Annotated in this window: 59 protein-coding genes (1 of these 59 running past the window's edge); 27 read left to right on the top strand and 32 right to left on the bottom strand. The window is 64.5% G+C overall.

The annotated features are described in order from the left end of the window. The first annotated feature begins 36 nt into the window (after positions 1-36). Entirely contained in the window at positions 37-1,047 is a 1,011-nt protein-coding gene (locus tag ACVWZA_RS12695; RefSeq protein WP_457311590.1) for an adenosine kinase, read from the top strand. A gap of 73 nt (positions 1,048-1,120) precedes the next feature. Here ACVWZA_RS12695 and ACVWZA_RS12700 read toward each other — a convergent pair whose 3' ends face one another. The 9 genes from ACVWZA_RS12700 to hisB all read right to left on the bottom strand — a co-directional run bounded on the left by ACVWZA_RS12700 (position 1,121) and on the right by hisB (position 7,236). Further along, positions 1,121-2,716, bottom strand: coding sequence for an amino acid permease (locus ACVWZA_RS12700; RefSeq protein ID WP_457311591.1), 1,596 nt, complete (start codon positions 2,714-2,716; stop codon positions 1,121-1,123). A 111-nt stretch (positions 2,717-2,827) separates the two neighbouring features. Further along, entirely contained in the window at positions 2,828-3,205 is a 378-nt protein-coding gene (locus ACVWZA_RS12705) for a histidine triad nucleotide-binding protein (protein ID WP_457311592.1), read from the bottom strand. Between the two features lie 74 nt (positions 3,206-3,279). Beyond that, positions 3,280-3,600 carry a phosphoribosyl-ATP diphosphatase gene (locus ACVWZA_RS12710; RefSeq protein WP_457311593.1) on the bottom strand — a complete coding sequence of 107 codons (321 nt, stop codon included), beginning with the start codon at positions 3,598-3,600 and terminating at the stop codon, positions 3,280-3,282. Positions 3,601-3,631: 31 nt separating this feature from the next. Continuing rightward, entirely contained in the window at positions 3,632-3,811 is a 180-nt protein-coding gene (locus tag ACVWZA_RS12715) for a hypothetical protein (protein ID WP_457311594.1), read from the bottom strand. Between the two features lie 135 nt (positions 3,812-3,946). Continuing rightward, positions 3,947-4,717, bottom strand: coding sequence for an imidazole glycerol phosphate synthase subunit HisF (gene hisF / locus ACVWZA_RS12720; RefSeq protein ID WP_457311595.1), 771 nt, complete (start codon positions 4,715-4,717; stop codon positions 3,947-3,949). A 139-nt stretch (positions 4,718-4,856) separates the two neighbouring features. Then, a complete protein-coding gene (gene hisA / locus ACVWZA_RS12725) occupies positions 4,857-5,591 on the bottom strand; it encodes a 1-(5-phosphoribosyl)-5-[(5-phosphoribosylamino)methylideneamino]imidazole-4-carboxamide isomerase (RefSeq protein WP_457311596.1) in 735 nt (244 codons plus the stop codon). Positions 5,592-5,736: 145 nt separating this feature from the next. Next, positions 5,737-6,342, bottom strand: a complete 606-nt coding sequence (gene hisH / locus ACVWZA_RS12730; RefSeq protein ID WP_457311597.1) for an imidazole glycerol phosphate synthase subunit HisH — start codon at positions 6,340-6,342, stop codon at positions 5,737-5,739. Beyond that, positions 6,339-6,644, bottom strand: a complete 306-nt coding sequence (locus ACVWZA_RS12735) for a YciI family protein (protein WP_457311598.1) — start codon at positions 6,642-6,644, stop codon at positions 6,339-6,341. Before ACVWZA_RS12735 ends, hisH begins: the two co-directional genes overlap by 4 nt. 4 nt (positions 6,645-6,648) lie before the next feature. Further along, the gene (hisB, locus tag ACVWZA_RS12740) at positions 6,649-7,236 is read right to left on the bottom strand and encodes an imidazoleglycerol-phosphate dehydratase HisB (RefSeq protein WP_457311659.1); all 588 of its coding nucleotides are present in this window, start codon (positions 7,234-7,236) and stop codon (positions 6,649-6,651) included. A 123-nt stretch (positions 7,237-7,359) separates the two neighbouring features. On the opposite strand from hisB, the gene ACVWZA_RS12745 reads away from it, so the two are divergent. From ACVWZA_RS12745 to ACVWZA_RS12760, 4 genes are all read left to right on the top strand, one after another. Further along, entirely contained in the window at positions 7,360-7,842 is a 483-nt protein-coding gene (locus ACVWZA_RS12745) for an SspB family protein (protein WP_457311599.1), read from the top strand. Positions 7,843-7,936: 94 nt separating this feature from the next. Continuing rightward, entirely contained in the window at positions 7,937-9,325 is a 1,389-nt protein-coding gene (gene fumC / locus ACVWZA_RS12750; protein WP_457311600.1) for a class II fumarate hydratase, read from the top strand. Between the two features lie 85 nt (positions 9,326-9,410). Further along, on the top strand, positions 9,411-9,629 hold the full coding sequence (locus tag ACVWZA_RS12755) for a hypothetical protein (RefSeq protein ID WP_457311601.1): 219 nt from the start codon (positions 9,411-9,413) through the stop codon (positions 9,627-9,629). Next, the gene (locus ACVWZA_RS12760) at positions 9,626-9,823 is read left to right on the top strand and encodes a hypothetical protein (RefSeq protein WP_457311602.1); all 198 of its coding nucleotides are present in this window, start codon (positions 9,626-9,628) and stop codon (positions 9,821-9,823) included. The genes ACVWZA_RS12755 and ACVWZA_RS12760 overlap by 4 nt, the downstream gene beginning before the upstream one ends. A 2-nt stretch (positions 9,824-9,825) precedes the next feature. Here ACVWZA_RS12760 and ACVWZA_RS12765 read toward each other — a convergent pair whose 3' ends face one another. Then, positions 9,826-10,413 (bottom strand): DUF2585 domain-containing protein, encoded by a 588-nt coding sequence (locus tag ACVWZA_RS12765; protein ID WP_457311603.1) that lies wholly within the window; start codon positions 10,411-10,413, stop codon positions 9,826-9,828. A gap of 19 nt (positions 10,414-10,432) precedes the next feature. On the opposite strand from ACVWZA_RS12765, the gene gmk reads away from it, so the two are divergent. Together gmk and ACVWZA_RS12775 are read left to right on the top strand one after the other, a co-directional pair. After that, complete coding sequence (gene gmk, locus ACVWZA_RS12770; RefSeq protein WP_457311604.1) at positions 10,433-11,098, top strand: guanylate kinase; 666 nt, start codon at positions 10,433-10,435, stop codon at positions 11,096-11,098. A 129-nt stretch (positions 11,099-11,227) separates the two neighbouring features. After that, on the top strand, positions 11,228-11,671 hold the full coding sequence (locus ACVWZA_RS12775) for a hypothetical protein (protein ID WP_457311605.1): 444 nt from the start codon (positions 11,228-11,230) through the stop codon (positions 11,669-11,671). Positions 11,672-11,767: 96 nt separating this feature from the next. Here the strand turns inward: ACVWZA_RS12775 and ACVWZA_RS12780 are convergent, their stop codons facing one another. The 7 genes from ACVWZA_RS12780 to ACVWZA_RS12810 form a co-directional block, all read right to left on the bottom strand. Then, positions 11,768-12,451, bottom strand: coding sequence for an ATP12 family chaperone protein (locus tag ACVWZA_RS12780; RefSeq protein WP_457311606.1), 684 nt, complete (start codon positions 12,449-12,451; stop codon positions 11,768-11,770). 7 nt (positions 12,452-12,458) lie between these two features. Next, entirely contained in the window at positions 12,459-12,680 is a 222-nt protein-coding gene (locus tag ACVWZA_RS12785; protein ID WP_183109324.1) for a hypothetical protein, read from the bottom strand. A 37-nt stretch (positions 12,681-12,717) separates the two neighbouring features. Further along, the gene (locus ACVWZA_RS12790) at positions 12,718-13,383 is read right to left on the bottom strand and encodes an HAD-IA family hydrolase (protein ID WP_457311607.1); all 666 of its coding nucleotides are present in this window, start codon (positions 13,381-13,383) and stop codon (positions 12,718-12,720) included. Next, positions 13,380-13,976 (bottom strand): FMN-binding negative transcriptional regulator, encoded by a 597-nt coding sequence (locus ACVWZA_RS12795; RefSeq protein WP_457311608.1) that lies wholly within the window; start codon positions 13,974-13,976, stop codon positions 13,380-13,382. Before ACVWZA_RS12795 ends, ACVWZA_RS12790 begins: the two co-directional genes overlap by 4 nt. A 13-nt stretch (positions 13,977-13,989) precedes the next feature. Continuing rightward, positions 13,990-15,201 (bottom strand): RluA family pseudouridine synthase, encoded by a 1,212-nt coding sequence (locus ACVWZA_RS12800; RefSeq protein WP_457311610.1) that lies wholly within the window; start codon positions 15,199-15,201, stop codon positions 13,990-13,992. Continuing rightward, positions 15,198-15,575, bottom strand: a complete 378-nt coding sequence (gene crcB, locus ACVWZA_RS12805; protein WP_457311611.1) for a fluoride efflux transporter CrcB — start codon at positions 15,573-15,575, stop codon at positions 15,198-15,200. Before crcB ends, ACVWZA_RS12800 begins: the two co-directional genes overlap by 4 nt. A gap of 180 nt (positions 15,576-15,755) precedes the next feature. Continuing rightward, positions 15,756-16,523, bottom strand: a complete 768-nt coding sequence (locus ACVWZA_RS12810; RefSeq protein WP_457311612.1) for a hypothetical protein — start codon at positions 16,521-16,523, stop codon at positions 15,756-15,758. 122 nt (positions 16,524-16,645) lie between these two features. Here ACVWZA_RS12810 and ACVWZA_RS12815 point away from each other — a divergent pair, with 122 nt between their 5' ends. Then, positions 16,646-16,867 carry a hypothetical protein gene (locus ACVWZA_RS12815; RefSeq protein WP_457311613.1) on the top strand — a complete coding sequence of 74 codons (222 nt, stop codon included), beginning with the start codon at positions 16,646-16,648 and terminating at the stop codon, positions 16,865-16,867. A gap of 74 nt (positions 16,868-16,941) precedes the next feature. Here ACVWZA_RS12815 and ACVWZA_RS12820 read toward each other — a convergent pair whose 3' ends face one another. The 3 genes from ACVWZA_RS12820 to ACVWZA_RS12830 form a co-directional block, all read right to left on the bottom strand. Further along, entirely contained in the window at positions 16,942-17,505 is a 564-nt protein-coding gene (locus ACVWZA_RS12820) for a glycine zipper 2TM domain-containing protein (protein ID WP_457311614.1), read from the bottom strand. 264 nt (positions 17,506-17,769) lie between these two features. After that, the gene (locus ACVWZA_RS12825) at positions 17,770-18,198 is read right to left on the bottom strand and encodes an OsmC family protein (RefSeq protein ID WP_457311615.1); all 429 of its coding nucleotides are present in this window, start codon (positions 18,196-18,198) and stop codon (positions 17,770-17,772) included. Positions 18,199-18,270: 72 nt separating this feature from the next. Beyond that, positions 18,271-18,585 carry a glycine zipper 2TM domain-containing protein gene (locus ACVWZA_RS12830; RefSeq protein ID WP_457311616.1) on the bottom strand — a complete coding sequence of 105 codons (315 nt, stop codon included), beginning with the start codon at positions 18,583-18,585 and terminating at the stop codon, positions 18,271-18,273. 934 nt (positions 18,586-19,519) lie between these two features. Between ACVWZA_RS12830 and ACVWZA_RS12835 the strand changes: the two genes are divergently transcribed. Next, positions 19,520-20,152: a trimeric intracellular cation channel family protein gene (locus tag ACVWZA_RS12835; protein WP_457311617.1), complete on the top strand. Its 633-nt coding sequence runs from the start codon at positions 19,520-19,522 to the stop codon at positions 20,150-20,152. 223 nt (positions 20,153-20,375) lie between these two features. Here the strand turns inward: ACVWZA_RS12835 and gcvA are convergent, their stop codons facing one another. Further along, positions 20,376-21,275, bottom strand: coding sequence for a transcriptional regulator GcvA (gene gcvA / locus ACVWZA_RS12840; protein WP_457311618.1), 900 nt, complete (start codon positions 21,273-21,275; stop codon positions 20,376-20,378). A gap of 136 nt (positions 21,276-21,411) precedes the next feature. Between gcvA and ACVWZA_RS12845 the strand changes: the two genes are divergently transcribed. The 3 genes from ACVWZA_RS12845 (at position 21,412) to ACVWZA_RS12855 (ending at position 24,418) form a co-directional block, all read left to right on the top strand. Beyond that, entirely contained in the window at positions 21,412-21,804 is a 393-nt protein-coding gene (locus ACVWZA_RS12845) for a RidA family protein (RefSeq protein WP_457311619.1), read from the top strand. A 1-nt stretch (position 21,805) separates the two neighbouring features. Further along, entirely contained in the window at positions 21,806-22,933 is a 1,128-nt protein-coding gene (locus tag ACVWZA_RS12850; RefSeq protein WP_457311620.1) for an oxidoreductase, read from the top strand. 996 nt (positions 22,934-23,929) lie between these two features. After that, positions 23,930-24,418: a YegJ family protein gene (locus tag ACVWZA_RS12855; protein WP_457311621.1), complete on the top strand. Its 489-nt coding sequence runs from the start codon at positions 23,930-23,932 to the stop codon at positions 24,416-24,418. A 16-nt stretch (positions 24,419-24,434) separates the two neighbouring features. Here ACVWZA_RS12855 and ACVWZA_RS12860 read toward each other — a convergent pair whose 3' ends face one another. Next, positions 24,435-24,995 carry an N-acetyltransferase family protein gene (locus ACVWZA_RS12860; protein ID WP_457311623.1) on the bottom strand — a complete coding sequence of 187 codons (561 nt, stop codon included), beginning with the start codon at positions 24,993-24,995 and terminating at the stop codon, positions 24,435-24,437. Continuing rightward, positions 24,992-26,869, bottom strand: coding sequence for a signal peptide peptidase SppA (sppA, locus tag ACVWZA_RS12865; protein ID WP_457311624.1), 1,878 nt, complete (start codon positions 26,867-26,869; stop codon positions 24,992-24,994). The genes ACVWZA_RS12860 and sppA overlap by 4 nt, the downstream gene beginning before the upstream one ends. 187 nt (positions 26,870-27,056) lie before the next feature. Here sppA and ACVWZA_RS12870 point away from each other — a divergent pair, with 187 nt between their 5' ends. The 6 genes from ACVWZA_RS12870 to ACVWZA_RS12895 all read left to right on the top strand — a co-directional run bounded on the left by ACVWZA_RS12870 (position 27,057) and on the right by ACVWZA_RS12895 (position 35,030). Beyond that, entirely contained in the window at positions 27,057-28,457 is a 1,401-nt protein-coding gene (locus ACVWZA_RS12870) for an MATE family efflux transporter (protein ID WP_457311661.1), read from the top strand. Positions 28,458-28,632: 175 nt separating this feature from the next. Beyond that, positions 28,633-28,920, top strand: coding sequence for a co-chaperone GroES (gene groES, locus ACVWZA_RS12875; RefSeq protein WP_183109307.1), 288 nt, complete (start codon positions 28,633-28,635; stop codon positions 28,918-28,920). A 52-nt stretch (positions 28,921-28,972) separates the two neighbouring features. Continuing rightward, positions 28,973-30,619, top strand: a complete 1,647-nt coding sequence (gene groL / locus ACVWZA_RS12880; protein ID WP_457311625.1) for a chaperonin GroEL — start codon at positions 28,973-28,975, stop codon at positions 30,617-30,619. A gap of 163 nt (positions 30,620-30,782) precedes the next feature. After that, complete coding sequence (locus ACVWZA_RS12885) at positions 30,783-32,294, top strand: hypothetical protein (protein ID WP_457311626.1); 1,512 nt, start codon at positions 30,783-30,785, stop codon at positions 32,292-32,294. Between the two features lie 535 nt (positions 32,295-32,829). Further along, positions 32,830-33,423, top strand: coding sequence for a DUF3667 domain-containing protein (locus ACVWZA_RS12890; protein WP_457311662.1), 594 nt, complete (start codon positions 32,830-32,832; stop codon positions 33,421-33,423). 14 nt (positions 33,424-33,437) lie between these two features. Continuing rightward, positions 33,438-35,030 carry a TPM domain-containing protein gene (locus tag ACVWZA_RS12895; RefSeq protein WP_457311627.1) on the top strand — a complete coding sequence of 531 codons (1,593 nt, stop codon included), beginning with the start codon at positions 33,438-33,440 and terminating at the stop codon, positions 35,028-35,030. 177 nt (positions 35,031-35,207) lie between these two features. Here ACVWZA_RS12895 and ACVWZA_RS12900 read toward each other — a convergent pair whose 3' ends face one another. The 5 genes from ACVWZA_RS12900 to ACVWZA_RS12920 all read right to left on the bottom strand — a co-directional run bounded on the left by ACVWZA_RS12900 (position 35,208) and on the right by ACVWZA_RS12920 (position 40,831). Continuing rightward, complete coding sequence (locus ACVWZA_RS12900) at positions 35,208-36,251, bottom strand: phosphotriesterase family protein (RefSeq protein WP_457311628.1); 1,044 nt, start codon at positions 36,249-36,251, stop codon at positions 35,208-35,210. Then, positions 36,238-36,426, bottom strand: a complete 189-nt coding sequence (locus ACVWZA_RS12905; RefSeq protein ID WP_457311629.1) for a hypothetical protein — start codon at positions 36,424-36,426, stop codon at positions 36,238-36,240. The genes ACVWZA_RS12900 and ACVWZA_RS12905 overlap by 14 nt, the downstream gene beginning before the upstream one ends. Positions 36,427-36,887: 461 nt before the next feature. Further along, complete coding sequence (locus ACVWZA_RS12910) at positions 36,888-37,541, bottom strand: hypothetical protein (RefSeq protein ID WP_457311630.1); 654 nt, start codon at positions 37,539-37,541, stop codon at positions 36,888-36,890. Positions 37,542-37,746: 205 nt separating this feature from the next. After that, a complete protein-coding gene (locus ACVWZA_RS12915) occupies positions 37,747-38,376 on the bottom strand; it encodes a hypothetical protein (RefSeq protein WP_457311631.1) in 630 nt (209 codons plus the stop codon). A gap of 10 nt (positions 38,377-38,386) precedes the next feature. Then, complete coding sequence (locus tag ACVWZA_RS12920) at positions 38,387-40,831, bottom strand: hypothetical protein (protein WP_457311632.1); 2,445 nt, start codon at positions 40,829-40,831, stop codon at positions 38,387-38,389. Positions 40,832-41,014: 183 nt separating this feature from the next. Here ACVWZA_RS12920 and ACVWZA_RS12925 point away from each other — a divergent pair, with 183 nt between their 5' ends. The 3 genes from ACVWZA_RS12925 (at position 41,015) to ACVWZA_RS12935 (ending at position 43,614) form a co-directional block, all read left to right on the top strand. Beyond that, positions 41,015-41,560 carry a response regulator gene (locus tag ACVWZA_RS12925; protein ID WP_457311633.1) on the top strand — a complete coding sequence of 182 codons (546 nt, stop codon included), beginning with the start codon at positions 41,015-41,017 and terminating at the stop codon, positions 41,558-41,560. A gap of 14 nt (positions 41,561-41,574) precedes the next feature. Then, on the top strand, positions 41,575-41,682 hold the full coding sequence (locus ACVWZA_RS12930) for a helix-turn-helix transcriptional regulator (RefSeq protein ID WP_457311634.1): 108 nt from the start codon (positions 41,575-41,577) through the stop codon (positions 41,680-41,682). 174 nt (positions 41,683-41,856) lie between these two features. Continuing rightward, on the top strand, positions 41,857-43,614 hold the full coding sequence (locus ACVWZA_RS12935; protein WP_457311635.1) for a sensor histidine kinase: 1,758 nt from the start codon (positions 41,857-41,859) through the stop codon (positions 43,612-43,614). 405 nt (positions 43,615-44,019) lie between these two features. Here ACVWZA_RS12935 and ACVWZA_RS12940 read toward each other — a convergent pair whose 3' ends face one another. Next, complete coding sequence (locus ACVWZA_RS12940; protein ID WP_457311636.1) at positions 44,020-45,408, bottom strand: DUF5681 domain-containing protein; 1,389 nt, start codon at positions 45,406-45,408, stop codon at positions 44,020-44,022. Between the two features lie 368 nt (positions 45,409-45,776). Between ACVWZA_RS12940 and pepF the strand changes: the two genes are divergently transcribed. From pepF to ACVWZA_RS12955, 3 genes are all read left to right on the top strand, one after another. Further along, complete coding sequence (gene pepF / locus ACVWZA_RS12945) at positions 45,777-47,678, top strand: oligoendopeptidase F (RefSeq protein ID WP_457311637.1); 1,902 nt, start codon at positions 45,777-45,779, stop codon at positions 47,676-47,678. A 14-nt stretch (positions 47,679-47,692) separates the two neighbouring features. After that, entirely contained in the window at positions 47,693-48,226 is a 534-nt protein-coding gene (locus ACVWZA_RS12950) for a hypothetical protein (RefSeq protein ID WP_457311638.1), read from the top strand. Positions 48,227-48,402: 176 nt separating this feature from the next. Beyond that, positions 48,403-50,121, top strand: coding sequence for a DUF6311 domain-containing protein (locus ACVWZA_RS12955; protein WP_457311639.1), 1,719 nt, complete (start codon positions 48,403-48,405; stop codon positions 50,119-50,121). Positions 50,122-50,170: 49 nt separating this feature from the next. Here ACVWZA_RS12955 and ACVWZA_RS12960 read toward each other — a convergent pair whose 3' ends face one another. Further along, positions 50,171-50,536 carry a cupin domain-containing protein gene (locus ACVWZA_RS12960; RefSeq protein ID WP_457311640.1) on the bottom strand — a complete coding sequence of 122 codons (366 nt, stop codon included), beginning with the start codon at positions 50,534-50,536 and terminating at the stop codon, positions 50,171-50,173. A 167-nt stretch (positions 50,537-50,703) separates the two neighbouring features. Here ACVWZA_RS12960 and ACVWZA_RS12965 point away from each other — a divergent pair, with 167 nt between their 5' ends. Beyond that, positions 50,704-50,835, top strand: a complete 132-nt coding sequence (locus ACVWZA_RS12965; RefSeq protein ID WP_457311641.1) for a hypothetical protein — start codon at positions 50,704-50,706, stop codon at positions 50,833-50,835. 8 nt (positions 50,836-50,843) lie between these two features. Here the strand turns inward: ACVWZA_RS12965 and ACVWZA_RS12970 are convergent, their stop codons facing one another. Then, a complete protein-coding gene (locus ACVWZA_RS12970) occupies positions 50,844-51,815 on the bottom strand; it encodes a bifunctional helix-turn-helix transcriptional regulator/GNAT family N-acetyltransferase (protein WP_457311642.1) in 972 nt (323 codons plus the stop codon). Between the two features lie 234 nt (positions 51,816-52,049). Next, positions 52,050-53,048 (bottom strand): mannose-1-phosphate guanylyltransferase, encoded by a 999-nt coding sequence (locus ACVWZA_RS12975; protein ID WP_457311663.1) that lies wholly within the window; start codon positions 53,046-53,048, stop codon positions 52,050-52,052. Between the two features lie 228 nt (positions 53,049-53,276). On the opposite strand from ACVWZA_RS12975, the gene ACVWZA_RS12980 reads away from it, so the two are divergent. Further along, a complete protein-coding gene (locus tag ACVWZA_RS12980) occupies positions 53,277-54,665 on the top strand; it encodes a TIGR03013 family XrtA/PEP-CTERM system glycosyltransferase (protein ID WP_457311643.1) in 1,389 nt (462 codons plus the stop codon). 12 nt (positions 54,666-54,677) lie between these two features. Continuing rightward, on the top strand, positions 54,678-55,641 hold the start of the coding sequence (prsK, locus tag ACVWZA_RS12985; RefSeq protein ID WP_457311664.1) for an XrtA/PEP-CTERM system histidine kinase PrsK. The gene runs 1,094 nt beyond the window's last position; only the first 964 of its 2,058 coding nucleotides appear in the window; its start codon is at positions 54,678-54,680; the stop codon falls past the right edge of the window.

Raw genomic sequence — 55,641 nt, forward strand, 5'->3', positions numbered from 1 at the left:
CCCGTGTGCGAACCGCTTTTTTTCCGGAGACCTTATTTGACCAGCCCAGCCTATGACCCAATTTTTGATGTGGTCGCGATCGGCAACGCGATCGTCGATGTCCTTTCGCAGACCGACGACGCCTTCATCACGGCGGAGGGCATGGCCAAGGGGTCGATGCAATTGATGTTCTCGCCCGAGGATGCCGATGCGCTCTATGCCAAGATGGGCCCGGGGATCGAGGCGAGCGGCGGCTCGGCGGCGAACACCGTGGCCGGCATGGCGGCGCTCGGCGCGCGTTGCGGTTTCATCGGCCAGGTCGCCAATGATCAGCTCGGCGAGGTGTTCGCGCATGACATCCGCGCCACTGGCGTGACCTTCGGCACCATCGCGCGCGATGGCGCGCCGACCACCGCGCGCTGCCTGATCTTCGTCACGCCCGATGGACAGCGCACGATGAACACGTTCCTTGGCGCGTCGCAGTTCCTGCCGGCGAGCGCGCTCGACCGCGACCTGATCGCGAGCGGCGCGATCCTCTATCTCGAAGGGTATCTGTGGGATCCGGAAGAACCGCGCCAGGCGATGCGCGCCGCGATCGACGTCGCGCGCAAGGCGGGGCGCAAGGTCGCCTTCACCTTGTCCGACATATTCTGCATCTCGCGCCATGGCGGCGATTTCCGCAAGTTGATGGCCGACGGGCTGATCGACATCATGTTCGCCAATGAGGCCGAGATCCTCGCGCTGATGGAGGTCGAGGATTTCGACGCGGCGGTCGCGGCGGCAGCGGCGCAGGTGCCGATGCTGGTGGTGACGCGCAGCGAACGCGGCGCGATCGCGGTATCGGGCGGCACGACCGTGTCGGTCGCCGCCGAGCCGATCGCCAAGGTGGTCGACACGACCGGCGCGGGCGATTTGTTCGCGGCCGGTTTCCTGACCGGCCAGGCACAGGGCAAGTCGGTCGAGCAGTCGCTCCGTCTCGGCGCGATCTGCGCGGCCGAGATCATCTCGCATATCGGCGCGCGGCCGATGGTGGATTTGAAGGCGCTGGCGGCGAGCAAGCTCGGCTGACCAGTCATCCGATTAACAAAAAGGGGCGCTGTCCGGCTTGGACAGCGCCCCTTTTTGTTGAGATACAGGCCGATCAGGTGCCGGGAACGCCCGGCTCGAGGTCGCTGATCAGTCCCTCGTTCACCTCGTCCAGGCCGCGCCCGACATGGCTGCGCGAGCGGCTGTAGAGGAAATAGACGAGCAGGCCGATGCCACCCCAGATCGGCAGGACCAAGATCGCAAGCCACGGCAGCGATACGTAAAGCCCGATACAGCCGATGATCGCGAGCGGCGCGATGACCCAGATCGCCGGCGTGCGGAACGGCCGCTTGCGCGACGGATCCTTGACCCGCAGCACCATCACCGAAATCGCCACCATCATGAAGGCGAACAGCGTGCCCGAGTTGGAATAGTCGGCGAGCTTGCCGACCGGCAGGACCGCCGCCGCGATGGTGACGACGATGCCGGTGACTGCGGTCACGACATGCGGTGTCTTGAAGCGCGGATGGACGCTGGCGAGCTTCGCCGGCAACAGGCCGTCACGCGCCATCACGAAGAAGACGCGGGTCTGGCCGAACATCATCATCAGCACGACCGACGGCAGCGCGAGCACCGCGGCAAGCCCGACCAGCCTCCCGATCGAATGCCAGCCGATCGTATCGAGCACATGAACCAGCGCTTCCTTTGAGCAGACCAGCGGTTCGACCGCACCGCCGCCGACGATCGATGCGCAACGTCCGGCCATTTCGGCCGATCCCGGCGCCAGCACAACGCCGGCCAGCGACGTAACCGGCTGCGCGCCGATCGCGCCGATCGCGCCGCTCGCGACCAGCAGATAGAAAAGGGTGCAGATACCAAGGCTGGCGATCAGGCCGATCGGCACGTTACGTTGCGGGTTCTTGGTTTCCTCGGCGGCGGTCGAGACCGCGTCGAAGCCGACATAAGCGAAAAAGATCGAGGCTGCGGCGCCGAGCACGCCGGTGGCGCCGGTCGGCGCGAAGGGGGTGAAGTTCTCCGCCTTGAGGACCGGGATGGTCAGGAAGATGAAGGCGGTCAGGGCGACGATCTTGATTGCGACGAGCACCGCGTTGACGCGTGCGCTCTCGGTCGTGCCGAGGATCAGCAGGCCGGTGACCAGCACCGCGATGATCACCGCGGGCAAGTTGAAATATCCGCCGACCTGGGTCGCGGTAATCAGATCGGGCGTTGCCGCCGCGCCAAAGGCGATCTGCACCTTGGCGATCAGTGCGTCGCCGTTACTGATGAAGGCGGGCACGTGGAACCCTAATCCATTGAGCAACCCGACCGCGTGATTGGACCAGCCGACCGCCACCGCGCTGGCGCCAACCGCATATTCGAGGATCAACGCCCAGCCGACCATCCAGGCGAGGATTTCGCCGGTGACGGCATAGGTATAGGTGTAAGCGGAGCCGGACACCGGTACCATCGAGGCCAGTTCCGAATAACACAGCGCGGCGACCGCGCAGACGAAGCCGGCGATCATGAAACTGATCAGCATGCCCGGGCCGGCTTTTTGCGCCGCCTCCGATGTCAACACGAAGATACCGGTGCCGATGACGGCGCCGACGCCCAGCATGGTCAGCTGAAACGCACCGAGCGACCGGTGCAAGCCTTTCTTCTCGGCCGTAGCGAGAATGGCGTCGAGTGATTTTACCCGCCCGAATATCATCAACAAATCCCCTGAAAATCATAATGCCGGCGTTGGCCGCCGTGCGAAGCGCCGGAGCCTAGTGGCAAAACCGCCTCGTGCAATCCCCTATCGCGCGAGGATCGGCGCCACCTATCGGACGAGCATTGGGCCAAGTGGTTTGCCAGCAAAGACATGAACATGCAGGTGCGGCACCTCCTGACCCGATTCGCCCCCGGTATTGGCGAGCAGCCGGTATCCCGGTGCGACCAGCCCGGCGCTGCGCGCCACTTCGCCCACTGCACGCACGAAGCCGGCGATCTCGCTGTCCGATCCGCGCGCGCTGAAATCGTCCCACGAGACATAAGCGCCGCGCGGAATCACCAGAATGTGCGTCGGCGCCTGCGGGTTGATGTCGAGAAAGGCGATCGCATGCTCGTCCTCATAGACGCGCTTCGACGGGATTTCGCCGCGCAGGATCTTCGCGAAGATATTCTGGTCGTCATAGGGTTTGGTGGCATCGATCGGCATATCTGTCCTTTCGGTCCGCATATGGTTGTTATCCGAAAAACCGTTCGTTCTCAGGCCCTGTTGGGCACAATAGGTTATTTCGGCCGCGCCGCTTTCTCATCGATGCCGGACACACCCTCGCGCCGGATCATCTCGGCACGGATGTCGTCAAGGCCGAGGCCGGCATCGGCGAGCAGCACGAGCAAATGGAACATCAGGTCGGTCGCCTCGCCGATCAGCTCGGCACGGTCGTCGCGCATTGCCGCGATGACGGTCTCGACCGCTTCCTCGCCGAGTTTCTGCGCGATCTTCGCACGCCCCCTGGCGAACAGGCTGGCGGTATAGGAGGTCGCCGGGTCGGCGCCGCGCCGGTTGCGGATCACGGTTTCGAGTGTGGTCAGGAAATCTTCGGCCATGCGGGCTGGCTGGCGCAGCCCGGCCTTCAGGTCAATCCTTTGGGCGCCTGGCGAAACGCGCGCGCATCGCGCGGCGCACGAAATAGACGCCGATCGCCGCCATCACGAACAAGGCGATGTCGGACAGTTCCGGCCCGGTGCGGATCTTCGGCACGCCGGTATGGGCGGCGAAGGCTGGCGTGGCGATAAGGGCGAGGATCAGGAAGCGCATGCCGGGAGGTGTAGGAGCGAGCGGTTAAATTACTCGTACCTCTCTCCGTTCGTTTCGAGCGAAGTCGAGAAACCTTGCGCAGCGCTTTGGGCCTGTTCTCGACTTCGCTCGAAACGAACGGTCGGGCAAGCGCTGCTACGCGGTCACCGGCCGCCGCACCGGCACGCCCGCCGCCGCCAGCGCGGCATGGGCGTCGGCGATGCTCGCTTCGCCGAAATGGAAGATCGAGGCGGCCAGCACCGCGCTGGCATGACCCTCGCACACCCCGGCGACCAGATCGGCAAGCGACCCGACCCCGCCCGAGGCGACGACCGGCACCGCGACCTGGTCGGCGATGGTGCGGATCAGGTCGAGGTCGTAACCGTCGCGCGTGCCGTCGCGGTCCATCGATGTGACCAGCAACTCACCCGCGCCGAGCCGCACCAGGTTGAGCGCATGGGCGACCGCGTTGATGCCGGTCGCGCGCCTGCCGCCATGAGTGAAGACTTCCCATCCATCCGCGACGCGGCGCGCATCGACCGAGGCGACGACGCATTGGCTGCCGAAGCGGTCGGCCATGTCGGCGACCAGTTCGGGCCGCGCGACGGCGGCGGAATTAACCGCGACCTTGTCTGCGCCGGCGAGCAGCAGCGCGCGCGCATCGTCCGGAGTGCGCACACCGCCGCCGACGGTCAGCGGCATGAAACACACCTCGGCGGTGCGCCGCACCACGTCGAGGATCGTGCCCCGCGCTTCATGCGTCGCGGTGATGTCGAGGAAGCAAAGCTCGTCGGCACCCGCCGCGTCATAAGCGCGCGCCTGTTCGACCGGATCGCCGGCATCGCGCAAGTCGACGAAATTGACGCCCTTCACGACTCGGCCGTTGGCGACGTCGAGGCAGGGAATCACGCGTGCGCGAAGGGTCATGGCAGCGGGATCCCACAACATCCGTTCGTTTCGAGCGAAGTCGAGAAACAAGCCATAAGCGCTGTGCAAGGTTTCTCGACTTCGCTCGAAACGAACGGAGGGCTGAAGTGCGAATTGGATATCGTCACGGACAGAACCCTCAAGCCGCCGCCGCCACGCTCAGTGCCGCCGCCAGGTCGAGCCGCCCATCGTACAGCGCCCGTCCGGTGATCACGCCCTCGATCCCGTCGCGCGCATGCAATGCGAGCACATGGATCTCTGCGATGCCCTTCACGCCGCCGCTGGCGATCACCGGGATACGCACCGCGCGCGCCAGATCGACCGTCGCCTGCACGTTGCACCCCTTCAGCATCCCGTCGCGCCCGACATCGGTGAACAACAAGGCGGCGACACCGGCGTCCTCGAATCGGCGCGCCATATCGACCACTTCGACGGTCGAGACATCGGCCCAGCCGCGCGTCGCGACCATGCCGTCCTTGGCGTCGACCGCGACGACGATCCCGCCGGGAAAATCCTTCGCCGCCTCGCGCACCAGCTCCGGGTTCTCCAGCGCGGCGGTGCCGATCACGACGCGCGACACGCCAAGGTCGAACCATTTCTCGATCGCCGCGCGGTCGCGGATGCCGCCGCCAAGCTGCACATGGCCGGGGAACTGGCTGACGATCGCCGCGACCGCGTCGCCATTGACCGAGGCACCGGCGAATGCGCCGTCGAGATCGACGACATGGAGATAGTCCGCGCCTTGTCCCGCGAAGATCATCGCCTGTGCGGCGGGATCGTCGCCATAGATTGTCGCGCGGTCCATATCGCCCTCGGCAAGGCGGACGACCTGCCCGGCCTTGAGGTCGATGGCCGGGAAGACGATGAGAGTCATCAAATCCTCCCCGGCACGGGGAGGGGGACCAGCGAAGCTGGTGGAGGGGGTGGGCCGGCAACGTTACGCTTGGGGAGAGCCCCCTCCACCGCGCGCTGAAGAAGCGCGCGGTCCCCCTCCCCGTGCCGGGGAGGAGCGGAAATGCTCATGGCCGCCATGATAAAAACCTCGCTAGGAATGCCAGTCCATAAGCCTGGCTCTTTTCGGGGTGGAACTGCACGCCGATCATATTGTCGCGGCCGATCGCGGCGGTGACCGGGCCGCCATGGTTGGTCGTCGCCAGCACATCGGCGCCGGCGAACGCATAGCTGTGCAGGAAATAGGCTTCGCCCGGTTCGATCAGCGCGTGGGGGCGGGTCGGCACGACATCGTTCCAGCCCATATGCGGAACCTTGGCAGCCGGGTCGGCAGGGGTGAGGTGGCCGACGCTGCCGTCGATCCAGCCAAGCCCCCGGTGCGTGCCGCGTTCTTCGCCGGTTGCGGCCATCAATTGCATGCCGACGCAAATGCCGAGGAACGGTACGCCGTCACCACGCACGCGCGCCTCGATCGCATCGACCATGCCGGGCACCGCGCGTAGCGCAGCCGCACAGGCGCCGAACGCGCCCACACCGGGCAGGACGATACGGTCGGCCTTTGCCACAAGGTCCGCATCGCTGGTGATGGCGATGCCGGTCGCACCGGCGGCCTTCAGCGCGTTGGCGACGGAATGGAGGTTGCCCGCGCCATAGTCGATCAGCGCGATGTTCATATCAGCAGGGCGGCAAATCGATCCGCTGCCATGCTCGCGCCGAACTCGATCACTTCGGCTTCGGCCACGCCCGACATGACGAAGGGGTCGGTCGCGACGATCGCCTCGACGTCGTGCTGATGCCCGCGCGACAGGATCACGCCACCGGTGCGCGGCGCGCGGCGTCCCGAAACGATAAAGATACCCTCGGCATAGCCTTTCTCGAGCCATGCCACATGCGCCTTCATCTGCGCATCGACCTGATCGAGCGGCGCCAGATAGCGCAGCAGGATCATGCACAAGGGCGCGTCGGGCCGTGCCACCACCTTACAACATCCCCTTGGTGCTGGGGATCGCATCGGCTTTGCGCGTGTCGATCTCGACCGCGGTACGCAGCGCGCGGGCCAGGCCCTTGAACGCGGCCTCGGCGATGTGATGGTTGTTCTGCCCGTACAGCGTCTCGACATGCAGCGTGATGCCGGCCGCCTGCGAAAAGCTGTGGAACCAGTGTTCGAACATCTCGGTGTCCATCTCGCCGAGCTTTTTCTGGCTGAATTCGGTCTTCCACACCAGAAACGGCCGGCCCGATATGTCGAGCGCGACGCGGGTCAGCGTCTCGTCCATCGGCGACAGCGCGTCGCCGTAACGGCGGATGCCACGCTTGTCGCCAAGCGCCTTGGCCACCGCTTCGCCGATCGCGATGCCGGTATCCTCGACCGTGTGATGCTGGTCGATGTGCAGGTCGCCGATGGTCTTCACATCGAGGTCGATCAGCGAATGGCGCGACAGCTGTTCGAGCATGTGATCGAAAAAGCCGATCCCGGTCGATATGGTGTAGACGCCGGTACCATCGAGATTGACGGTAACGTCGATACTGGTCTCGCTGGTCGAGCGGCTGATCGTGGCGGTGCGCATCATGGCGTTCCCCATAACGCGACGCGCCACGCATGCAATCTTGGCGCATCCTTGAATCCAATTTGATTTGCGCAATCTTTCCATGAATCTTGACGAGTGCCCAAAGCCCGCTACCCAAGGCGCATGAGTGATGGATTGCCCGACAGCCTGATTCCTTATGACGAAATCGTCCAGGAGGCGTTGCGTGCCGTGGTCGGGCGCGTGCTCGGTTCGGTCGCGGCCAATGGCGGCCTGCCCGGCGAGCATCATTTCTATATCACCTTCAAGACCCAGGCCGCCGGCGTCGATATTCCGCAGCGGCTGATCGAGCGTTTTCCCGACGAGATGACGATCGTGATGCAGAATCGCTATTGGGACCTGATCGTCGATGACGAGCGCTTCTCGGTCGGGCTGAGCTTTAACCAGGTGCCGTCGAAACTGGTCATCCCCTATGCCGCGGTGACGGGCTTCCACGACCCCTCGGTCAATTTCGAACTGCGCTTCCAGGCGCAGGATGGCCCCGACGGCCCCGATCCGCATGAAGAGGCAGAGAATGACGGCCCGACCGTCATGCCGGTCGAGGACGGATCGAACGTCGTCGCGGTGGATTTCAAGCGCAAGAAATAGCTGCCGTCATCCCGGCGAAGGCTGGGATCTCGTGCCGCAAGGTCGCGCTCGCGGCCTGATATCCCGGCCTTCGCCGGGATGACGGAGAAGAGCGATGACTGAGCAAACACGCACCGAGACCGACTCGCTCGGCCCCGTACAGGTTCCCGCCAACGCATATTGGGGCGCACAGACGCAGCGTTCGATCGCGAATTTCCCGTTCGGCGCGCAGGAACGCATGCCGATCGGCATCATCCACGCGCTGGCGCTGGTCAAACAGGCGGCGGCGCGGGTCAATCGCGCGCACGGCCTGGATGCGAAGATCGCCGACGCGATCGAGGCTGCCGCCGCCGAAATCGTCAGCGGCGAGTTCGACGATCAGTTCCCACTGGTCATCTGGCAGACCGGCTCGGGCACGCAAAGCAACATGAACGTCAACGAAGTGATCGCCGGACGCGCAAATGAAGTGATGACCGGCACGCGCGGCGGCAAGGCACCGGTCCACCCGAACGATCACGTCAATATGAGCCAGTCGTCCAATGACAGTTTCCCGACCGCGCTGCACATCGCGGCGGCGATGGCGGTGCGCGACCGGCTGTTCCCCGCGCTGGAGCGGTTGCAGGCGTCGCTGCAAGCCAAGGCGGATGCCTGGGCCGATATCGTCAAGATCGGGCGCACTCATTTGCAGGATGCGACACCGCTGACGCTGGGTCAGGAATTTTCCGGCTATGCCAACCAGGTCTATCGCTGCGGCAAACGCATCGACGGCGGGCTGATGAACGGCGTCGGCCGGCTTGCGCAGGGCGGTACGGCGGTCGGCACCGGCCTGAACGCGCCGGAGAATTTCGCCGGCGAATTCTGCGCGGCGCTGGTCGGCATCACCGGCCAGCCTTTCGTGCCGGCGGAGAACGCGTTCGAGGCGCTCGCGTCGAACGATCCGCTGGTGCATCTTTCGGGCACGTTCAACACGCTGGCGGTCGCGCTGACCAAGATCGCCAACGATATCCGGCTGCTTGGCTCGGGGCCGCGCTCGGGGCTGGGCGAACTCGACCTGCCGGCGAACGAGCCGGGTAGCTCGATCATGCCCGGCAAGGTCAACCCGACCCAGTGCGAGATGTTGACGATGGTCGCGGGTCAGGTGATCGGCAATCATGTCGCGATCACCATCGGCGGCTTGCAGGGGCATCTCGAACTCAACGTGTTCAAGCCGCTGATCGGCGCCAATGTGCTGCGCTCGATCGCACTGCTCAGCATCGGCATGGAGAGTTTCGCCGAACGCTGCGTCGACGGACTCGAGCCCAATCGCGGGCGGATCGCCGAACTGGTCGACCGCTCGCTGATGCTGGTCACCGCGCTCGCGCCGGAGATCGGTTATGACAATGCGGCGAAGATCGCCAAGCACGCGCATGCGGAGGGGCTGACGCTGAAGCAGGCCGGCCTGGCGCTTGGGCTGGTCGATGCGGCGACCTTCGACCGCCTGGTACGGCCAGAAAAAATGGTGTGACCCAATCCTCCCCGGAACGGGGAGGGGCAGATGGAACTCCACGGTCCGCCAAACGCTTAGCGGACGAACCACGGAGATTTCAGGCATGGGTGCTACGACCATTGGCGCGCTGATAGGCGGCGCGATCGATTCGATGAGCGGCGATGACGGCGCGGCGGACGGCGCGATCTACGGCGCGATCACCGCGAACGTGTTGAAGGTCGTGGTGCCGCTCGCGGTGACCTATGCGGTCGGCTGGGCAGTGCTGCGCGGTGCGGCCGAGTTGAAGGAAAAGGCGTTCGGCGCACCGGAGAAAGCGGCATGATTCGCGGTCTCATCGGTGCGCTGCTCGGCGCGGAAATCGATCGTCGCGACGGCCAGGGCGGGTTGAAAGGTGCGGCGATCGGCCTGATCGCGAGCCGCGTGATCACCCGGCTCGGGCCGATCGGGCTGGCGCTGGGCGGCGCCTATGTCGCGAAAAAGGCCTATGACCGGCGCAAGGCCAGCAAAGCCGGCTGACCTCAGCCTGCCGATTGCCAGGCGCGCACCGCATCGTTCGGCGCGACCAGCATCCATATATTGAGCGTCAGATTGTCGCGAATCACCCACAGCGCGAGCAGTTCGAGCGCAATCGCCAGCGCGACGCTCACCCACCAGGGCAGCTTTCGCGCGACCAGGAATCCGAACGCCATGAAAGCGATGTCGGATGCCGAATTGAGCACGCTGTCGCCGGTATAACCGATCGCGATCGTCGCCGCGCGGTAACGGTCGATGATGATCGGTGAGTTTTCAAGGATTTCCCAGCCGGATTCGATCAGCACCGCCAGCGCCAGCCGCAGGCCGACCGGCCGGCTGCGCAAGGCCAGCCAGGTCAGACCATAGAAGATCAGCCCGTGGATGAAATGGCTGAGCGAATACCAGTCGCTCAATTGCTGGCTGTTCTCGGGCGAATTGACCTCGCCATGCCACAGCCTGATCGTGCCGCAGGTGCAGACCGGCGTGCGCCCCATCGCGAGCAGGATCAGAACCGCGATAAGTGCGATCAGCCCCGCCGCGACGAACCAGCTTTTGTCGCGATCCCATCGCCCGTGACTTGACGCCTTCCCCATTGCGCCGCCATTAGCGCCCATGCCGTCCTCCGCAAAGCCATTCGAGTCCGCCGACGACCCGCACGGGTTCAAGCGTCGCGGCGTGCTGTTCGTCCTGTCCTCGCCATCGGGCGCGGGCAAATCGACCATCGCGCGTAAGCTGCTCGCCGCCGAGCCGGAACTGAGCATGTCGGTGTCCTACACCACGCGCCCGCCGCGCCCCGGAGAGGTCGATGGCGTGGACTATCACTTCGTCGATCTCGAAACCTTTCGCGAGATGGCGGCGAACCATGAATTCCTCGAATGGGCGCATGTCTTCGACCATCGCTACGGCACGCCCAAGGCGCAGGTCTGGCACGTGCTCGAGGAAGGGCGCGACATATTGTTCGATATCGACTGGCAGGGCGCGCAGCAGCTCCACCAGTTGGCCGGCGGCGACGTGGTTCGCGTCTTCATCCTGCCGCCATCGATGCCGATCCTGCGTGACCGGCTGGAAAAGCGCGCGACCGATTCGGTCGACGTGATCAACGCCCGCATGGCGCGCGCCGCCAATGAGGTAAGCCATTGGGACGGTTACGACTATGTCCTGGTCAATGACGATGTCGAACAATGCTTCGAATGCGTGAAGACCATCCTCGCGGCCGAGAAGCTCAAACGTTCGCGCCAGACCGGGATCATCGGGTTCATCCGCAAACTGCTGCGCTGATCGGATGAACCGCGGCTGCAAGGCGCATTCGGCATCGGTTCACGACGACTCGTGCAGATACGTCGGCAAGCTGCACGAACCGACGCTCCGACCGGAGGTCATCGAGGCTGCTCTTAAGGAGTAGAAGCAATGACGACCATGTTCACCAAAGCAACGCTCGCCCTCGCGCTCGGCGCAACGGCCCTGACCGCCGCCGCACCTGCAGAGGCGCAGCGTTACGGCGGACGTCACCGCGGCAATGACAATGGCGGCATCGCGATCATCGCCGGGATCGCCGGTCTGGCGATCGGCGCCGCGATCGCATCGAGCGGCAATGATCGCCGCCGCGGCTATGATCGCGGTTACCGCGAGGACAGCTATCAGCAGGGCTATGTCGACGATGGCTATAACTATAACGATTATCGTCGCAACGACCGCCGCTATGACGATCGTCGCGCTTATGACCGCAACAATGGTTATAACGGCTATGACCGCCAGGATGGTTACGGCCAGCGCGGTTATGGACGCTGCCATGTCGAAACGCGGTGGGACAATTATTCCGGACAGCGCACGGCGGTCCGCGTCTGCAACTGACCGGTTCGAAACGGCGCGAAGCAACAGCCTCGCGCCGTTTTGCTGTCCGGAACCCAGGGGGCGAACGGGGGGTGGATCGACCCCGACTGAAACCGCTTAAGCGATCAACTCCAGGAACCGCACACCAGCATAGAAGTCCCGCCGCCGCGATTCGAGCGCGGCGAGGGAGAGGTCGTCGCGGCCCCATTGTTCGGCCTGCCAATCCTCGTCGAGTTCGATCGCGCGCCATACGCTCCCGGCGGTCGCGGCATCCTCAATCAGCGCCAGGCCGGCGATCAGCGAGCCGCCGATCGTCACGATCGGTGCCAGCCCGGCCAGTTCCCAGTGCGTTCGCGCCGTGATCGCGTCGGTCAGGCGGGCGATCGTCAGCGCCGGTTGCGCGCGGTGCATGATCCCCGCGACCACCTCGAAATGCACATCGTAGCGGGTGCGCGCCCATTCGAGCAGCGGATCCCATAGCAGCGCCTGGCGCTCGACCAGCGCCGGCGGGTCTTCCGCGCGGTAACAGAGCAGGTCGCTTTCGGCGAACACAGCGAGGCCGGTCGCGAAGATCGCCGGGTCGGCGCCGATGCGTTCTATCGCTGCGTTGGCCAGGCCGGTCAGCGGCATCGCGCGCGGGTCGATCTCGCCGGTCACCGCGCGCCATTCATCGGCCACCGCTTCGGCGAGCGGCGCGAAGGGAATGGCGAGCGGCGCGCGGCCGGGCGTCCGCACCGGCTTTCCGTCGAGCGTGACGACGCCCCCGGCGTCGATCGCCACATCGGTCCAGAATCGCTTCACGTCCGGCTCAATCCTGGGGCGGGCTGCGCCAGCGCCGGGCGAGCGCGCGCGGCACGATCGCGACCATCAGCAGCGCCGACAGCACGATCGCGGTACCGAGAATTTTCTGTTCGAGGATCTGCGCACGGCCGATCAGCACCAGGCCGAGCAGCGCGCCGGCGACCCCGGCGATGCGCGACCCGGCGATCAGGAAATAACGGTTGCGGGCGGTGGTTTCCGGATCGGTCATTGCGGTGCCTTGGACGGGTGGGATATCACGGGGAAGGTCAGGCTTTTATCGTTTCCATATGCCCAGGCAAATCCGCGACCGCCTCGGCGATCGCATGCGCCCCGGCCGCAATCAGTTCGTCAGTGGGATGATAGCCCCATGCAACGCCCAGTGCACGGACATTGCCGGCCCGCGCCATCAGCATGTCATAGCTTGTATCGCCGATCATCACCGTCGTTTCGGGGGAGGCGCCCGCTTCGCGGATCGCAGTCTCGATCATCGACGGATGCGGTTTGGACGGGTGGCGGTCGGCGGTCTGGAGGGTGACGAAACGTGGCCGGATACCATGTTCGTCGAGCACGCGGATCAGGCCGCGATCGGACTTGCCGGTCGCCACGCCGAACACCCAGCCCGACTCTGTCAACATGTCGAGCGCCTCGATCATGCCATCGAACAGCGGCTCGTCGGTCAGCGCCCCCGCAGTGCGCAAGCGCAGGAATACATGCCTGTAATCCTCCGCCAGCGCGCGGTGCTGCGCATCCTCGGCATGGGGCAGGAGGCTGCGCATCACTTCGACCAGGCTCAGCCCGACGACGCGGCGGATGTCGTCCCGGCCGGGTGGATCGAGCCGGTGAAGCATAAATGCCTCCTCCATCGCCTGGCAGATATTGGCCTGGCTATCGACCAGCGTGCCATCGCAATCGAACAAGGCGAGGCGGTTCATTGTGGAATCTCGCGCGCAAGATCGGCATGGCCGCTGCGCTGTAAACCAGCGGCAACGCCGGCGCGGTCCGCAGCGGACTTGTTCTGGCTCAGCTTGCGCGTGCCGCGTACGGCGTCGATCTCGACATCGAACGCGGTGATCGCGCGCAGCATCGCGCGAAAGCGATCCTCGTCCATCTTCGCGCGCGTCCAGGGATTTTCCGGAATCACGCGCGGTTCGTGGATCGCGGCAAGCCGGTCGAGCTGTTCGATCAGCGCGTCATCGTCGCACACCCGCGCCACGCCATCGATCTCGACCGTGGTATAGTCCCAGGTCGGCACTTGCTGCGACGGCGCGACGTACCAGTTCGGCGTGATGTATCCCTGCGCACCCGCGACGCTGAGCAGCACCCGCGCGCCATCGAGGTGCGGCGCCGCACGGTTGGCGCGCGCGATATGAAAGCGCAGCCGCCGCTCACCGATCGCGACGATCGGCGCATGAACGACCATCGGCAAATCCGGCGTGGTCACGAAGATATGCGCGAAGCCGATCCCGACCACCCAGTCGAGCATCCCGGCCTCATCGCCGGGGCGGAATGTGGGATTGGGATGCATCGGCCTCGCGTGCCTAGCGCGAGGGGCGGGGCGCGCGGGCGGGGGCCTCGGTGCGCTCGCCGCGCCGTCGCCGCTCGCCCTTGCGGTCCTTGCGCATGTTCTTGGCGTGCTGTTTCGCTTGCTGCTTCTTCACCGCCTTGCTTGGCGGGGGCGGCGTATCGAGCGGCATCATGTTGCCGAGCATCTCGTCGAACCCGAGATGCTTCAGGCTCTCGGCGAAATGCGTCGGCAGCTCGGCCTGGATTTCGATCTCGCCGCCATCGGGATGGTCGATCTTGATGCGCCGCGAATGGAGATGCATCTTGCGCGAAATGGCGCCGGTCAGGAACGCGGCCTGTCCGCCATATTTCCCGTCGCCGACGATCGGATGGCCGATCGCCGAAAGATGCACACGAAGCTGATGTGTGCGCCCGGTATAAGGGATCAGCTCGAGCCAGGCGGTATTGTTTCCGGCATGCTCGATCACCCGGTACCGGGTGCGCGCCGGGCTGCCCTCGGCTTCGTCGACATGCATCTTCTCGCCGCCGCTGCCCGGTTGTTTGGCGATCGGCAGTTCGATCATCCCGTCGTCGATCGCCGGCACGCCGACGACCAGCGCCCAATAGACCTTCTTTGCGCTGCGCGAGGAAAAGGATTTGGCGAAGAACGCCGCCGCGCGCGTGGTGCGCGCGATCAGCAACGCGCCGGATGTGTCCTTGTCGAGCCGGTGGACCAGCTTGGGCCGGCTCTCGCCGTCAAACTGCAGCCCGTCGAGCAGGCCATCGACATGCTCATGCGTCTTGGTCCCGCCCTGCGTGGCGAGGCCCGCCGGCTTGTTGAGCACGATCGCCTGCTTGTCGCGGTGGATCACCATCTCGCGGATATAATCGGTCTGTTCGTCGCTCAGCGGCGGACGTTCGCGTTTCTTGGGCGCGTCCTCGCGAACCGGCTCGGCCGGCGGTACGCGGATCGTCTGGCCGGTGGCAATGCGATCGCCCGGTGTCGCGCGCGCGCCATCGATGCGCAACTGCCCGGTGCGCGCCCATTTCGCGACGGTGGTGAAGCTGGTGTCGGGCAAATGCCGCTTGAACCAGCGATCCAACCGGATGCCGTCATCGTCGAGGCCGACATTGAACTGGCGGACATTGTCCCCATCCGATTTGGCGCGGTCCGACTTGGCGCGCTCCGATTTGGCGCCGTCCTTGGCGGTTTTCGGGGCTTTGGGGGCTTTCGGGGAATCGGTCATGCTACAACTCTTGTCAGTGCGAGGCCGGCGAACAGTGCGGCGACTGATCCGATCACCGACGCCAGCACATAGATTGCGGCCATCGACAGGTCTCCGCGCTGGAGCATCAGCACCGTGTCGAGGGAAAAGGCCGAGAAAGTGGTGAATCCGCCGAGTACGCCGACCGCAAGCAGCAGACGCCAATTCTCCCCCGGTACTGAAAGCCGCGCAAGTGTGCCGACCAGCGCGCCCATCAGGAAACCGCCGATCAAATTCACCGCGAGCGTGCCCCACGGATAGGAGGGGCCGAACCAGGCGAGCGTCGTTCGCCCGGTCAGGAAACGCGCGCCCGAACCGATCGCGCCGCCGGCCATCACGAGAAGAAGGGAATTCATGGCGCCCGCGTTAGCGCGGATGGCGCGGAAAGAGAACCATTGTGGCGGGTGGCGTCTGTCGGACGGTGATCGACCACCTCCCCTCCGTTCGGGCTGAGCGTGTCGAAGCCCAGCTATCCGCAAGTGCATACGGTGGTTTGAGACTTGCCCTTCGACAAGCTCAGGGCGAACGGAGGGAAGTCAGCGGCCGTTATTCGCCACGATATCCACGTCGGTACCGCCATCGCCACGCTTGGTCAGGAACAGGGCGAACGCGCCTTCGTCGCGGGCGCGTGTCCCGCCCAGGACATGTTCGGCGCCATCCGCCTCATGCTCGGCCGAATAGCCGGCATTGGTGGTGCGCGTATAATACCAGTCGAGCACTCTCTGCAGCGACGCCGATGTGGCGAAGCTGACCGCGCGCAACGCACAGCCCTCGCCATCGGCGCCGGCCGCTTCGCTGACCCGCGCATCTGGATAAAGCGGCAGGTCGGCGGGCATGCGCTGCACCCAGCGCGTCGAATAGCGCATCTTGCTGGCACAGCTTGCGCTGCGCGGATCCTTCTGTCGCGCGGCGAGTGCGCCGAGCGTCAGCGATTCGCGCGCGGCGTCGCACTGTGCGCAGCCGCCGGCCTTTGGCGCGGGGGTGGACTTCACCGCTTCGCTAGTCCCGGTGCCGGTCGTCCGGGCGCCGGCGGCGATGCCGTCGGCGGGGACCGCGCCCGAATAAGGCTGGGCAGGGGGGCGGACGGCGTCGTTATTGGCCTGCGATGCGAGCGTCGGATCGACCATGATCTGGTCCTGCAGCGCGCTCATCAGGGCCGGGTCGCGCGTGTTTCCCGCCGAATTGCCGTCGATCAGCTCCTGGTCGAGCGAATCGAGATTGCGCTCGCTCTCGCGCGGCCCGCACGCGGCAAGCGCCACGGGCAGGACCAGAGCCATTGCCAAGAGATACCGACTGCGAACCATAAAACGCTCCCGCACAGGCTTAAGGCATTACGCGGAAGTGGGTTAAGATAGCGTTGGCGATAAGCTTGCCCGTCGCAAGATCACCTCTTGCGCAGGCCGCGCGCGGTCGTCATGTTCGCCCCATGCTCAATATCTTCTCGATCCTCATCGGCTTCGTCGTTCTGATCCTTACGCTGGTCGGTTTCATCCCGCTGCTCGGCTGGCTCAACTGGCTGACCATCCCGATCGGCATCGTCGGCATCGCGCTTGGCGCATTGTCGTCGAGCAATATGGGGCGCAACCTCAACATCATATTGGTGATCATCTGCGCGATCCGCCTGTTCATCGGCGGCGGCCTGCTCTGATCCCTTGCTGATTGGGTACGAAAAAGGCCCGGTGATCGCTCACCGGGCCCTTCGTTATTTCAGCGATCCCGCGTTTAGCGGCAGCTGACCTGACCGCGATCGATCGACCGGCCGAGCAAGGCGCCCGCGCCACCGCCGAGCAACGTGCCCAGCGTCTTCGACCCGCCACTCGCAATCGAGTTGCCGAGCACGCCACCGGCGATGCCGCCGATGATCAGGCCGGTCGTGCCGTCGTTGCGGCGGCAATAATAACGCCCGTTGCTGCCGCGATAAACACGATCGTTGCGGCTCAGCCGGCGCGTCTGATAATAACTGCCGTCGCGATAATATTGGTCGGCATAATAAGTGCGCTGACCGCGCTCATAGCGGTTATAGTCATAGTTGCGATACTGGCGCCAATCGCGCCTCGCGTGGCGGCGATCCTGACGAGCATCGCGCACGTCGTCGCGATATTCGCGACGCGCGTCGCGCACGTCCCTGCGTGAATCCGCATCGCGCACATCTTTGCGATAATCGCGCTGCGCATCGCGCACATCCTCGCGATATTCGCGATTGGCCTCGCGTGGGTTGGATTGCGCCAGCGCCGGGACGGCGGGCAGGGCGATTGCCGCGATGGCGGCGAAAATAGCGATACGCATGATGCGTTCCTTGGTCGTGAACATTGTGGTTAGAACGCGCACCTTGCAGTCGGGGTTGCGTGAACCGAAAACTACAGTCCGTTCATAAGAGCGACAGGGGGGGAATGCAGTCGGCGTCACTTTTTTCCTTCCCCCTCCCTCTTTATTGGTGGGTCGGGGGAGGGTGTGATCGCGAAGCGCATCGCCGAACGGGGCATCGAGCCCCGCCCGCCGCCGAGACCCTCGCCAACCCCTCCCATAAAGGGAGGGGCTATTAGATGAGTATTACGCGTTCAAACTATGCGTCAGCGTGATTTCCGCGTTCAGCACCTTCGACACCGGGCAGTTCGCCTTGGCGTCGGCGGCGATCTCGGCGAACTTGTCAGCATCGATCCCGTCGATCGTCGCCCTCAAATCCAGCGCGGACGTCGTGATTGAAAACCCGTCACCGTCCTTGTCGAGCGTCACCTTGGCTGTGGTCTCCAGCGTGCCCTCGTTGAAACCGGCACGGGCGAGCGCGAAGCTCAGCGCCATGGTGAAACAGCTGGCATGCGCGGCCGCGATCAACTCTTCGGGATTGGTGCCGGGTTCATCACCGAAGCGGGTGTTGAAGCCATAGGCATTGTCGGAAAGCACGCCCGACTGAGTCGAGACATGACCCTTGCCGTCCTTGCCAAAGCCTTCGTACCGGGCCGATCCGCTGCGTGTCGTCATGGCGTCAATCCTTTGCAGATACAAAAAGGGCGCGGCAATCATGCCGCGCCCCTGATGTGGTGTCGCTATGACTTAGCGGCAACGGCGCCTGCTGCCACCGCGATCGATCTCGCGACCGAGCAGGCCACCGGCGATCGCACCGCCCAGCGTGCCGACCGTGCGGTCGCCGCGCGTGTCGATCGTGCGACCGAGCAATGCGCCGCCGACCGCGCCGACGATCAGGCCGGTCGTGCCGTCCGCCTTGCGGCAATAGGTGCGACCGTCACGGCCACGCCATTCGCGATACTGGTGATTCTTCTTTCGTGCTTCCGCCTGGGTGGTCGGAAAAGCCATGGTGGCCGGAACGACGAGCGATGCGGCGGTAAGCGCCATGATGAAACTACGCATGATGTTTTCTCCCTTATCCTGAATCAATACCGGGTCCGTAACGCTCTGTTTCTAGCCGGGGTTGCATGAACCGAAAACAACGACCCGTTCATGTACGGCCAGCCGCTGCGCTTCGGTTCGGAATCGATCCACGTTATCCACGTTATCCACAACCGGGCAGTGTCGTTTCCTGCTGGCGCGACTCGGATTCGAATGACACCTTCATGACTGTAAGCAGGGGATGCGGAAGCGAGAAATCGCAGAAACATCAAGTGCTTATGTCGAAGGAGCGAACAGGTGCCGCAAGGAAACCATTGGCGAATTCGGCGGAGTGCAGGTTGAGTGCTCGGTCGAGCAAAGCCGTGAAAACGGTGGCGGTCGGAAAGAGGCGAGGCAGGTATTCCAGGCGTCCCTCGATGTCCTTGTGATGGAGATGGGCGTTGGCTGCAGGAAGGCCGGAAGATCGCGCGCTTGTCTTTAGGGATGAGCGAGACGGATCCGGAAAGAGAGTGGCCGAGGCGAGAGGCAGGGTTTCGATCCTGACTTGAGCTGGCCGCCGAGGTCGGGTTGCCGATGGTCGCAAGACTGTCGCATCCGGCCCCGGTGACCGAACCGCAAAGCCAATCGCTGTCCGCGGCGAGAGGTGGAGCGGGGCCGCCGAAACCGGACGGCGCGGGCATTCCTTCGGGAAAGCCGAGCGAAGCTAGGCGCGGCGACAGGGGGTCGGCAGCAATGCCGGCCCCTATTTGCGTTTCTGGGGCACGTGCTGCGCGCTGTCGTATCGTCGCTCCGAACTGGTTCAGCGCTTACCTCCCCGTGACGAGGGCGGGCTTCTCCTCCATCATCTCATCATCCCCGCTTTCGCGGGAATGACGGCGGTTGCTCTGTGGCAGAGGATCAGGTCCGGTGACGGACGCTATGGTGCTATCCCGACTGACCACGCTAAAGCCGGTCCATGCTCCCCGTCGCCACCCATGTCCTGCCCGAATTCGCCCCCTGGTTCGACATCGCCGGTTTGGCCGTGTTCGCCGCGTCCGGCGCGCTCGCCGCGGCGAAGCGCGGGCAGACCATGGTCACGCTCGCCTTCTTCGCGCTGGTCACCGGCGTCGGCGGCGGCACGGTGCGCGACCTGCTGATCGGCGCGCCAGTATTCTGGATGCACGACAGCCGGCCCGCCGCGGTGTGCCTGACCGTCGCCTTGATCATCTGGGCAACACCGGAGCGCTGGTGGAAGGGCGCGGCGCTCGACTGGTTCGATGCGGTCGGGCTCGCCGCCTATGCGGTGTTCGGCGCAGCAAAGGCGCTCGGCTATGGCATCCCGCCGGTCCCGGCCGTGCTGATGGGAGTCGTCACCGGCTGTGTCGGCGGCATCATCCGCGACGTGCTGGCGGGTGAGCCGTCGATCCTGATGCGGCCCGAACTTTATGTGACGGCGGCGGCACTGGCGGCGGCGCTCTATGTCGGCCTGGTGCTGCTCGGTACGCCGGTCGCCATTGCCGCGACGGTCGCCGCGCTAGCGGGCTTTGCGCTTCGCGCGGCGGCGATCCATTTCCGCCTCGGCCTGCCGGCCTATCGAGCGCGGCGCTAAAGCAGCGCCACCATTGGGTCCGATCCCGTCATACCCGCTCCTTTCTCTCAGCTCGGGGTAAGGCGGTCGGACCCAGCTTTCGTCAGGGACTGCGGCCTGTTTGCCTCATCGACCGATAAGCGCGAATGACCGAACAGCGGTAATTCGTTCCCGGTCCGCTTTGCAGGATTCGGTTGCGGATCGCCGCTATCAACACAAAAGGCAGGCCAAGCAAAGCACCCAGCTAATCGGATGTGCAAGTCGCGGCGCGCGTTTCCGACCTCAGCCATTCGGCAACGGCGACCACGGCGGGCGACGGCCGCTCTTTCAGCATCAGCAGGTGATGGCGGTGACCGGGCAGCAATGGCCCGAATGGCTGAACGAGGCGTCCGGCGGCGATCTCGTCAGCGACCAGTATCAGGCTCGTCAGCGCGATACCCTGGCCCGCCACTGCCGACTGGATCGCGTGGCTCTCGTCCGAGAAGCACAGGCGCGCCGGTGTGGGCGTCGCGTCAAGACCAGCGGCCGAGAACCAGCGTTCCCAGGTCGGATTGACCGGGTGGTGGCGCCGCCACTCGAACTCGATCATCGGCACCGTCTGCAGGTCGGCGGGTGAAATTACCTGCAACATCGGATTAACGACGGGTGCGAAGACATCGGCGAACAACTCCTCGGCCGCGACGCCGGGATAGGGCCCTTGCCCGTAGCGGATCGCGAGGTCGACCGCGGTGCGCGACAGGTCGATCGCCTCGTCCGACGCCTGGAGATGAAGGTCGATGTCGGGATGTTTGCGTTGAAACAGGGCGACGCGCGGCACGAGCCAGCGGGCGGTAAAGGCAATCGTCGCAGAGATCGTCACCTGTGGTCGGCTCCGGCGCTGCGTCAATCGATCGAAGACGGTGGCGAACGCATCGAAACCATCGCGAAGCACCGGGTAGATTTCGGCGCCTATGCCGGTCAGCACCACCTCGCGCGTGCGGCGCTCGAACAGGGTGAGCCCGATATACTCCTCCAGCGAGCGGATCTGATGGCTGATCGCGGTCGGCGTGACCGAAAGCTCTTCGGCCGCGCGCTTGAAGCTTCCGTGACGGGCTGCCGCCTCGAAGGCACGGAGCGCGGAAAGGGGAGGGAGTTGCCGGGCCATGGATAAGTTCACCTCATCCGTTAGCTGATAATTTCGAGTTTGTCGCGACCAACCTGCGCGACCATTTCTGACCTTCGGAAATTACGATGGTGAACCAGTTACGCCATCGATTTCGTGCAACGAAGGAGCAAAAACGATGTTGGAAAATGTGGTAACGAACCCCGACCATTATGCGCCTTTCCTGATTTCCCAGGGAATTCGCTTCGGCGACCTGCTCTTCGTCTCGGGTCAGGCCGGCACCGGCGAGGATGGCAAGATCGTGGCGGGCGGTTTCCTGGCGCAAGGCGAACAGGCGTTCGCCAACCTGCGCCGCGCGCTCGAAGCCGGCGGGTCAAGTCTCGATGATGTCATCAAGGTGACGATCCTTGTCACCGATATGGGAAACTTCAGGGATGTGGTCGAATTGCGCCGGCAATTCTTTTCCGCCCCCTATCCTGCCGACACGATCGCGGAGGTGAAGGCGCTCTACGATCCTGCGGTCATGATCGAGATCGAGGCGATCGCGGCGGTCTATGGCGGGAACAAGTGATATGACCAATGAGGCAATTTGGGAGCGGCCAGTGCCGGCCACGGCACCCCTGTTTGAGCCGCTCACCATAGCCGGGCTCACACTCAGTAATCGTATTGCGGTCGCGCCGATGACCCGGGTCAGCGCCAGCGACGCCGGCTGCGCCACCGCGCGCATGGCACAATATTACGGTGCTTTTGCGCAAGGCGGCTTTGGTCTGTTGATCACCGAGGGGATCTATACCGACGCCGCCTGGTCGCAAGGCTATCGGTTCCAGCCCGGCCTCGCAGAGGATCGTCAGCGCGATGCCTGGCGCCGGGTGGTCGACCGCGTCCATGCTGCCGGCGGCCGCATCATCGCGCAGCTCATGCATGCCGGCGCGCTGTCGCAGTATAATCGCTCGCGCAGCGATACCAGGGGGCCGTCCGCCGTGCGCCCTAAAGGGCAGCAGATGACCTTTTATCGTGGCAGCGGCGATTATCGCGCGCCGGTCGCCATGACCGGGTCCGAGATCGCCGAAGCGGTGGCAGGTTTTGCCGCCGCCGCGCTCCGCGCGCGCGAAGCCGGGTTCGATGGCGTGGAGGTTCATGGCGCCAATGGCTATTTGCTCGACCAGTTCCTGAGCGAGGGAATCAACCTGCGCGGTGATCGCTATGGCGATGGCGTCGCGGGCAGGTTGCTCCTGACGGTTGAGGTGGTTCAGTCCGTTCGGACGGCGATAGGCCCCGATTTCCTGGTTGGGCTGCGCAGTTCGCAGGGCAAGGTCAACGACTTTGCCCACAAATGGCGCGGCCCCGAAGAGGCCGCCGCCATTTATGAGAGGCTCGGACGCCTGCCGCTCGACTATCTCCACATCACCGAATTCGAGGCCTGGCAGCCGGCCTTCGCCGAAGGGCCGAGTCTGGCCGCGCTGGCAAAGCGCCACGGGCGGCTCCCGGTCATCGCTAACGGCTCACTGCACGATCCCGAGCAGGCGGCTGGAATGCTGAGTCGAGGGGAGGCAGATGCCGTATCGCTCGGGCGCGGAGCACTGACGCACGCCGACTGGCCGCGCCGCGTGGAGCGTAATCTTTCCATCGAGCAATTCGACGGAGAAATTCTAGCGCCAACCGCCGATCTTGCGAACGCGGATCGTCTTCGCACACGGTGAAAATCGTGCGCGTCTCGCGGGAGACACAATCTGTCGGGAAGCTGATCAAACGCCTGGAGCGGTCGAGCCTGATCGAGCGCAGCATCGGCGACGTTGGCGAAGTCGATGGTGGTGAGCTTTGCGACGCCTGTGGGGGTGGCGGACGGCAGGGCGCTTTTCCCGCCTCCGCACGCCGCCAGTGCCAGCGTCAAAGCGCCCACGACCAGCCCTCCCACGCTCCCCAAGCGCATCGCCACCCCTTTGTCGGTTGTTTCGTAACGCTGTTTTGGCGCCGGGGCGACGGCTTTCCCCAGCTGCGCTCTCAATCCGGACGCGTTCCGGGTGGCCTTTGCCGAATGGCGGGAAGGGGTAGCTGCTGTTCCGCAGCAGCGTCTTTTCGCGTAGTAGAAGCAGATGCACCCAGAGCATTATAGTGTCCGGATAGACGGCAAGCGAACCATCATTGCAGTGGTTAACGAGGCCAACTTGAGCGCAATAGCGGCTCGGCTTGGTGAACTCGGTGCGTCGCCACTCGGCCCATCTGCTTGGCTTTGCGACATAGCCGTCGCAGTCGAGCATCTCACCGCCGCAATCGGTGAGCTTGCTGCTGGCGAAGTTATCTACCTCGTTGCGCATGGGCCAGAGCGCTTGGATTTGGGATTTCTCGTCGCGCCTAAAACCGAAGGCGGGATCGTCGTAACGCAGCGGTGATTGGCCGCTACTGGGTCGATTATGATGACTTACGAATTCACACCCTGACCAGCCCTAAACCCGCACCACACCACTTCGCTGAACGGCTTAGGTTCGATCGGCGGCACGACCGCGTCGTTAAGTAGCCCCCGGGGCGCTGGTGCTGCTCGGCACGCCAGTCGCCATCGCCGCGACGATTGCCGCCCTTCGCCTTGCTCGCGACTCCGATCCACTTCCGGCTGCCGACCTATCGCGCGGCGATGAACTGTTGTGCTTGGGGACTCATTGCCACACCATGGCAGCGTGAGGCGCAATCCGGGGGCTGATATGGCGAATATGTTTGGAATTGTGTTGGCGGTCGCTTTGGTCGCCGGTTGCTCCGATCCGGTCCGGCAGGCCGGGGCACAGGAGGCGAAGGACGAAGTCGTCAAAGTCGCGCCCGATGATCCGGCGATGGAAGCAGCAAAGCGCGAAGGGCGGCGGACATTGCCCGAATTCTGGCAGCATCAGGTCAAACCTGCGCCGGACGAGACGATGTTCTCGCTCAAATACGACCTGCTGCCCGGGCCAGCAGTCGAATATGTCTGGGCATCTGTCGTGAAGCGCGACGCGCGGGGCATTGTCGGAGAGCTCGGCAATACGCCGGAGGCGCCGGGCTATACGCTCGGCCAGCGCGTCAAGATCGATGCGGCGGACATCATCGATTGGCAGTATCGCAAGGGCGCGCGCACGGAGGGCCATTACACCACGCGCGTGCTGCTCGATCAGATGCCGGCGGCAGAGGCAAAGGAATATCGTGCCTCGCTTGGTTGGTAGAGCGAGGCCGTCCGTATCAGATTCGCACCACGCCCACTTCGCTGAACGGCTTCGGCTCGACCGGCGGCACGACCGCATCGTTCAGCTCGCACTGCCAGAAACCGACATCGATCCACTGCCCGTTCTTGTAGCCGACCTCGCGGTACACGCCCGCGCGGCGGAAACCGACGGCCTCGTGGAGCGAGATCGATCCCTCGTTGGGCAGGGCGATCGCGCCGATCGCCTGGGTGAACCCTTGCGCGCGCAGCGTGTCGATCAATGCCTCATAGAGCAGCCGGCCCGCGCCCTGGCGCTGAACCGTGCCGGCGACATAGATCGAGGTCTCGACGACGAAGCGATAGGCCGGGCGGTCGCGGAAGCGGCCCGCATAGGCATAGGCGATCACGCCGCCATCCTCATCGCCATTGGTCGCGACGATCCACGGGTACAGCCCATCGGATGCCGCCATCCGGCCGCGCATCGCGCGCGTATCGGGCGCCTCGGTCTCGAACGACACGGTGCCGGTGAGCACGTGCGGTGCATAGATTGCGGCGATCGCGGCGGCATCTTCGGGCCGCGCTGCCCTGATCACGATCACTTGGCGAACCTCGCGAGCAACAGGTCCATCAGGCGAAGGTCGTCGCGGCTCGGCGCTGCCGGGCCCATGCCGACGCATTCGAGGCAGCGTGCCTGGATCGACGACGTTTTGGTCAACCGCCGCATGTCGCCGATCGCGCGCGCCAGTACCGCCTGGCGATCGGCGCCGATCCGCGCGAAGACGTCGCCATCCGCTGCGTCCTCATCGTCCCCGCCGCCCCAGTTCGCGACCAGTTTGGACAGCCAGCCGGGTTCCTTTTCAAGATAGACCGCATGGACCTTGGCCGGGTCGAGCTTGGCCAGTTTCGCCGCAAAGTCGATCGCGTCCTGCAAGGTGCCGAAGCGATCGACCAGCCCAAGCTGATGCGCGGTGCCGCCGTCCCACACGCGGCCCTGGGCGATCTCGTTGACGCGCTCGACCGTCATCTTGCGCGCGCCCGCGACGTTGTTGAGGAACTGGCGATAACCATGCTCGATCGCCGCCTGCAGCACGCGGTCGGTTTCCGGCGTGGTGCCGCCAAGGACGTCGGGCTGTCCCGACATCGGCGTGGTACGCACCCCGTCCGAGGTCACGCCGATCTTCGCCAGCGTGTTTTCGAAGGTCGGGATGATGCCGAAAATGCCGATCGATCCGGTAATCGTGGTCGGCTCGGCGAAGATCGTGTCACCCGCCGTCGCCACCCAGTAGCCGCCGCTCGCGGCGATCGATCCCATCGAGATGACCACCGGCAGCTTCTGCGCTTTGGCCTCGAGGATCGCGCGGCGGATCGTTTCCGACGCCAGCGCCGACCCACCCGGCGAATCGACGCGCACGACCAGTGCCTTCAGGGATTTCTTGGCGAGCCCGTCGAGCATTGCCTTGGCGATCGTGTCGCCGCCGGCGGTGCCGGCATTGGCCTTGCCATCGACGATCTCGCCCGCGACAGTCAGCACGCCGATCGCGTCGCCACCGGTCGGCAGCGGGTTGGCGGCGAGATAATTATCATATTTGATCGTGCGGAAATTGCCCGCGATCTTGCCCGTATCGGTCCCGGCAAGTTCGCCCACGCGCTTGTCGAAATCGATCCGCTCGGCCAGCTTGTCGACGATGCCGGCGTCGAGATTGGCCTTGGCGATGTCGCCCTGCGCCGCGGTGACCACGGCATCTGGGGTCATCAGCAGCGCGTCGAACCTGGCCTTGGGCCGCGCCTTGGCGATTGCCTGTTTCCACTGGTCGAAGATCACGCCGTACAGCGCCTGGCTCGCCTCTTTGGCCTCGGGCGACTGGTCGCTTCGCGTATAGGGTTCGACGAACGATTTGTATTTGCCGACGCGATAGATGTGCGCGTTGACGCCGAGCCGGTCGATCAGGCCCTTGTAATAAAGCTGCGATCCGCCCGGGCCGGTGAACAGGGTGCCGCCCATCGGGTTCATCCAGATTTCGCTGGCGTTGGCGGCGAGGCGATAGCCCGAATCGGTATATCCCGTGGCATAGGCGAGCACCGGCTTCTTGCTGTCGCGCACGCGGCGGATCGCGTCGGCGACTTCGTTCAGGCTCGCGGGATACCCGCCGGTAAAGCTGCTCAGATCGAGCACGACGACCTTGACGCGGGCATCGTCCTTCGCCTTGTCGAGCACACGCACCACGTCGCGCAGGCGGAATTCCTTCACCGGCGCACTGCCGCCGGCGAGTGCCGCGAAACCATCCGTCTCGGCCGGTTGCTCGACGATCGATCCGTTGAGCGCGAGCAACAGCGCGCCGTCGCGGATCGTCGCGGGGCTCGGCTTGGTCGACAGTGCGGCAAACAACAGGCCGAAGAACAGCAGCATGGCGGCGAGCACCAGCGCGTCCTTGATGCCGACCAGGATCTTCCAGGCGCCCCGGACCAGTTTCATTCGTGCGCTCCCTATGATGGCGCGAGATAGAGCCGCACCGCTAGAGCATGGCGGCACGGGAGTAAACGGCTGTACTATGGGTGCAATACGGCCCGATCGCGCCTTTTCCGGCGCGCGGCCGGACGGTGAGGCCCGATGGGCAGGGCGTGACGTGTCGGCGATTGCGCGATAGGGCGGCGGCGTGACGATGATCGCGATTCCCCCGCCGCCCGCCGGTATCGACACGCCGCACACGATGCGCGGCGAGTTGGGCGCGCTGTTGTGGCTGGCAGGGCCACTGGTCGGCGCCAATCTGCTGCAGATGGCGGTGTCGGGGGTCGATGTGATCTTCGTCGCGCGGCTCGGCACGGTCGAATTCGCCGCCGCCACGCTCGGCGTGTTCATGTTCAACGTCATCATGTTCGCGCTGATCGGCCTGACCAGCGCGGCCGCGCCGATCATCGCCGCCGAACTTGGCCGCCGCCGCCACGCGGTACGCGACGTGCGGCGGTCGTTCCGCATGGCATTGTGGCTCGCGCTGCTCGGCACGCTGCCCTTTCTGGTCGCCCTCGCGTATGGCGAAACGCTGCTGCTCGCGGCCGGGCAGGATCCCGTGGTGGCACGGCGCGCCGGCGCGTTCCTCGATATCGCGCTGTTCGCGCTGGTTCCCGGTATCGCCGCCGCAGTCATGCGCACCACCGCTGCCGCGCTGGGGCGGCCCGGCTGGGCCTTTGCCGTCACCGCGCTCGCGCTACTTGTCGCGGTCGCCGGCAACTGGCTGCTGGTGTTCGGCAATGCCGGCTTTCCCGCGCTTGGTCTCGAAGGATCGGCGATCGCCACGGTCGTCACCATGACGGTGATGATGCTGGCCTATGTCGTGATCCTGCTGACCGACCGGCATCTGCGCCGCTATCGCCTGTTCGGTCGCTGGTGGCGCACCGAATGGCCGCGCTTCTTCGAAATCGTCCGATTGGGCGTGCCGATCGCGCTGACCTGGACGTTCGAGGGCGCATTGTTCGGTGGGGCGGCGATCCTGATGGGGCTGATCGGTGTCACCGAAGTCGCCGCGCACGCGATCGCGCTCAACATCGCGGCGGTCGCGTTCCAGGTGCCGTTCGGCGTGTCGCAGGCCGCGACGATCCGCGTCGGCATGGCATATGGCGCGCGCGATCACCTCTGGATATCGCGCGCGGGCCGGGTCGCGCTGATCGTCGGGATCGGTTTCATGGCAGTCACTGCAACGCTGATCTGGGCGCTGCCGCGGCTGTTCGTCAGCGTCTATATCGATGCCCATGATCCGGCGAACGCGCTGGTCGTGTCGCTCGCGGTGCAATATCTCGCCATCGCCGCGCTGTTCCAGCTGGTCGATGGCGCACAGGCGGTCGCGGCGGGCATATTGCGCGGACTGCAGGATGCGCGCGTGCCGATGCTGATCGCGGCGTTCGGTTATTGGGTGATCGGCTTCGGCACTGCGATCCTGCTCGGCTTCACCTTCGATCTGCAAGGTGTCGGCATCTGGCTCGGTCTTGCCGCCGGGCTGCTCGCGGTCTCGGTCCTGCTGTTGTGGCGCTGGTCGGCGCGCGGCCGTTTTGGGCTTCTCCCGGCTTAAGGGCTGTTTGAAATTCGCTCTTCCACGAATTTTCAAACCATACTGCTCACAGACCTTTTTATCGCAAAGCCGGTTGACGATCGTAGGGACGCTACACATATGCGCCGTGCTGGCACTCACCAATGGCGAGTGCTAACACCGAATCACACGACCACAGTCAGAAGGACTATCGCGCATGAACTTTCGTCCGTTGCACGACCGCGTCCTCGTCCGCCGGGTAGAAGCGGAAGAGAAGACGGCAGGCGGGATCATCATCCCGGAAACCGCCAAGGAAAAGCCACAGGAAGGCGAAGTCGTCTCCGTCGGCACCGGCACCCGTGCCGATGATGGCAAGATCACCCCGCTCGACGTCAAGGCCGGCGACAAGATCCTGTTCGGCAAATGGTCGGGCACCGAGGTCAAGGTCGACGGCGAAGATCTGCTGATCATGAAAGAGTCGGACATTTTGGGGATCGTCGGCTGAACGCCACGAACCTCGACCTTCTTCAACTTCAATTCTGAAAGGGTAGCCTAACATGGCAGCCAAGGACGTAAAATTTTCGCGCGACGCGCGTGAACGCATTCTGCGCGGTGTCGACATTCTCGCCGACGCGGTAAAGGTCACGCTGGGGCCAAAGGGCCGCAACGTCGTCATCGACAAATCGTATGGCGCACCGCGCATCACCAAGGACGGCGTCACCGTCGCCAAGGAAATCGAACTGCGCGACAAGTTCGAGAACATGGGTGCGCAGATGCTGCGCGAAGTGGCTTCGAAGACCAACGACGTCGCCGGCGACGGCACCACCACCGCGACCGTGCTCGCTCAGGCGATCGTTCGTGAGGGCATGAAGTCGGTTTCGGCCGGCATGAACCCGATGGACCTGAAGCGCGGCATCGACCTCGCTGTCATCGAAGTCGTCAAGGATCTCAAGGCGCGCTCCAAGCCCGTCTCGGGCACCAAGGAAATCGCTCAGGTCGGCATCATCTCGGCCAATGGCGACACCGTCGTCGGCGAGAAGATCGCCGAAGCGATGGAAAAGGTCGGCAAGGAAGGCGTGATCACCGTCGAGGAAGCCAAGGGCCTCGAATTCGAACTCGATGTCGTCGAAGGCATGCAGTTCGACCGTGGTTACCTCTCGCCTTACTTCATCACCAACCCGGAAAAGATGTCGGTTGAGCTCGCCGATCCGTACATCCTGATCCATGAAAAGAAGCTGGCGAACCTGCAGGCGATGCTCCCGATCTTGGAAGCCGTCGTTCAGTCGGGCCGTCCGCTCCTGATCATCGCCGAGGACATCGAGGGTGAGGCTCTGGCCACGCTCGTCGTCAACAAGCTGCGCGGTGGCCTGAAGGTCGCGGCCGTCAAGGCGCCTGGCTTCGGCGATCGTCGCAAGGCGATGCTTGAGGACATCGCGATCCTGACCAAGGGCGAGATGATCTCGGAAGACCTGGGCATCAAGCTCGAGAGCGTCACGATCGGCATGCTCGGCACCGCCAAGCGCGTCACGATCGACAAGGACAACACCATCATCGTCGATGGTGCCGGTGACCATGACGCGATCAAGGGTCGTACCGAAGCGATCCGTCAGCAGATCGAGAACACCACCAGCGATTACGACAAGGAGAAGCTCCAGGAGCGTCTTGCCAAGCTCGCCGGCGGCGTTGCCGTGATCAAGGTCGGCGGTTCGACCGAAGTCGAAGTCAAGGAGCGCAAGGATCGCGTCGACGACGCTCTCCATGCAACCCGCGCAGCAGTCGAAGAGGGCATCGTCCCCGGCGGCGGCACGGCCCTCCTTTACGCCACCAAGGCCCTTGCCGGCCTGAAGGGCGCGAACGACGACCAGACCCGCGGCATCGACATCGTGCGCAAGGCGCTCGAGACACCGCTGCGCCAGATCGCCCAGAATGCTGGTGTCGATGGTGCGGTGGTTGCCGGCAACCTGTTGCGTGAAAATGACGAAACCCGTGGTTTCAACGCACAGACCGACACCTATGAGAACCTCGTCGAGAGCGGCGTGATCGACCCGACCAAGGTCGTCCGCACCGCACTGCAGGACGCGGCCTCGGTCGCCGGCCTGCTGATCACCACCGAAGCGGCGATCAGCGAGCTGCCCGAAGACAAGCCTGCCATGCCCATGGGCGGCGGCGGCGGCATGGGCGGCATGGGCGGTATGGACTTCTGATCCGAATGCGGCCTGCGCCAGCGCAAGCTGGCGCAGGACTCGCATCGGATCGGACGGCGGGTTTCGACCCTTCGAAATCCCGACCGACGACCGCGCGGGCTTTGCCCGCGCCGCTCGAAGCAAAAAGAAGAGGCCGGGGGAGCGATCCCCTGGCCTTTTTCGTTTGGCGGGCGGCGGGCGGCGGGCGGCGGGCGGCGGATCGGGCAATGTCCGGCTTGCCGCAGCGCGAACAGAAGCTATTGCAAATGCGCAATATCGAAAGGTCATCCGGGCACCGATAAATCGTCGGCCTCGCGCTCAAGGGATACGTATGAAAGACAGCCACGATTTGATGGGCCTCATCAAATTTTCCGGTCGGTCGCCCTGGGATGGCTATCTCGCCATTGTGATGGCGGATCATTTCGAACCCGCCATGGACGAATTCGGCATTGATGCCGACCAGCTGGGGGACATGGTCGGTCCCGGCTATCAGGGAACGCTGTGGGGATGCGCGTTCGAGGATATGCTCACCCAGAGCTTCGGACCGAACGACGAGAATATAGTCGATGATTATATCAAACGTCGCGGCTGGAATGAGAAAGGGCCAAATAAAACCTATATGAAGGCGCTGCGCCATTCGGTGATGAGCCTGTACGAAGTCAGTGAGATAATCCCGGGCCAATCCCTGCTGGCCCGCGATCTGCTGCGCGAGAGCGAGCCGATCCTGGTCATCGAGCACAGCGCGACGCGGACCTTGGGTCAATGGGATCGCATCGGCGCGCGAATAGTGTCATCCGGCGGGCGCAATGTTCTGGCGGGGGGACTTTTACCCTTTTCCCATCAGGCTGCGAAAGAATTGATCGACGCGTTCGCCGAAATCCTGGCGAACGACAATGGTTCGGGGTCCGACACGATCGATCCCGATGATCTGCTCAGCCTCCATGCGCCGTTGTTCACCGACATCTGGTTGCACGATTTGTTGTCGATGGCGACGGGCACCAATCGTCCCGACCTGCAAAATAGCGATGGTGACGACATCATGTTCCACGCCATCCGCTATCCGCTGGAAGGCGGCGTGACGCAAAAGGCGGTTGCTGAACGGGTCGGTCTTCTCAAGGAATTCAGCCGGGAGAACGCCAAATTCTGGAACTGGATCGGCGCGCCCCCCGCTAAAACCGGAAAATCGGCGAAGGGCGACAATGTCATGACATGGAACACCATGATGGATGATGGCGCCCTGGTTCTGGGCAATCTCGAACTTGAGGGCAGGTTTGTCATCCTGTCGGTCAACTCCGCCAGGCGCGCAAAAAAGGGGCAGGCCCTGCTCGACAAACTGCTCGCCGGCCTGGTCCGCTCTCCGCTGGTCGAAATCCAGACAATTGATCAGATTGTCGCCGCGAATGCCGATGCGGCGCCGGCGCCAGATCCGGATATCCCACCCGCCGAAGTGGAGCGGATCATCCACGACATGATTGATCGGCAGTATCGGGCAACGCTCGACGAGCCGGTCGGTATGCTGGGTGACGTAACGCCGCGCGCCGCCACCAAAACCGCCGCCGGAAGGAAAAAGCTGGTCGAATGGTTGAAATATCTCGAAAATGGCACGTCCAGGAGGGGCTCCGCCGAAGATCCCATGGCGACTTATAACTTTGACTGGATGTGGCGCGAACTCGGCATAGAAGAATTGCGCCGATAGGGAATATGAATCCGGCCTCGCGGAACGCTGCGATGCCATTTCGGATTTTGGTGACAGGTGCAATTACCCTGTCTCCAGAGATTCTCGCGCCGTCACCGCAACACAATGGCGGGATCATGCCCGACCGCAACCTTCGAGGACATCGGCGCCGAGGCAACCGTAAAAAGCCGAACAAATGCCGGGGTTTGCCCAAACGGATGATCCTGTTAAACCCCGTCGTCGTCAATTTCTGCGGACGGATCGATTCCATCCGCCGGGGACATGGCGACAAGCCTGATGGGAGCATCCGCCTATTTTTGGATGGAAGACCGAACGCGATGCTGATCCCGACGCACGCCCTGATCGGGGCCTGGCGGAGGTCGTCGGCACGGTCGCCTGGTTCGACCAGCCGGTCTGTCGCAACTGCGATGCGGCGCTCAATACGCCCTTTTGCGGCACCTGCGGACAAAAGGCGGCGACCCGGTTTCTTTGGCGCGATTTCGGCAAGGAAAGCTGGGAGCGGCTGCGCCTCTTCGAGTTCCGCTCGCTCAAAACCATCGCCCATCTTTTTCTGACGCCGGGTCGCGTCGCGCGCGACTATGTGATCGGGCGGCGCACCATATACATGCATCCGCTGACCTTGCTGATCGCGCTGGTCGCGGTGCTTGTGCTCATGCTTGCCGCAAATCGCTATTTCGGGCTGTACGGCTATGCTGGCGGTGACGGCGATGTCGACCGCATGGCGAAACGCGTATTGGCCTATGCCAATTGGAGTTTCTCGCTCGGCATCTTCGCCATTCTGCTTGGTTCCTGGATCGTATTTCGCGGGCGACTAGGCTATAATCTCATCGAACATGCCGTGCTCGCGGTGTTCTGTCAGAACATCATTCTCGCCATCATCATCGTCAATTTGGTCCCGACGTTGATCTGGCGCGGACCGGAATTCATCCTGTGGCATAAATGGGCGTCGCAATATTACATATTCGCCGTCAAGCTGCTGATCGTCGCTGCCGCTTACAAACAGTTTTTCCTGTTGAGATTACGATCGGATTGGCCACGGCTGTTACTTGCCTGCGGCATTTTTGCCGGCTTGAGTTGGGCACTTTTGCGGCTCTATGCGTTGGCCATCCTGTGGATCGTGACCCGCTGATTTAAGGAGCCGACATGTCCCGGACAATCGTTTCATCAATAATCCTGGCGATGGGCACGGCGCTTTTGCCCGGTTGCGATTCCGATAAAAGCGAAACGAAATCGACGCCGCTATCCCAGGCGCAAAAGGTCGAGGCGATCGCCTCCACGCTTCAGGCCTGCTCCTATGACGGCAGGCCGGTCACCGCGGCGCCCGCGGCGCTGACCGGTGCGGCGCCGCAGGAATGTTCGGTGGCGATCAACCGGATCATGGGCTTTACCGGACTGCCCGCCAATTTCGTCGTGGTCGCCGGACCCGTGGACAATGCGGCGGCGGTCATCCTGCTCGACGACAATCGCGTGCCGCGCCGGGTGATCGCCTTCAATCCGAAATTCATGGCGGCGGCGCAAACCGCATCGGGCAGCCCCTGGGGCCCGATCAGCGTGATGGCGCATGAGATCGGACATCACCTGTCCGGCCACACTATCGTGCCCGGCGGCAGCCGCCCCGAGATCGAGCTTGAGGCCGACAAGTTCAGCGGTTTTGTCTTGTACAAGATGGGTGCGCCGCTCGACGCGACGACCCGGATGATCGCAGCCGTCGGGTCGGATCATGCCAGCGTCACCCACCCCGACAAACAGGCGCGCACGGCGGCGATCCGCCAGGGCTGGATTCAGTCCTGCCAGCAATCCGGTCGCAGCGGCTGTGAGAATGGGGGCGGCGCGCAGGACGCCAAACCGCCGGTCGCTCCCGACTGGAGCGTGGCGCGCACGGTGCCGTCGCCGGGGTCGATCCCGTTCAAATATGGCCGTTTCATCATCGATGAAACCGGCAAGCTCGACCCGGCGCGCGCACGCGCGATGGACCAGCGACTTTATACGCTGGCAAAGGATGTGGGCGTTGAATTCACCTTTATCGTGGTCAACGACCTGCGCGGCATGTCGGCGGAAAGCTATGCCTGGGCAATGATGCGGCAGCTTCGCGTCGGAAAGCTCGATGTGGGCAATGGCGCGGTGGTGGTGGTCGCGCCCCGTCAGCGTCAAGCGGCGGTGGCGTTCGGGCCCGGCCTGGCCAAGGAAGCCGAATTCAGCAACCCCGATACTCAGTTGCTGCAATGGGTCGATGCCGCCTGGCGTGATTGCGACGACGCCGATGGCTGCAAGCTTTGGACCGGCAATCTCTTCGACATTTTTAACCGCACGCTCAACAACGCCGCGCATACCAAATGGACGATCCAGTACCAGACGCTGGGTCAGTTGCTCGATCACTACGACGCGGTCAACGCGGACCGGATGCGCAGCAAACGCCCGTTCAACGACCAGGCCGATCAGCCACTCGGCAATTTGCTCCGTCTGACCGGAAAGATCACCAGCCTTGATCCACCGAAGGGGATCGGACAGGTCAACGCCAATGTGGTCGGCGGCGAATTGGGCTATACTGCGGTCGGCATGACCACCGATGATGGCTATCCGGTCATCCTGTACGTGTCGCCGCGGCTTGCCGGGTTGATGCCGTCGGGCGGGCTGAAGGTGAGCACGAAATATACGATGGTCGGCCGGTTGCAGCGCACCGGCGATCGTAAAAGCCAGGCCTCGGCACTCTGGTTGTTCAGCTATGACCCGGTTTGATCGTCAAGATGACGTCGCGCAGGGGGCGCCCCTGCCGCGCGCATCGCTGCATCGGGAGCGCGAATGCGACAGCTCCTCATCGAGCTAAGCGCCTGGGGCGGTTAAGAGAGGTGCGAAAATCAGTGAGAGCTGGCCATCGGAATTGTGGGTTAAGTAAACTGGCACCTTAATCTAATCCTAGCGCAGGCGCGGGCGCACGGTAAACGCGGCGGCCGGGTTGGTGACCAGCAACGTGGTGACATCGGCGTCGGTAAATCCCTTCGCTTTTAAAGCCGGGAGGAAATCCGTGATCAGGATTTCGTAACTTCGCGGCGTCCCGCCATTCGGCTTGGCCATATCGTACCAGCCGGCGTCCTGCGAAATCAGTATATGGCCCAGCAGCCCCGCCTGTTTCATCGCACTGACAAGTTCGACATGGAGCGCAAGCGAGTCGCGGTCGATCCCGTCGAATTCGACCCAGGCGCCGCGCCGTGCTGCCTCGATATGCCGCATCGGGTCCTTCTCGTTCTGCGCGTGAATCCAGATCCAGGCCGAAGGGTCGATGCCCTCCTGCTCGAGAATGGCGAGTTGCTCGAACGCTGACACGGCTGGCCCGGTATGAGCACCGATGGTCAGCCCGGTCTTTCGATGCGTGATCGCGGCTGCGTGAATCAACTTCTGTTCCACCGCACTCAGCGAGCCACCATTAAAGCCGAGCTTGATGAAGGCAGGCCTGACCCCGGTGCCGCCGATGCCATGTTGCCACTCGTCGATCCACCGCGCTGCAAGTGCGGCCGGCGTAAGGTCGTAAACCCAAGGCGGCAGGAAGCGATATTCGAACGCCGCATAATTGCCCGTCACCGTCAGGATGTTCAGCCCGGACTTCTCGGACAAATGCCGCAACAGTGCGGGATCGCGCCCGAGATAAGCAGCCGTCGCATCGATGAAGGTGCGGACGCCCAGACCAGCAAGGCTGATAAGGCGCGGCAGAACGACAGCGGTAACGGCGTCGACCTCATAGGTGATCGGCCCACGGGTCCAGGATTCATAGCCCTGGAAATTGGCCAGGGCATGTTCGTGCACCAGCGTGGTGCCGAGCGTGGCAGCATCGATCCACCCGCGCACCGTCATTACCCCGTTGACCGGGACGGCAGTTTCCGATGCCCCGAGAGCTCCGCTTACCGGCAGGAAGCCGAGCGCCGCGATTCCTCCAACCGAGTTCAGAAAGTCACGCCTGTGCATCCGCGCCCTGCCCAAGATCATTGGTCAACGCGATGAGTGTATCTACACCTGCCTGATGAACACAAGCCAGGAGCTGGTCGAAACCGCCGGATGACAGCGCGGAGCCGCCGCTTTCCAACTCCAGCCGCGCGAGAAAGTCACGGTCGCCGACCGGGCGTCCGATCCCTCCCGCCACCCTCAGCCATCCTCGATCGCAGCCAGATGCCGCTCGATGATCGCACAATATTTCAACGCCTCGTCGCGCCTGCGCCGTGACCTGCAGTTACGGTGACAGTCCACTTTTCTTATCCCTGAGCTCGCGCGCTCCAAAAGTAGCTTTACGGTGCCACGTGCAATAACCCCTTTACTCGGATGAATACACCGCGAGCCTGAGCCAATCGTCCGATTAGCGCGCATCGTTCTTCCCGGCATTCCGCATCACGTGCGACCGGAATTCCCCGCCACGCGGCGGCTCAGGCTGCGCGGCGGCGGGCGAGCGGCCATTTACTGCGGGCGAGCGCGGTACGCATCAGGATGTTTCCCAGCTATTGGCGGGTCGCGAAGGGAAATCAGCGGGCGGGTCGGCGCCGATCCGCGATGGGCATCGGGGTATGTCCAGTCAGCCGCCGCCGGGTCGGCCGACCATGGTTGACCGACTTATCTGGCACCGAACTGAGCTTTGATCGCGCGGTACAAATGCGAGAGTGCGTTCGGGCGGGTTTTATCGCCCAGCGGCCGATGGCCGGTTTCCGGCAGCATGTCGTCAATCACCACGAAGCGGGGCGGCCCAGAATCGATGGGCCCAGAATCGATGGGCCCGGAGTCGATGGGCCCGACATCGATGGGCCCGGCTGGTCGCGCGGGCGTGCCCGCCGCGTCCGGTTTGACGGCAGGCGGGGTGAGGCTGTCGAGATAACGCAGATGCGCCTGCTCAAACGCTTCGTCGATGCCGCTGCGCAGATCATCCAGCGCGCGGGGGCGGCTATTCGCTTCAGTGGTACGATAGGTTTTACCCGTGAAGTCGATCAGCAAGGTGAAAACACCCCCGCGATCGAAACGGCGGAAATCCAGGCGTAAGCCGTTCGAACCGATCCATGCCGTCTCGGCATCCCAACTGGTACCCCACAGATCGAGCAGCAGCCGCCCTGTCGCGACCTCCGTTATGCGCGGCGCATGGGTCCATAACGAGACGCTCCATTCGCTGATCAGGAGGTCCAGCCGGATCGATTGGTCAGGCGACATGCGCGTATCGGAGGCAAGCGAGATCGGCGCGCGGCCGCCTTCGCCAGGGGTTTGCTCATCATCGGTCATGGAACCCACCAGTCGCGCGCATTCCGCCCGTACGCCGCGCGCGCCGCGATGGCGGGCCGGGCCATATCATCAGGCTCAGCAAGGATGATACGCTGCGTTGCATCAACTGCCGACTCAACCAGTGCCGCTATCGGGCGGACCGAAGAGAGGGTGGTTGGCTGCCGCGGCCTTTTTGCGCGACTTTTTGTTGGCTGCTCGATCATGATCAGCGTCGGCGCTGCGGGGCCGGGGTCGGGGTTGCAGCGGGCTGACGATTTGCTGCCGCCTGACCTGGCGCGGTCGCAGTGGCGATCGCCACGCCGAACAAGCGCCACCGGCCGCCGGCCCATTGATAGAGCATCTCGAAATTGACCGCTGCAGGGCGCAATCCGAAGCTGCCCTGCACCAGTAGCAAACCCTGCTGCACCAGATGCGGCGGGGTGCGAAACACCGGGATCACCATCATGGTTTGCGATAAATCGGTGCCGCTGGCTCGCAGAGTGGCGAAGATTCCCGCAAGCCGGGTGGTGTCGTTGGTGGCCTGGAAACCCGGTGCGGCGGTATCCCGCAGGACCGAATAATTGCCCGACATGGTGGCCCCGTCAACTGCCGCCATCGTGCCCCAGATCATCCGATAGATGTCGGATTGATCCGGCATGGGGGCCGTCGCCATCGCAGCCGGCGGGGCCATTGGCGCCTGTTGCTGCGCCCCGGCCGAAGCTGGCGCGAGCAGCGCGCTGGAGATGATCATGACGCCGATCATCAGCCTGATATGCTGGTAGAATCCCATCACCTGTTCCTGACGTTCATTGTCGCGGGAATGGGCCTGCGCGCCATATTGGGCGCGCAGGCCCATTCCCGCCGCGTTACATGCCGAAGCTGATGCCGATGCGGCCGCCGGCCGATCCCTTGACGGTCGATGCCGCGAACCCGGCACTGACATAGACCCTGGGCGAGAGCCGGCCGATCACCGATCCCGAAAAGCCCTGTTGGCCGCGATAGGTGGCGAGGTTGAACGAGATCGACAGGTTGCTGTCGGGCACGATCACGGCACCGCCCAGTGCCATCGCCGCCGCGATACCGCCATTGGCCGCCCGTGCGGCCACGCTGAGCGTCTGCACCTGTCCGGCAAGCGACGAGGTCAGCGTTTGCAGGTCGCCGATCTGCTTGTTCTGCACCGTATCGAGGATCTGGATCGCGCTGATCTGGCCGGCCTGCGTCGCCGATGCGGCCTGCAGCGTGCCGATATTGGCGGACTGCACTCCGTCCAGCGTCTGGATCGCGGCGATGCTGGTGTTCTGCATGGTGTTGACGTTTTCGACCGTCGTAGGGCGGCCGTCCTGCGTCGTGTTGACGTTTTCGACCATGGTGAGGCGGCCGTCCTGCACCGTGTTGACGGCCTCGATCGTGGTGAGACGTCCGTCTTGGGTGGTATTGACGCCTTCGATCGTGCTGAGGCGGCCATCCTGCACTGCCTGCCCGGCAATGATTCCCGATAGCGTCGTCGTATCCTGGCCGAGCGTACCATTGGCATCGATCGTCACCAGTGCGAGCGCGCCGGTCTGCGCGGCGGTGCTGGCGGCGATGTCGCCGATGCTGACCGAGCTGCCGCTGCCGCCGAGGCGTATTTCGCCGGCCCGCGTGGTGGTGGCGCCCGATCCGATCGCGACCGAATCGTCGAACAGCGCACTCGTCGCATCGCCAAGCGCGATTGACCGGTTGCCACCGGCGTTTGCGCCGTTGCCGATGGCGACCGCCGACTGGCCGTTGGCAATGGACAGCACGCCGATCGCGGTCGAATTATCGCCATTGGCCGCGGCGGAATTACCGAATGCGGATGACGACGTGCCGGCCGCGACCGCGCTGTTGCCCACCGCCAGCGATGCGGTGCCCGACGCCGCCGCAGAGTCGCCCAGGGCCGACGAACTGGCGCCAAAGGCATGGGCGCCGTTGCCCAGCGCTGTCGCGAATTCGGCGGTGGCGGCGGCATTGACCCCGAATGTCGATGCGTTGAGGCCGCTCGCCGCCGAGTCTCGACCAACGGTGGTGGCGCTGATGCCGGAGGCGGCGGCGTTGCGCCCGACGGCGGTCGCGTAGTCGGCCGAGGCGTTGGCGACGTTGCCAAGCGCGGTTGCCGAAAACCCTGTGGCGGTGGCCACGTCACCGATCGCCATGGCGTGGGATTGGCTGGCGATCGCCAGACGACCGATCGCGATACCCCAATTGCCCAAAGCGGACGCCCCGTCACCAGCCGCGAACGCGCTGTTGCCAAAGGCATTGGCGCTGATTCCGAACGCCGAGGCATTGGCGCCAGAGGCCTGCGACGCCCGGCCGACAGCGGTTGCATTGATACCCGAAGCCGCTGCGGACCGCCCTACCGCGGTGCTGTAGTCAGCCGTGGCACGGGCATCGTCGCCAAGCGCAGTCGAATAATCACCTGTTGCCGTGGCAAGATTGCCGAAAGCCGATGCCTCGCTTCCCAGGGCGACGGCGGCAACGCCGATCGCCGTCGAGCTATTGCCCTGGGCAAGGCTGCCATTTCCGAAAGCGGATGACTGAAAGCCTGATGCGGTGCTCGCCGCCCCCACCGCGGTGGACGCGGCGCCCGAAGCTGTCGAGTTGCTGCCGACTGCCAGCGCCAGGCTATTGGTCGCACTGGCATGGTCGCCGATCGCCCCCGATTGCTGGCCGGTTGCCATCGACAGCGCGCCGACCGCGACGGAGAAGGTGGCCGTCGCAGTGGAGTTGCTGCCGAACGCGGCCGAGGAGGTGCTGTTTGCGACCGCCGAGCTGCCCACCGCGACCGACGCCTCGCCCAGGGCGTTCGCAAGGGTGCCCACCGCGATTGAGTAATTCGCCTCCGCATGGGCATTGCTGCCAAAGGCGGACGAGTCGTTACCGCCCGCAAAGGCGGTATTACCGGCCGCGATCGCATTCGTGCCGGTCGCTTGGGCGAAGTCGCCAAAGGCCGAAGCTCCGCTCGCTGTGGCCTGGGCATGATGGCCGACGGCGGTCGCGTAGGTGGCCGATGCCGTGGCCTGTTCGCCCAGGGCGTTCGCATTGTCACCTGTCGCACTCGCCTGGTAACCGACAGCGGCGCTCCCGTTTCCGGTGGCTGTCGCACTGTCGCCTACCGCGGTGGACTGGGCGCCGCTTGCGGTCGCATTCACGCCGCACTCGAGCGAGAATGCACTCGAACCGACATTGCACGGCGCGGTGGCGTCCGCCCAGGCGGGCGCGGCGATCGAAAGCGCCAATATGCTCGCGCCGCCGGCGCCCAGCAGTTTCGTGATTCGGTTGAGCTTCATCATGATCTATCCCCAAGTTACGGATGATTCCGCGGCCATCGGGGAAAGTACTGGAACGCCTGCCACCCAATGATGGGCGACCAACTAGGGTATCGATCGATACGCCGGTATACCGCGTTTGCGGTAGTCCAGGGTTCTGGAATATGCTTTTTCCCTGGCCCTTACCTGCGATAAGGGACTTGTTCGGTGCGTTGGGGGGACGACATCATCATCCGCACGGCCATCATCGAGGACGATCCGACGATCATCGACCAGATCCGGTCGGCGATCGATCCGGCCGAGAATATCGAGATCGTCGCCGTTGCGCGCAACGTGGCCACCGGCATGCGGCTGATCGAGGCGGGCGGATATGACGTGCTGCTGTGCGACCTTGGTCTGCCCGACGGTAATGGCATCACGCTGATCCGCGCATCCGCCGAGCGATTTCCGGCCGCGGACGTCATTGTCATCACGATCTTCGCCGATCAGGCTAGGGTGCTGGACAGCATCAAGGCTGGCGCGCGGGGCTATCTGCTGAAGGACGAACGCTTCGCCGATTGCGTCGAGGGTATTCGCGACATTCGTAAAGGAGGATCGCCGATCAGCCCGATCATCGCGCGCCAATTGCTGATTCAACTCCGGCCGGCGGACAAGACCGTCAACATGCCGCTGCGCGAGGGGCTGTCGCCGCGTGAGCTCGAAATCCTGAACCTGCTCGCGCGCGGCTTCAGTAATGTGGAATCGGCGAACTGATCTCGATCTCCCGGTTGACGGTCGGCACGCACGTCAAGAACATCTATCGCAAACTGGAAGTGAACTCCCGTTCCGAAGCGGTGTTCGAGGCGTCGAGCCGCGGGATCATGAATGCGCATTGACCGGGCGGCCTGGCGCTGGGCCGGGATCGTCGTTTCGATTGCGCTCGCGGTGTTGCTGCTGGTCACGCCTCTCTCCGCACCGGCCCCTCCGCACCGGCCCCCTCCGCATCGGGGCGGCTACTCACCGGGAGAATCGACGCGCCGCCCGGCGATAGCGCGCCGGTCGTCGAATATATGGCGGCCGATTTCAGTTTTTCGAATTCCGCCACGATCCCTGTGACCGGGTGGCGGCGTGGCATCCTGCCGGATTTCAAGTTGTTGCGCGACGCCCGGGCGCATGGCCTCGATCCGCCCCGCTTCTGGGCGCGGATCCGCTTCGACCGCGCGACGTTCGGCATGCGTCCGATCGCTCTGTACAGCGAAATGGTCCGCGACAGCTTCGTGATCTATCTCAACGGGGCCGAAATCTATCGTTCGCGCGGGGACGCGAGCGACACGTCGTTCGGCTGGAACCACCCGCTGTTCGTACCCTTGCCGCCATCAATGCTGCGCGCGGGCGGCAACGACATCGTCTTCCGGGTCGAGACTCTGAAGCCCAATCTGCTCGGCCTCGGCTCGCTCCGCGTCGGTCCCGATCGGGTGGTGCGGGCGAAGTACGACAACCAGTATTTCCTCAGCAATATCGCGCCGCAGATTGTCAGCGGCTATATCCTGATTCTGACGATCGGTGCGATATCGTTCTGGATTCGCCGGCCCGGGGAACGCATCTTCGGATGGCTTGCGCTGGTCGGGGCCATGTGGATTTTCCGCAACCTGCATTATTTCGTGCAGGACGTGCCGGCCGGACGGGAATTGTTCTGGATCGCCAGCACCGACTCCATCTTCGTGCTCAGCGCGACGGTGTTCGGTTTCGCGGTCAATTATTTCGGGCTGTCCAGGGCCAGGCTTCTTTATGCGTTGATCTTTTCGGCCTGCGCGGTCGAAGTCGTCCTGCGCAATTTCCTGATCGGAAGCGGGCGCAGTGAACTGCCCGCCTTCCTGCTGACGGTCCCGGTGACGATCCTGATGCTGGGCGTGCTCCTCCGCGCGTGTCTGCGTGCCCGCAACGGACAGTATTGGGCGATGTTCGTCGCGATCACGCTGGCGATGTTTTTCGGGCTGCACGATATGTTCTTTTCCTTCAACATCTCGAAAGGTGCCGGCTTCTTCCTCCAGCCCTATGGCGGGTTGCTGATATTCGCCGCGTTCGACGTCGCGCTGACGACCAGGCTGCAAACCGCGCTGATCGATGTCGAGGATGTGAACCTCAAGCTGGAGGCGCGCGTCGCCGCGGTGACCGTGAGCCTGGCCGAGAGCGAGGCGGCGCGCGCACGGCTGCAGGTCGCGCATGCGGTCGATGGCGAGCGCGAGCGGATGATGCGCGAAATCCATGACGGCATCGGGTCGAGCCTGCTGACCGCACTGGCCCAGGCCAGGCACCGCGGCGATCCGCCTGATGCCATCGCGACGCTCAACCGATCGCTGACCGATTTGCGCATCGGAGTTGATTCACTCGAGCCGATCGGCGGCGACGTCGTCGCGCTGCTGGCCAATCTGCGTCATCGGATGGAGCGTGAGTTGAACGGCGCCGGCCTGACCTTTGTCTGGAAGGTCAACGCCGCCCCGCCATTGACCTGGCTCGACCCGGTCGGCGCGCTGCATATCCTGCGCATTCTGCAGGAAGCGATCGGCAATGTCCTGCTTCATTCCGGGTCTGAGCAGGTGGAAGTCCGATGCGGTCCGGCGAGCGATGCCGGTGTCGCGGGGGTCATGGTCGAGATCGCGGATACCGGCACCGGCTTCGACCTCACGCGGCCATCGCGCGGCAAGGGACTGGCCAACATGGCGGCACGCGCCGAAGCGCTTAATGCGAAATTCTCGGTCGAAAGCGCGGTCGGCGCCGGGACCACCGCGTCGATCTGGCTTCCGCTCGCCTATCCGCCGAGTGACTAGGCTCGGCCTGATGAACAGGCGCGTGGCAGGGTGCCGGCCGCATGATGGATTTGTCCATTTCCTGGACCGCCCGGACCCTGATGGCGGCGTTGTTCGTGACCCTCCGTCAAAGCGCGTTGGCGCCCGCCCGCCGCACCGGAGCTATCGGCTAGCGGGGGGCAGGATATCGCGTCCGAAATTATGCCGCGCGAAAACGGGAGTTTCGATCATTCCCTATCGGCTCGCTCGCTCGACAAAGTCTTGTATGGACGCTGGCGTTTTATAAGTTCAGGGATTGTTGCACTTCAACATTGACACAGGCCTTGGACCACGCCGCTTCGGCACCAAGCTCCCCGCCGCTTTCCAACTCCAGCCGCGCGAGAAAGTCACGGTCGCCGACCGGGCGTCCGATCCCTCTCGCCACCCTCAGCCATCCTCGATCGCAGCCAGATGCCGCTCGATGATCGCACAATATTTCAGCGCCTCGTCGCGCCTGCGCCGTGACCTGGTCTGGTCTTGCGGGTCCGTGGCGCACGCGGCCCAGCCCTCCTGCACCGCGGCGAACTGCCGTATCGCGGCATGTGTCCCGCGCAGGCTGGCTGGTGTCGCGCTCTGGCCGGCCGGCGGCGGCGTGCGATAGGTAACCGTTCCCGCTTCCGTATCCACGATCACTTCCTCGGGCGGCGGCACCGCCTCTCCCGGTTGAACCTCCAGCGTCGTGGCCGCTTCCCGCAGCTCCAGCCAGGCCGCGCGATAGGTGCTTGCCGCTGCCACGCTCGGCGTCGGCCCGGTCGCGATGCCCGCCACCAGCGCCGTCTCGCGTGCCGCGATTTCCGTCGCGGCGCCCGCATCGCCGGGATCGTCCGGCCGGTCGCGCAGCGCAGCCGCTTCGCGCGCGTCGATCGCCGCCCGCCGTTCGAGATAGACCTCATGCTCCCGACGATCATGCGCCGCCAGCGCGCGCAGCGACCGGTCGCGTGAGCGCTCGTCGGGGCCACGGTCGTCGCGCTGGATTTGCGCAGCATAGCGCTCGGGCAGGTACGCCGCGATCAGGTCGCGCACATCGACCCGCGCAAACCAGTCGCACCAGGCGCTCGCCTTGGCTGGACCCTCCAGCATCGCTTCGATCGCCGGACGCCGCGCCGGCAGCTCCGCGCGCAATTCGGCATGCCGTGCGGCCAGTCCGGCGAGCGACAATGTCATACCGGGTGCGGCACCCGGCCAGGTTGCGACGCCGCGCACCCGGCCGAGCGTCACGTCGTCGGGATGCGGCACCGGTGCGGCGATCTCGATCTCCTGCGCCGCCGCCTCGGTCAGGATTTGCGTCCACACCTCCTTATATTGCTCCGCCGCCTGATAGTCTTCAGACGGGGACGGCCGGGTCTGGCGCTCCTTCGCTGCCGTCGGGCTCGATGCGCTGCCTTGCGCCGGTGCCGGCTCCGCCTCGCTTTGCGCCGCCGCTTCCCAGTGCATCATCATCCGCGCGAGCGTGATCGTCGCCAGCCGGTTGCCGCGCGCCGCCTTCATCGCGATCTCCCGGAACGCCGCCTGCAGCGCCGGGATCTCGACCACGCGCCCGCCCGCCTTCACCCGCACCATGCGCGTTGCTTCGACCATCAGCATCTCGGGCACCGACCCGGCCGGCAGCCTGGGGACGGCATCCGCCGATCGCTTCACCTTGCGCTTGCCGCCGGGATTGGCGCGGTTGCCCTTTTTGAACTGGTGCGCTCTGGGCGGTTTGCCGCGGCCGACCACATAGTCGTCCGGCGCCGCGTCATGCCCGGTTCGATTCAACTCTGTCTCCGCCATCGTCATGCCTGCTTTCCGGTCCGCGCCAATCGCGCATCACGCTGAAGCCCATCCGCGCCCATGTTTGAATCGAGCAAAGCATGAATTTTGCCCCGTCAGTTCCCGCACTTCCCGCAGGCGCACCGCGTTTTTCCCATGCGCTCGTCTCGCCTTTCCCGCAGTTTTTCCCGCAGCTTCCCGCAGGACGTCCGAAAAAGCGTCTTCCCGCAGACCATCCCGCAGCTGCGCGAAACCGGCATGCGAAAACGGGGGCGAAAACGGGGGCGAACACGGGGGGCGAAAACGGGGTGCCTTATGGAATCGACACACCCCCTTCCAATTGCGCGGCGGGCGCGACACAGTGCGGGCAATCGCATCGCCAGCCGGGGGAACCCATGACCAATCTGACTCGCCGCGAGGCGCTCGCCGCTTCGACCGCCACGACACTCGCCGCCACGCTCGCCGGCGCGGTACCCGCCTGGGCCGTGGAAGGGCGCGCGCAGGACGCCGCGACCGCCGCAGCCCCGTCCGGCGGTGCGGCATGGGATCTGTCGGAGATATATCCCGACGACGCCGCCTGGGATGCCGCGCGCAAGCTCGCGCTCGCCGCGCTCCCGTCGCTCGGCGCTTTTCGCGGCAAGCTCGGCGAAGGCGCGGACACGCTTGCCAAGGTGATGGCCGTCGCCTCCGACATGGGCAAGACGATCGCGCGCATCTATGTCTATGCCAGCCTGAAGGCGGATGAGGATGTCCGCGTCTCCGCCAATCAGCAGCGCCAGGCTCAGGCGATCGACCTGTACACCGCTTATGGCGAGACGATTTCCTGGTTCGCGCCCGAGATCCTCGCGATCGGATCGGACAAGATCGAGCGGTTCATTGCCGCCAATGCGGTGCTCAAATCGCGCTTCGATTTCTACCTGCGCAACATTCTGCGTCAGGCACCGCACACGCTGAGCGCGAATGAGGAGGCGCTGCTCGCCGGCACCGCCGCACCGCTGCAGGGGCCGGAGGATATCCGCGGTCAGCTCGTCGCCTCCGACATCCCCTGGCCGACCATCACTCTGTCGACCGGCAAATCGATCCGCCTCGACGATCAGGGTTATACGCTGACGCGCGATGCGCCCAACCGCGCCGATCGCAAAAAGGTCTTCGATACTTTCTGGGCGACCTATGGTCAGTTCCGCAACTCGCTCGGCGCGGCTTATCTGTCGAAGCTCAAGGCCGATGTGTTCGACATGAAAGCGCGGAAGTACAAGACCTCGCTCGCCGCCTCGCTCTCGGGCAACGATGTGCCGGAGCCGGTTTATCGCACCCTGGTCGCCGAGGCGAACAAGGGCTTGCCCGAACTGCACCGCTATTTCGAATTGCGCCGCCGTCTGCTCAAACTGCCCGACATGGCCTATTACGATATCTATCCGCCACTCGTGTCGCTCGACCGCAAGGTGAGCGTGGCGGAGATGCGCACCATCACGCTGGAGGCGGTCAAGGCGCTCGGTCCCGACTATGTCGCCTTGATGGGCAAGGCGACGGCGGGCAAATGGATGGATCCGCTGCCGCGTCCGGGCAAGCGTTCGGGCGCGTATATGAACGCGGGCGCCTATGACGTGCATCCTTATCTGCTGCTCAACCTCGGCGAGAATTACGAGGGGCTGACCACCTATGCGCATGAATGGGGCCATGCGATGCACTCGCTGCTCGCCGCCAGGGCGCAGGTCTACGACAAGGCGGATTATCCGCTGTTCACCGCGGAGATCGCCTCGACCTGCAACGAACAATTGCTCGCCGCCTATATGGTCGGCCGCGCGAAAACGAAGGAGGAGAAGCTCTTCTATCTCGGCCAGCAGCTCGAAGGGATTCGCGGTACCTTCTATCGCCAGACCATGTTCGCCGAATTCGAACTGGCCTGCCACGACAAGGCGGAAGCAGGGGAGGGGCTGTCGGGCGAGGCGTTCAGCGCGATCTATCTCGACCTGCTCAAACGCTATCACGGGCCGAAGGTCGCGATCGATCCGGTCTATGGCTCGGAATGGGGCTATGTCCCGCATTTCTATTCGAGCTTCTATGTCTATCAATATGCCACATCGATTTCGGCGGCATCCTATTTCGCGCGCGCGATCCTGAACGGCGGCGCGAAGGAGCGGGACAATTATCTCGACGTGCTGAAATCGGGCGGGTCGGATCATCCGGTCGCATTGCTCAAGCGCGCGGGGCTCGATATGGCCTCGCCGGCACCCTATCAGGCGATCATCGCGACGTTCCGCGACACGCTCGACCAGTGCGAAGCCCTGATGTCGTGAGGAGAGAAGAGACGATGCGAACCCTGACCTGGCTGAGCGCGGCAACCGCGCTGCTCGCGCTCGCCGCTTGCGGTCCGGCATCACTGCCCGAAGTGACGTACGACAACGTCACGACTGAAGCGACGCCTGATCGCCCGGCCTTCGCGGTCGATCTGGACGGCGCGACCAAGCTGATCGACGAGGTCGGGGCACCCTGGAAGGGCGGCGTGACCAAGGACGGCATTCGCGACACGACCACCGGCGGCACGATCCGCACTTTGTCCGCGCCCGGCGGCAATGCGCAGATCTTCGCGCGGCCGGACGGCAAGGTCTGGCAGATGCGGCTGATCGTCAAACCGGTATCGGGGTGCAGCGAATCCACAGCACTCAGGCGCGGCTTGCCCAATCTGGTCAGCACGCTCGCGCCGTCCACGCCGTTCAGCGCGACGGATCGAGTTGCGATCGAGGACGACATGGTCTCGACCATGGCCAGGACGCATGACCTGGCGGCGATCCGCATCGTCGTGCTGGGCGGCTGCTCGCACACGATGACGCTTACCGCGCTGTGACCAAATGGTTGGGGGTGGCTAAAGCGAGATGAGGTTCAATCCACCCACCCCCCGTCATTCCCGCGAAAGCGGGGATCCCGCTTCTTCTTCTGAGTGTGGGGCAAGGCAGCGGGATCCCCGTTTTCACGGCGATGACGGACGAAGATATGCCTGAAATCGTCGTGCGTTAGCGCCCGATGCGCCGCCTGCTTCCCGCCCTCGCGCTGGCCGCGCTCGCCGTGATGGTGTTCGCGGGATGGATGCATCTCGGCGTGCTCGACCCGCGCAATGTCGGCTGGGTGATCGATGGCCATGACCGCGGCCCGAGCGCGATCGGGCTCGCCGCCTATCTGCGCGCCGGCGGCCCCTGGCCGTGGCTACATCAGCCGCTGATCGGTGCGCCCGATGGCATGGCGCTGTTGTTCACCGACAGCATTCCGCTGCTTGGCCTGCTGCTCGGCCCGGTCGCGCGCTGGCTGCCGCCGGGGCTGCAGTTCGTCGGCCCCTGGTATCTCGCCTGCATGTTGCTTCAGGCCGGTTTCGGCTGGGCGGTCGTGCGGCGTCACGCTCCGGACGGCGTCAGCGCCTGGCTCGGCGCGGCATTGCTCGTACTGATGCCGGTGCTGATCAACCGCTACGGTCATGCCAGCCTGTGCGCGCAGTGGCTGATCCTGTGGGGGCTATGGCTCCATCTCGACCCCGTCCGCGCGCGCCGCCCGCTATGGTGGATCGCGGTGCTCGGTCTGGCGGCGCTGATTCACAGCTATCTGCTGCTGATCGTCGCCGCGATCTGGGCCAGCTCGGTACTGCGCGCGCTGGTCGTCGAACCGGGGCGGGGGCGCACGCTGATCCACGCGGCGATCGTCGCCGTCTCGACCGCGCTGATCGTGTCGCTGCACGGCATTCTCGGCCAGCATTTCGGATCGACCGGCACCTATGGTAAGTTTCCGATGCCGGTCGATGCGCTGTGGAACCCGGGCAACCCGACCTATTCCGCATTGCTGCCATCCTCGCCGGATACCGGGCGTGGTTTCGAAGGGTTCCAGTATCTCGGCGCCGGGTTGCTCGCGCTGGTGCTGGTCGCGGCGATCCGGCTGGCGCTCGGTCTGCGTCGCGGCGCGGACGAGGAAGCGCTCCCGCGCGATTCCCTCCGGCGGCTCGCCTGGCTCGTGCCGGCGTTCCTCGTCTTCGCGGTCGTCGCAATCGGCCCGCAACCCTTGTTCGCGGGTCGGCCGATCGGCGGCATCCGCCTTGCGCCTGCGGTCATCGATCTGCTCGATCCGGTCCGCGCATCGGGACGGCTCTTCTGGCCGGTCACCTACACCATCGCGATCGCCGCGATCCTGATCATGTGCCGGATTAAGCGCGCGGCGCTGATCCTTGCCGCCGCACTCGCGCTGCAACTGGTCGACCTGATGCCGATGCTCGCCGCGGTCCGTACGACCAGCGCATTGGCCGATACGCCGGGCACCTATCGCCGCACGCCCGACCCGCGCTGGGACGCATTGATCGCGCGCGCGGATGCGGTCGATTTCCAGCCGCCCGATCCGTTCGGCGACCTTGTCGTGATGGAGGAGATCGCTTGGCGCGCGGTGCGCCTGTGCCGGCCCGTGCCATTCTTCTACGCTTCGCGCGAGACGGTGGCGACGCGCCGGCGCCTCGACGCGGCGGCGCGCGATTTCCGCGCCGGCCGGATCGATCCCGCGCGGCTCTATGTGCTGGTCGACGGCGCTGTGCCGCCGGCACTGGCGAACCGCGTGCGCCACCTCGACGGCATCGTGATCATCCCCCCGAGCGCGGCCGCCGGGCAACCGCGTTGCCGCCAGGCAGCGCAAATCGCGATCGATTCAAGGACTCTCGATACGGGATTAGTCGCTATTTCCGAGAGCGGGAACATAGATGACTCACAGCGGTGACGATGACCCGGGAAACATAGGCCACGCTTCGCGGTCGATGGATCAAAACTCAGCTCAGCTGTTCATCCAGACTGCGCGTGCGCGACGTCACCTCGTCCCCGGTATGCCTGGTCGAGGCTGGTTCGATCAGCAGCACCCAGCATTCCTCGTCCGCGACCGGATTGTGCCGGACACCGCTTGGAATGGTCAGGAAGTCTCCCTGCGAAAGCTCGACCGGACCATCTTCGAAATCGATCCGCAGCGATCCCTTGACGATGTAGAACAGCTCGTCCTCGCCGTCATGCGCGTGCCACACGAACTCGCCCTTCAGCTTGGCCGCCTTGAGCAACTGGTCGTTCACCCGGCCAATCACCTTGGGCGACCAATAGTCGGTCACGCGATCGAACGTGGCGGTCAATTTGGTGGGGGATAACATCGTCTTTCCTCCTGGATCGTCATCGATACTGATCGGCGCGGTGCAGCCCGGGCAAGCCGATAGCGCTTGTAACGGAACGCATATCATGACCATGGACGCCGCCATCATTATGGCGACCGGCGATCGGCCAGACGCCGCGATCACCTCCGACACGATTGGACTTTCCCATGGGACAGCTACGTACCGCCAACAAGCGCCGCAACCGCGCGCTCGCATATGCCGCCGCCAAGCCTGTAGCCGCCGCGCCTGCGCCAGCAAAGGCCAAGACGGCCAAGCCGAAGAAGAGCGCCGCCGCTTAACCCCGGTATCACGTCGCCCGGTACCGCATCGCCACGTCGCAGCGTTCATAGCGTGCGCCGAAGCCGCGCATGATCTCCGCGTCGTGCGCGAAGCCGAGTTTCTCGTAGAGATGGATCGCGGCGGCGCATTTCGCGCTGGTCAGCAGGTAGAGCATCTCCACCTCCATTTGCCGCGCGCGGCGTAGCATGGCGCCGAGCAGATACTCGCCCGCCTTGCGGCCACGCGCCGATTCGAGCACGCCCATCTTGGTCAGCTCGAATTGCCGCTCGCCGGTCTTTTGCCCCGTGTTCTGGAGGGCGCAGGTGCCGACGATGCCCAGGCCCTTCGCTTCGACGAACAGGATCACCCCGCCCGGATCGATGATCCGCGCGCGCGGGTTTTCCAGCACTTCGCGGTCGGTCTGTTCGATGCGGAACATCGACGCGATCCACTCGGCGTTGATGTCGTGGAAATCGCGCGCCAACTTGTCGGAATATTCGCGGATCATGAGGCCCGATGCCGGCCCGTCGAGCGCGCGCTGCTCGAGCGACTGGCGTTCGAGTGCGTCCTCGATGGTGGCGATCTGCTCGATCAGCGGTCCATCCAGCCCGTCGCAAAGCTCGAGCACCGCCGCGTCGATATGCGGCCAGACCTCGCGCTTCGATCGCGCCAGCGCGTCATGGCCGGCATCGGTCAGCGACAGCGACCGGCGGCGCTGGTCGCCCGGCGTGGTGATCGTCTCGATCAGGCCGAGTTCGACCAGCTTGGCCAGGTTGCGCGTGATCGCCGGCTGGCTCAGCCCCAGCTTCCCGGCCAGCGCGCCGACGGTCAACGTGCCGAAGCGGTCGAGCGCGACGAGGATCGGATATTGGCTCGGCTGGATCGCCAGCCCGGCGCGCTCGGCGATGCTCGCGACATCGGCCTGCATCCGTTCGGCGAGCCGCTTCAACCGGCTGCCGAGGAAGAGATAGCCCATTTCCTTCAGGACATCGTTCGCCATGCCATCGCTCCATTAACTCGATAGCATGTTATATACTGCGTTATGCGATTGCAATCTTATTGAGGTTTTGGGCGATCACATCTTCTCTCGCGCATAAGATTGCTTCCCCAGCGCAGGCTGGGGCCAGTGTCGGAGCAGAAGATAATTAGCGATATGCCCCGTACCGTCTGCCCGTCCGACTCGGCCCCGGCCCGCGCCAGGGAAGCGTATTTGGGGCGGCCAATGAGCAGCGGATCAGGAGTCCTTCATCGCATCGATCAGCTTCTTGACCTCCTGGCTGCGGCCGCGCGGCAGGATCAGGACGTCGTTGCCGCTTGCCACGACGATCAGATCCTCGACCCCGACGATCGCGATGCGCACGCCGTCGCTGCGTACCAGGCAATTGGTGGTGTCGATCGCGACGACTTCGCCGCCGTCATGGCCGGCATGGGCATGGCCATCGATATCGGCGCTGAGCGCATAGAGCGCATCCCAGCTGCCCAGGTCGCTCCAGCCCATATCGACCGGCACGACTGCGACACGCGCGGCCTTTTCCATCACCGCATAATCGATCGAATCGGCGGGGGAGGCGGCGAACGCCTCGGCATCGGGATAGATACGCTTGCCCTCATGCCGCGCCTTGTCCATCGCGCGTTGCGCCGCGTCCAGCATATCGGGGGCAAAGGATGCGAGCGCGCCGAGATACATGTCGGCGCGGAACAGGAAGATGCCGCCGTTCCACGCATGGTCGCCCGCCGCGAGCATCGCCTCGGCCTTGTCGCGCGGTGGCTTCTCGACAAAGCTGGCGACCTTGTTGACCCCTTCGGCGATCTCTTCGCCGACCTGGATCCAGCCATAACCGGTTTCCGGCGCGTCTGGCGCGATGCCGAAGGTGACCAGCCAGCCCTGTTCGACCAGCGGCAGCGCGGCGTGGATCGCGGCATGGAACGCGGCGACGTCGGTGATGACATGGTCCGACGGCATGATCAGCAACGGCTCGGGCCCGCCGCCCGCGGCGATCGCGGCAAGCGCGATGGCGGGCGCGGTGTTGCGGCCCATGGGTTCGAGGATCACCGCCTGTGCGCCCGCCGCGACCGCGTCCAGCTGTTCGTCGATCATGTCGGCGTGGCGCGCATTGGCAACCACGATCGGCGCGGCGAAGCGGTCGCCGGTCGCGCGCTTCGCGGTCAGTTGAAGCATGGTTTCCTCGGCGGTCAGCGCGAGCATCTGCTTGGGACGCTCGGGCCGCGACATCGGCCACAGCCGCGTGCCCGATCCGCCCGAAAGGATGACAGGGACGATCGGTCTGGAAAGCGGCATTCGAATCCTCCTGTGGTGCCTCTCCTTAGGGCAGGGGACGCACCAGACAAACTGTCCTCGATCAAGCGCGATCCCGGGCGTTCAACCTTTATTTGTCAATTTCTGCGACAGCCGGTTGCACGTGTCGGAAAAATTTACACGGCCACTGGTAAGGCGCGACTGATGATCAGGTTGTTCAAGCATTACATACCGCATGCCGTGCTGCTGCTCGGCCTGTTCGACATGCTGCTGCTGCTGGTCGCTGCGGAGTTCGGCTGGACCTATCGCGCCAACCAGATCGCGATGATCGTCGAACCGATCAATACGCGCATCCCGCAATTGCTGACCTTCGCCATCTCGCTCGAACTCGCGATGATCGCGGTCGGGGTTTATGGCGCGAGCTCGCTGCAATCGCTGCGCTACGCCTCGGCCCGGCTGGTCGTGGCGATTTCGCTCGGGGTGATCTTCCTCAGTGTGATCTTCTTCCTGATGCCGGCGATCACTTTCTGGCGTTCGAACCTGCTTTATTCGATGGGCGCGGCGATGGTCCTGCTCATCAGCCTGCGCGTCCTGCTCGGCAAGATGTTCGGCGGGCAGGCGTTCAAGCGCCGCGTCGTGGTGCTCGGCGCGGGGGCGCGCGCGGCGCGATTAAAGGCTCTGGCCGCGACGCCGGGCGCCGGTTTCGTGGTGGTCGGCTATGTCTCGATGAGCGAAGCCGCGCGAGTCATTCCCGAGGCGATCGCGCGCGACGCGATCTACAATCTCGCCGACCATGTCGTGCTGCTCAACGCCAGCGAAGTCGTGCTCGCGCTGGAGGAACGACGCAACGCGTTGCCGCTGAAGGATCTGTTGCGGATCAAGACCACCGGCGTCCATGTCAACGAGATATCGACCTTCCTCGAACGCGAAACCGGCCGGGTCGACCTGCAGAGCGTCAATCCGAGCTGGCTGATCTTCTCCGACGGCTTCTCCTCCGGTCGCATGCTGTCGAGTCTGTTCAAGCGATTGTTCGACATCGCGGCCAGCGCGTTGCTGCTCGCGCTGACCGCGCCGATCATCGTGCTCACCGCGATCGCGATCAAGCTGGAGAGCAAGGGGCCGGCTTTCTACCGCCAGCGCCGCGTCGGCCTGTACAGTGTCGGGTTCGATTGCATCAAATTGCGCTCGATGCGCCAGGATGCCGAGATTGGCGGCCAGGCGGTATGGGCGGAAAAGGACGACCCGCGCATCACCCGCATCGGCCGTTTCATCCGCAAGGTGCGGATCGACGAACTGCCGCAGACCTGGTCGGTGCTGAAGGGCGAGATGAGCTTTGTCGGCCCGCGTCCCGAACGCCCGCAATTCGTCGACGATCTCGAACAGCAACTGCCCTATTATGCCGAGCGTCACATGGTGAAGCCGGGCATCACCGGCTGGGCGCAGATCAATTATCCGTACGGCGCGTCGATCGAGGATTCGCGGCAGAAGCTCGAATACGACCTGTATTACGCCAAGAATTATTCGCCGTTTCTCGACATATTGATCCTGTTGCAGACAATCCGCGTCGTGCTGTGGCCCGAGGGCGCGCGGTAGTCGTCGATGGCGATGACCGTCATCCTGTGGGGCCATGCGCTCGCCGCATTGCTTTTCGGTATGCTCGCTGTGTCGCAGCTGCGCGACGCGGCGACCGCGCTGCCGCGCCTGACCTTCGTCGTCGCGCTGGCCGCGACCGCGCTGTGGGCGCTGGCGGTGGCGGGAATCGACCCGCGCGACGTAACCGCGCGAGTCGCCGAAAGCCTGCGTAACCTCTCCTGGCTCGCGTTCATGTTCGCGCTGGTGCGGCGCGACCCGAGCGTACCGCAGGGCGGGGCGGTGATCACCCTTTACGGCGTGGTCGTGCTGATCGTGTTGGCGAGCATCGGCCTGGCGGTGGCGGAGGCGACCTTGCCGCCGGCCGATATCGCGACGACCTCGATCGCATCGGCGCGTCTGTTGCTGCGCATGATGGTCGCGGTCAGCGCGCTGGTCCTGGTCCATCATCTCTATTCGGCGGTCGCGCCCCGTGCACGCGGCGGCATCAGGCTGGTGGTCATCGCGCTTGCCGCGATGTGGTGCATCGACCTGGCCATCCATGCCGTCGCCTATCTGACCAAGAGCTGGGGAGTCGAGCTGGTCGCGATGCGTGGCGTGGCGATGGCGTTGCTCGCGCCGCTGTTCGCGCTGGCGGTGATGCGCAATGGCGACTGGACGCTGAAATTGTCGCGTACCGTCGCGTGGCAATCGCTGTCGCTCGCCGCGACCGTCTTGTGGCTGGTAACGATGGTGCTGATCACCACCCTGATCGGGGCGTTCGGTGGCGCTTATGTGCGCATCACGCAGACCGCCTTCGTGCTCGGATCGGCCGCCACTACGCTGACCCTGGTTTCCTCCCCCTGGCTCAAGGCCTGGGCGAAGGTGAAGCTGGCCAAGCATCTGTTCAATCACCGCTATGATTATCGCGCCGAATGGACCCGCTTCACCGACACGCTGGGCAAGCCCGAGGACGCGGCGCCGCTCGACCAGCGCATCG

The organism is Sphingomonas sp. UYAg733 (assembly GCF_054057355.1).

Bases quoted from the DNA above. Each gene is read 5' to 3' on its own strand.
- ACVWZA_RS12700 (WP_457311591.1), bottom strand. From the start codon at position 2,716: ATGATATTCGGGCGGGTAAAATCACTCGACGCCATTCTCGCTACGGCC.
- ACVWZA_RS12705 (WP_457311592.1), bottom strand. From the start codon at position 3,205: ATGCCGATCGATGCCACCAAACCCTATGACGACCAGAATATCTTCGCG.
- ACVWZA_RS12710 (WP_457311593.1), bottom strand. From the start codon at position 3,600: ATGGCCGAAGATTTCCTGACCACACTCGAAACCGTGATCCGCAACCGG.
- ACVWZA_RS12715 (WP_457311594.1), bottom strand. From the start codon at position 3,811: ATGCGCTTCCTGATCCTCGCCCTTATCGCCACGCCAGCCTTCGCCGCC.
- hisF (WP_457311595.1), bottom strand. From the start codon at position 4,717: ATGACCCTTCGCGCACGCGTGATTCCCTGCCTCGACGTCGCCAACGGC.
- hisA (WP_457311596.1), bottom strand. From the start codon at position 5,591: ATGACTCTCATCGTCTTCCCGGCCATCGACCTCAAGGCCGGGCAGGTC.
- hisH (WP_457311597.1), bottom strand. From the start codon at position 6,342: ATGAACATCGCGCTGATCGACTATGGCGCGGGCAACCTCCATTCCGTC.
- hisB (WP_457311659.1), bottom strand. From the start codon at position 7,236: ATGCGCACCGCCACGATCAGCCGCTCGACCAGCGAGACCAGTATCGAC.
- ACVWZA_RS12745 (WP_457311599.1), top strand. From the start codon at position 7,360: ATGAGTGATGGATTGCCCGACAGCCTGATTCCTTATGACGAAATCGTC.
- fumC (WP_457311600.1), top strand. From the start codon at position 7,937: ATGACTGAGCAAACACGCACCGAGACCGACTCGCTCGGCCCCGTACAG.
- ACVWZA_RS12755 (WP_457311601.1), top strand. From the start codon at position 9,411: ATGGGTGCTACGACCATTGGCGCGCTGATAGGCGGCGCGATCGATTCG.
- ACVWZA_RS12760 (WP_457311602.1), top strand. From the start codon at position 9,626: ATGATTCGCGGTCTCATCGGTGCGCTGCTCGGCGCGGAAATCGATCGT.
- ACVWZA_RS12765 (WP_457311603.1), bottom strand. From the start codon at position 10,413: ATGGGGAAGGCGTCAAGTCACGGGCGATGGGATCGCGACAAAAGCTGG.
- gmk (WP_457311604.1), top strand. From the start codon at position 10,433: ATGCCGTCCTCCGCAAAGCCATTCGAGTCCGCCGACGACCCGCACGGG.
- ACVWZA_RS12775 (WP_457311605.1), top strand. From the start codon at position 11,228: ATGACGACCATGTTCACCAAAGCAACGCTCGCCCTCGCGCTCGGCGCA.
- ACVWZA_RS12785 (WP_183109324.1), bottom strand. From the start codon at position 12,680: ATGACCGATCCGGAAACCACCGCCCGCAACCGTTATTTCCTGATCGCC.
- ACVWZA_RS12790 (WP_457311607.1), bottom strand. From the start codon at position 13,383: ATGAACCGCCTCGCCTTGTTCGATTGCGATGGCACGCTGGTCGATAGC.
- ACVWZA_RS12795 (WP_457311608.1), bottom strand. From the start codon at position 13,976: ATGCATCCCAATCCCACATTCCGCCCCGGCGATGAGGCCGGGATGCTC.
- ACVWZA_RS12800 (WP_457311610.1), bottom strand. From the start codon at position 15,201: ATGACCGATTCCCCGAAAGCCCCCAAAGCCCCGAAAACCGCCAAGGAC.
- crcB (WP_457311611.1), bottom strand. From the start codon at position 15,575: ATGAATTCCCTTCTTCTCGTGATGGCCGGCGGCGCGATCGGTTCGGGC.
- ACVWZA_RS12810 (WP_457311612.1), bottom strand. From the start codon at position 16,523: ATGGTTCGCAGTCGGTATCTCTTGGCAATGGCTCTGGTCCTGCCCGTG.
- ACVWZA_RS12815 (WP_457311613.1), top strand. From the start codon at position 16,646: ATGCTCAATATCTTCTCGATCCTCATCGGCTTCGTCGTTCTGATCCTT.
- ACVWZA_RS12820 (WP_457311614.1), bottom strand. From the start codon at position 17,505: ATGCGTATCGCTATTTTCGCCGCCATCGCGGCAATCGCCCTGCCCGCC.
- ACVWZA_RS12825 (WP_457311615.1), bottom strand. From the start codon at position 18,198: ATGACGACACGCAGCGGATCGGCCCGGTACGAAGGCTTTGGCAAGGAC.
- ACVWZA_RS12830 (WP_457311616.1), bottom strand. From the start codon at position 18,585: ATGCGTAGTTTCATCATGGCGCTTACCGCCGCATCGCTCGTCGTTCCG.
- ACVWZA_RS12835 (WP_457311617.1), top strand. From the start codon at position 19,520: ATGCTCCCCGTCGCCACCCATGTCCTGCCCGAATTCGCCCCCTGGTTC.
- gcvA (WP_457311618.1), bottom strand. From the start codon at position 21,275: ATGGCCCGGCAACTCCCTCCCCTTTCCGCGCTCCGTGCCTTCGAGGCG.
- ACVWZA_RS12845 (WP_457311619.1), top strand. From the start codon at position 21,412: ATGTTGGAAAATGTGGTAACGAACCCCGACCATTATGCGCCTTTCCTG.
- ACVWZA_RS12850 (WP_457311620.1), top strand. From the start codon at position 21,806: ATGACCAATGAGGCAATTTGGGAGCGGCCAGTGCCGGCCACGGCACCC.
- ACVWZA_RS12855 (WP_457311621.1), top strand. From the start codon at position 23,930: ATGGCGAATATGTTTGGAATTGTGTTGGCGGTCGCTTTGGTCGCCGGT.
- sppA (WP_457311624.1), bottom strand. From the start codon at position 26,869: ATGAAACTGGTCCGGGGCGCCTGGAAGATCCTGGTCGGCATCAAGGAC.
- ACVWZA_RS12870 (WP_457311661.1), top strand. From the start codon at position 27,057: ATGATCGCGATTCCCCCGCCGCCCGCCGGTATCGACACGCCGCACACG.
- groES (WP_183109307.1), top strand. From the start codon at position 28,633: ATGAACTTTCGTCCGTTGCACGACCGCGTCCTCGTCCGCCGGGTAGAA.
- groL (WP_457311625.1), top strand. From the start codon at position 28,973: ATGGCAGCCAAGGACGTAAAATTTTCGCGCGACGCGCGTGAACGCATT.
- ACVWZA_RS12895 (WP_457311627.1), top strand. From the start codon at position 33,438: ATGTCCCGGACAATCGTTTCATCAATAATCCTGGCGATGGGCACGGCG.
- ACVWZA_RS12900 (WP_457311628.1), bottom strand. From the start codon at position 36,251: ATGCACAGGCGTGACTTTCTGAACTCGGTTGGAGGAATCGCGGCGCTC.
- ACVWZA_RS12910 (WP_457311630.1), bottom strand. From the start codon at position 37,541: ATGACCGATGATGAGCAAACCCCTGGCGAAGGCGGCCGCGCGCCGATC.
- ACVWZA_RS12915 (WP_457311631.1), bottom strand. From the start codon at position 38,376: ATGGGCCTGCGCGCCCAATATGGCGCGCAGGCCCATTCCCGCGACAAT.
- ACVWZA_RS12920 (WP_457311632.1), bottom strand. From the start codon at position 40,831: ATGATGAAGCTCAACCGAATCACGAAACTGCTGGGCGCCGGCGGCGCG.
- ACVWZA_RS12935 (WP_457311635.1), top strand. From the start codon at position 41,857: ATGGCGGCCGATTTCAGTTTTTCGAATTCCGCCACGATCCCTGTGACC.
- ACVWZA_RS12940 (WP_457311636.1), bottom strand. From the start codon at position 45,408: ATGACGATGGCGGAGACAGAGTTGAATCGAACCGGGCATGACGCGGCG.
- pepF (WP_457311637.1), top strand. From the start codon at position 45,777: ATGACCAATCTGACTCGCCGCGAGGCGCTCGCCGCTTCGACCGCCACG.
- ACVWZA_RS12950 (WP_457311638.1), top strand. From the start codon at position 47,693: ATGCGAACCCTGACCTGGCTGAGCGCGGCAACCGCGCTGCTCGCGCTC.
- ACVWZA_RS12955 (WP_457311639.1), top strand. From the start codon at position 48,403: ATGCGCCGCCTGCTTCCCGCCCTCGCGCTGGCCGCGCTCGCCGTGATG.
- ACVWZA_RS12960 (WP_457311640.1), bottom strand. From the start codon at position 50,536: ATGTTATCCCCCACCAAATTGACCGCCACGTTCGATCGCGTGACCGAC.
- ACVWZA_RS12965 (WP_457311641.1), top strand. From the start codon at position 50,704: ATGGGACAGCTACGTACCGCCAACAAGCGCCGCAACCGCGCGCTCGCA.
- ACVWZA_RS12970 (WP_457311642.1), bottom strand. From the start codon at position 51,815: ATGGCGAACGATGTCCTGAAGGAAATGGGCTATCTCTTCCTCGGCAGC.
- ACVWZA_RS12975 (WP_457311663.1), bottom strand. From the start codon at position 53,048: ATGTCGCGGCCCGAGCGTCCCAAGCAGATGCTCGCGCTGACCGCCGAG.
- ACVWZA_RS12980 (WP_457311643.1), top strand. From the start codon at position 53,277: ATGATCAGGTTGTTCAAGCATTACATACCGCATGCCGTGCTGCTGCTC.